Source organism: Streptomyces sp. NPDC058683 (assembly GCF_042716195.1).
Taxonomy (GTDB): Bacteria; Actinomycetota; Actinomycetes; order Streptomycetales; family Streptomycetaceae; genus Streptomyces.
Map to the genome: position 1 here is coordinate 1 of NZ_JBHXSK010000014.1, position 57,671 is coordinate 57,671.

Consider the following 57,671-nt stretch of genomic DNA (forward strand, 5'->3'; position numbering starts at 1 on the left):
CCGGCGCCGACTCCCCGCGCGCCGCGGCCGGCCGCCGCCGAAACGGCGGCGAACCCGGAGCGGCGACAGGTGCCGCCACCGGGACGGGCGGCCGGGGCTCGGACCGCCGAGCCGCGGCCGGGGCGGCGGCGACTGGTGGCACTTCCGCAACCGGCGGGCGCGGTTCTGCCCGCCGGGCGGGAACCGCCGGGGCCACGGGTGGTGCCGGCGGCGCGGGCGGCCGCGGTTCCGAACGCCGGGCGACGACCGGCACTGCCGCTGGCAAGGACGCCCGCGGTTCCCGCCGACGAGCGGCGGCCGGCGGAGCCACCGGTGGCGCCGCCGGCACCGGCGGCCGCGACTCCGGACGCCGAGGCGGCCGCCGCACCTCGGCCACCTAGTCGACCTCGACGGCGAGGGTTGCCGCCGGGTTCCACGGCGACCCGGTCGCCGGCGCAGGGGACGGTGTCGTACCGGGCACGGAATGATTGCGGCATGGGCTTCCCGGCCCGATGGCGCCGGGGCTGCGGGCAGCATGACGGCCCATGAGCAGAGACCGCTACGTCGACTTCCTGCGCGCGTGGGCCATCGTGCTGGTGGTCCTCGGCCACTGGCTGATCACAGCCCTGGTCCGGGAGCCCGGTGGACAGATCACCGCCCCGGAGCTGTTGGCGACCGTGCCCTGGACCCAGTGGCTGACGCTCGAGTTCCAGATCATGCCGCTGTTCTTCCTGGCCGGGGGCCATGCCGCGGGCGGTTCCTGGCCGCGTGCCCAGGCGGCCGGCGGGACGGCCGCCGGGTGGCTGGGGCGGCGGGCGCTGCGGCTGCTGCTGCCGACGGGCCTCTACAGCGGTCTGGTGCTGCTCGCCGTCGGTGTCTGTTCGGTGGCCGGCGTGGACGCGGGCACGCTGTCGCTGGTGGGATGGGCGATGGCCATGCAGTTCTGGTTCCTGCCGGTGTATCTGCTGCTCAGCGCCCTGACGCCGCTGATGTACGCGGCACACCGGCGCTGGGGACTCCTCGTCCCGCCGGTGCTGGGGGCGGTTGCCCTGGTGGCCGACGTCCTCGTGGTGACGGTGCACGCGCCGTATGTGGGACTGCTCGACTACGTGCTCGTGTGGGGTGTCGCCTACCAGCTGGGCTTCTGCTGGCGGGACGGTCTGCTGACCGGGCGTCGGCCCCTGCCGCTCGTGATGGCGGCGGGCGGCGGGGTGGCCTTTGCCGCGCTCGTGACCCTCGGACCGTTCCCGGTCAGCCTGATCCTGGTGACCGGGCAGGACCCCAGCAACACCGATCCGCCGTCGGCCGCGATGCTGGCGTGGGTGGTGACCCAGGTCGGGCTGTGCCTCCTCGCCGCGCCGGCGGTACGGCGACTGCTGGAGCGCGAGCGGGTGTGGCGCGTGGTGCGCCCCGTGGGGGCGGCCAGCATGACCCTGTATCTGTGGCACATGCTGCCGGTGCTGGTCGTCGCCGCCGTGTTCTACCTGACCGGCCTCGCGCCCGAGCCGGTCCTCGGGTCCGCCGCGTGGTGGGGGCTGCGGATCCCGTGGCTGCTGGTGCTCGGCCTCGTGCTGGCCGGCGTCGTGACCGCGCTCCGGCCCCTGGAACGCGGGCTGGCCGTGCTGTACGAGCGGACCACTCCGGACGTCGGCCTGCGGCATGCCTGGCCGCTGTGGCTCGGCCTGGCCATGGACATCACCGCTCTGGGCCGCTTTGCCGTACAGGGCTTCGCGCCCGACGGCCGGCTCCCCGTACTGCCCACTGTGGGCCTGGCGTTGGGCACGGCGCTGGTGATGCTGACCCGGTGGACGACGACGGCACGCCAGCCGGACCTGCCCAGGACGGCACGGGCTCCGGACCGGGTGTGAGAGCGGCGGCCGGACGAGCACCGTGATCGCCGGGTGACTCCGGGAAACCCCGGCGTGCGGCTCGCTGTTCACTCAGCAGGCAGCGGCTCTCCGCATGCGGTCCGCCCGCCCCGCCGCCACCGGACTTCGCCCGGCCCCCGCGACCGAATTCATCCCCGTCACCGCACCGCCTCCCTACGCGGCGAACGGTCCCGGCAGTTCCCCCGACCCCCGCTGGATCAGCCGGGTCGGCATGACCACCGTGCGCGGTGGTGAGACGTCGCCGTGGATCCGGGCGAACAGCAGATGTGCCGCGCTGGTCGCGAGCGCCACCGGGTCCTGGGCGATCACGGTGACGGGCGGGGTCAGCCGGTCGGCGAGTGCGAAGTCGTCGAAGGCGACGAACGCGAGGCCGGCGGGGAGGACGGTGAGGGCGCTGAAGGCGAGGATCTCGTTGCCGGCCAGCAGGGCGGTCGGCGGGTCGGGCAGTGCCAGCATCCGGGTGACGGCCCCGGCCGCCTCCGGGCCCGGCCGCAGGCCGTCCCCGACCAGTGCCGGGTCGGCGGCGATCCCGGCCGCGGCGAGCGCGGCCAGGTAGCCCCGCCGACGTTCGCCGAACGTCCAGATCCGCGGTGTGTCGCCGATGTACCCGATCCTGCGGTGGCCGTGTGCCACCAGCCGCCCCACCGCCTCCCGCACCGCGCCGAAGTTGTCGACCACCACGGCGTCCACGTTCAGCCCGGGCGCCGCCCGGTCCACGCAGACGATCTTCGTGCCCTGTGCCTGGGCCGGCCGCAGGAAGCGGTGGCTGCCGGCGGCCGGGGTGAGGATCAGGCCGTCGACCCGGCGGGCGGTGAACGCGGCGATCACCTCGCGTTCCCGGCGCAGGTCGGCGCGGCTGGAGCCGATGAGCATGACGCTGCCGCGCTGCCGGGCGACGTCCTCGGCCGCGGAGGCGACGGCGGCCATGAAGGGATCGGCGACATCGTCGACGAGTAACCCTATGGTCTGGCTCAGTTCGTGGGTGCGGCGCAACTGGCGTGCCACGTCGTCGCGTTGGTAGCCCAGTTTGCGGACCGCGGCCTCCACCCGGGCCGCGGTCCGCGGGGCGACGGCCGCATCGCCGTTGACGACCCGGGACACCGTCATCGCGCTGACGCCCGCTTCCGCGGCAACGTCCTTCATGGTCGGCCGGGTGGCTGCCACGCCACGTCCTCCACCTGCGTCACGTTTGAGCGTCGACTCGTTAACGTTACCAACTCGACGGCATATCAACAGACGTGCAAATAGGAGGAGTTGAGAAGCCGGAGGACCCGGTCCCGGATCGGCTGCACCACCCTTGACACCCCGCTGCGAGCGCCCCAAGAATCAGCCAAGCTGTTAACGATACCAACCAGAAGGCACAACATGGCCTCTGCAAGGGAACCACTGCTCACCGCACATGGCGTGGTCAAGCGTTTCGGCCACGTCCAGGCGCTCCAGGGCGCCGATTTCACGGCATACCCTGGCGAGGTCGTCGCCCTCATCGGCGACAACGGCGCCGGCAAGTCCACTCTGGTGAACGTCCTGTCGGGCGTCCTCGCCCCCGACGCCGGCGAACTCCGCCTGGACGGAGCGCCGGTGCGGTTCTCCGGGCCGATGGACGCACAGCGGCAGGGCGTGGAGACGGTGTACCAGGATCTGTCGCTCGCGCCGGATCTCGACGCGGCGGCCAATCTCTATCTCGGCCGGGAGATCGTACGCGGCGGCCTGCTCGGGCGGGTCGGCGTCCTCGACCGGCCCGCGATGCGCCGGGAGGCGGTCAAGGCCTTCGCCGAACTCGGCGTGGAACTCAAGGATGTGACAGCTGCTGTGACAACGTTGTCCGGCGGGCAGCGGCAGTCCGTCGCGGTGGCCCGGGCGGTCGCCTTCGCCAACAAGGTCATCTTCATGGACGAGCCGACCGCCGCCCTGGGGGTGGTCCAGCGCGCCCGGGTCCTGGAGACCGTCCGCAGGGTCGCCGACCAGGGCATCTGTGTGGTGCTGATCAGTCACAACATGCCCGAGGTGCTGTCGGTCGCGGACCGGGTGGAGGTGCTGCGGCTGGGCCGGCGCGTCGCGTCGTACACCGCGGCGGACACCACGATCGAGGAGCTCGTCGGGGCGATGACCGGGTCGCTGGACGGCCCGAACGGGGGCAAGGAAGCGGAGGGCGCACGATGACGGCCGAGAGCGAGAAGGCCCCTGTGGCCGTCGGCAGCCGTGCCGGGGTGCCGGACTGGCTCCGGCGCGCGGCAACGCTCAACGAACTGTGGACCTTTGTGATCCTCCTGGCCCTGGTGGTGTTCTTCACCATCGCGGCGCCGGGCAAGTTCTTCACCACGTACGACATCACCCAGATCGCCGTGAACGCGGCCATCTACCTGGTGCTCGGCGTCGGCATGACGTTCGTGATCATCACGGCGGGCATCGACCTGTCGATCGGGTCGGTGCTGGTGCTGGCCGCGGTCGCGGCGGGCGAGTACAACATCCATCACGGCGGTCCGGCGTCGGGCTGGGGCACGGTCGCGCTCTGTGTCGTGATCGCGCTGGCCGTGGGCACGGCGTGGGGCGCGCTGCAGGGCGTGGTGGTGGCCAGCGGCAAGGTGCCGCCGCTGATCGTGACGCTGGGCGGGCTCGGCGCGGCGCTGGGGATCGCCGAACTCGCCACCGGCGGCCAGGACCCGGCCGGCGCGTCCTCCACACATCTGCAGAACAGCCTCGGCTTCGGCAAGCTGCTCGGGATCCCCTGGATGGTGATCCTGGCCGCCGTGGTGACCGCGATCTTCGGCGCGGTGCTGGCCGCCACCCGGTTCGGCGAGCACACCCTCGCCATCGGGTCGAATCCGACCGCCGTACGGCGGGCGGGCATTCCGGTGGGCCGGCATCTGGTCAAGGTGTACGGCCTGATGGGGCTGCTGGCCGGGCTCGGCGCGGTGATGTGGCTGGCCTCGTACGGCACGACGTCGATCGCCGGGCACTCCACCGACAACCTCAAGGTGATCACCGCGGTGGTGCTGGGCGGTACCAGCCTGTTCGGCGGGCGGGGTTCGGTGCTGGGCACGGTGATCGGTGTGTTCATTCCGGCGGTGCTGACCACCGGGCTGATCGTGATCGGCGTCCAGCAGTACTGGCAGGACGTGGCGGTGGGCGTGGTGCTGGTCGTGGCCGTCTACATCGACCAGATGCGCAGGAAGACCCGGGAGCGCGCATGACGCCGTCGCGCATGACCGCATCGCGCGGCACGGAATCGCACAGGACAACTCGATCGCGCAGGACAACTCGTTCGCGTAGGACAAGGAGAACTCTGTGATGGGGAGCATTCGCAGCAGGCGCGGGTTGCTGGTCGCGGTGGGCACGGTGCTGGCCCTCGGCGCGGCCTCGGCATGCGGTTCGTCGGACGACGGTGGCGGCTCGGGGAGTTCGGGCGGCGCCAAGGGCAAGAAGGTCCGGCTGATCACGGGGGTGAAGAGCGACCCCTTCTACATCACCATGACCTGTGCCGCGCAGCAGGAGGCCAAGGCCAAGGGGATGGACTTCGCGGCCGACGGTTCCGCGCAGTGGGACGTGTCGGTGCAGCGCCCGCTCCTCGACTCGGTGGCGGCGGCCCGGCCCGACGGGCTGCTGATCTCGCCGGTGGACACCAGCGCGCTGACTCCGTCGCTCAAGCAGATCCAGTCGGCGGGCACCAAGGTGGCCCTGGTGGACACGACGGTGAGCGACGACTCCGTCGGGATCACCCGGATCTCGTCGGACAACGAGAAGGGCGGCCGGGTAGCCGCCGACGCGCTGGCCAAGCTGATGAACGAGAAGGGCTCGGTCATCGTCATCAGCGTCAAGCCCGGTGTGTCGACGACGGACGCCCGGATCAAGGGCTTCACCGAGGAGATGGCCAAGTACCCGAACATCAAGGTGCTGCCGACGCTCTACGACAACGACCTGCCGGCCACCGCGGCCTCCCAGATCCAGTCGACGCTCGCCGCCCACCCGGACCTGGGCGGGGCGTTCGCGGGCAACACCAACACCGGTACGGGCATCGCCACCGGGCTGAAGCAGGCCGGCAAGCAGGGCAAGGTGAAGGTGGCCGCGTTCGACGCCGAGCCCGACGAGGTCGCCGCGCTGAAGGCGGGCACCCTCCAGGTGCTGGTCGCCCAGGACCCGGCGGCGATCGGCCGGCAGGCGGTGGACCAGCTCGCCGACGCCTTCGAGGGCAAGTCGGTGAGCAAGACGATCGGCACCGACATGGTGGCGATCACGAAGGACAACATGAACGACCCGTCGGTCAGCAAGTACTTCTACAAGTCGCAGTGCTGAGACGAGTGTCTGACGTGCCTGTCTTACACACCTGTCTCACCTGCGTGTCTGACATGCGTGTCTGACACGACCTTCTGACGTACGGTCAGCGGCCGGGTGGACCGATCCTCTTGGGTCCACCCGGCCGCCGGTCGTTCTGCCGGCCCGGCTCAACTCGACGAGCAGGACTCGCCGTTCAGTGTGAAGGCGAACGGCGCGGAGTTGCTGCCGCTCCAGGTGCCGAGGAAGCCGAAGGACAGGGTGCCGTTCGCGGCGACCGACTGGTTGTAGTCGGCGGAGTCGGCGGTGACCCGGCCGCCGCTCTGGCTGACGCTAGCGTCCCACATCTGGGTGACCTTCTGGCCGTCCCGGAAGGACCACTGGACCCGCCAGCCGGCCAGGGCCCGGGTGGTGGTGACGGTGACGGTGGCCTGGAAGCCGTCGGTCCACTGGTTGACCAGGTCGTAGGAGACCTGGCAGGTGGCTACCGCGGATTCCGTGGGCGAGGGAGCGGGAGCGGCGGAGGCGGTGGCCTTGCCGCCGGTGCTCGCCGTGGCGGTGGAGGTGCCCTGGGGCTCCGGGTCGGGGTTCTTGTCGACCGGCTTGCCCGTGGTGGCCGAGGAGGACGGTGCGGCGGAGGCCGTGTGGGTCGCGGTCGGGGCGGCGGACGGGGGCGGCACGGAGGCGGGGTCGGCGACCGGCTGGCGGTCGTCGTGGGAGGCGGCGGCCGTGTCGTCGCCGGAGCCGTTGCCCATCGGCATCATCGACACGCCGAGCGCCACCAGCGAGATCATGACCGCCGCGCCGAGCAGCCCGTGGCGCAGCACCCGGCCCCGGCCGGTGCCCTCCTTGGGGTCGCCGCCGTCGTGGTCGCCGGTGCCTGGGCGGCCCACGCCGAGCCGCACCTCGGCGGCACGGCGGCGGCGCTCCAGGTAGGCGAGGCCGCCCCACCCGATGATCCCGCCGGCGAGCGCCGCGGGCAGTCCGCCGCCGTGCAGCCGCAGACAGGCGGCGGCCTCGGCGCACTGCACACAGGTGGCGAGGTGCCGGGAGAGGTCCTCGGGCGTGTCGGCCCCGGCGGACCGGGTGACCGCGTCCAGGAGGCGGGCGTAGCTGCGGCACTCGGCGGCCATCGGCGTGTCGAGGTGCGCGCGATGGCAGCGGTCCCGGAACAGACCGCGCACCTGCTCCAGTTCCTGGGCGGCGACGGCCGGGTCGATGCCGAGCCGGCGTGCCACCGAGGGCAGCGGCAGCGCCTCCACCTCGGCCAGCCACAGCAGTGAGGCGTCCGACTCCTGCATGTCGCGCAGGCCGCGCAGGGCGACGGGCCGCTGCAACGGCGGACCCGTGAATCGCGCGGCCTTCTCGGAGTTGAGCCACAGCCTGAGGTCCGGGTCGAGCTTGTGGCCCAGCCCTTCGACCTCCCAACTGGAGGACGTGGTGCGGACGGCGGTGAGCAACAGCGGGATCATCGGCAGCCGGGCGGCGCGCCGTCCGAGGCTGCGGACGGGGGTGAAGTCCGTGTCACGGGCCTCGCGCATACCGAGGGCGAAGGCCTCGGTGGCCAGTTGATTGGCCGTCAGAGAACCGGACGTGCACAGGTCGGCGTAGGAGAGCACCGCGTCCCAGCATTCGGAGAACAGCGCTGCCTCGGCGGCGTCCTGGGGGATCGGCAGGTCGGGCATGGGTCTCCTGCATCGAAAGCGAGGTCAACTCACCACATCGGCAATGGAGTTGGGGGGAACCTCGCGGCAGGACCCGAGCTTTTCACGTCTCCTGCACAACTGACAAGCGGCATATTCAATACCGGTTACCGGTGGTCGTGCCACGGATCGTCCCCGTCACCCGTACCACCGGCCCCCGGTGTCACGTCAACCGCCGTGCTCAGCCGCCCGACCGCGCCTCGGCCACCACCCGCCCCCACCCGTCGCGCGCCCGCACCGGGTGTGCCGACCGCGCGGGATCCTCGCGGTCACCGTACCGGGCGAAAGGAGCGCTGACGGCCGATGCGGGTGCATGGCCGTGGATCGCGGTCCGGCCGGAGAACGCGTTCGTGTCCACCGTGGTCCACAACTCCGACCTCCTATACGCACCGCAACCGCATTCCGACTCAGCGTCCTCGTCAGTCTCTCGAATTTCGATGCCCTGGAGGCAAGCGCGGTCGCCGCGGAGGGAGGCGGGGAAGCCCGGCCGACACCCTCCGGAACGCCAAGGAGGGCGCCGGCGGTCCGCCTGACGCCCTCCTGTGTCCGGTGGCCCGGGAAGGAAGCTACACCTTCGTCGGTTCCTCCGCGGGAAGGCTGTCCATGAAGGAGCTGACGGAGAAGACGGCGTTGCCGGGGCCGGGCGGGCCGTAGCCGGGGGGCGAGGACAGGCCGAAGTCCTCCATCGTCTGACGGTAGGCCTGGAGCAGGCGGATGTGGTACTCCAGCGGGGCGCCGTGCGGGTTGGCCTTGCCGAGCGGGGTCGTCGGCTCGGGGCACCAGGTGGTGAAGCGGGGCGTGATGCCGTGCGACATGAAGAAGCGCAGGCCCTCGGTGGTGGACTCGATCGCCTCGTCGACCGTCTTGAACCCGAACGGCTCGGCCATCTCCACACCGGCCACGAAGTTGGGGATCACGTTGCGCGCGCCGAAGACGTCGGCGGAGTCGAGGATCCGCTTGTGCCACTCGTCGCGGCCGACGTAGCGCTCCTTGCCCGGGCAGTACATCTTGAAGAGGTACTCGTCCCACACCTCGTAGTTGGGGTGGTAGATCTGCACGCCGTAGTCCTTGAAGCGCTGGACGTCGTCCTTGGGCAGCGCCTGGGCGACGACCTTGCCGATCCAGCGGTTCGGGAAGTGCTCCTCGATGGCCTTGGCGTACATGCCGTAGAAGTCGGCCTCGTCACGGCCCTGGAGCTTGGAGGTGATGGCGCCGCCGGTGAGGGTGTAGGCGGTGGAGGTCTTCGCCGTGTCGTACCGGTCGATGATCTCCAGGGCCTCCAGGACCTCGTCGACGTCCTTCACTCCCGTGTACGGCCGGCCGGCGGCCTTGTGCTGTCGCCAGTTGTGGTTGATGTCGCAGTACTGGCACTCCTCCTTGGCGCCGAAGTACTGGCAGACCCGGAAGACCGTGAGGTAGATCAGGTAGCCCCACTGGATGGTCGGGGCGACCTCCATCACGGACTTCCCGCTGGCGAGCTTGTGCCGGTAGTACTCCGGCATCGGCGGCACCCCGACGTCGGCGATCCGCTTGCCGTCGAGGTAGAGCCCGAGCAGCCCCTCCTCGTCGGCGGCCACGCGGTACGGCGAGGCGGGGTTCACGCGTACGGACACGACGGTCCGCCGCAGGTCGTACGGGCCGCCGGTGAGGATGATCTCCTCCGGGGGCCGGCGCAGTGCGGCCTCGCCCAGCTCGGGCAGGGTGCCGTGGTCGAAGGAGAAGATGAAGTACGACTTCGGTTTGACCTCGCCGTTCTCGTTGTCGCTCAGGGCGGACGGGTCGAAGGCGACACCGCCCCGGAGCAGGTCCTCCTTGAAGACGGCTTCCCTCGGTACGTGCGGGAACCTCTCCATCAGATCCTCGACCAGCGCGGTACGGCTGCCCATCCCGTGTCTCCTTCCGACTCAGGCGTTCGACTCCTCACGGTATGCCCCCGCTCGTGCGTCGGCCGTGCCGGGTCCCCTCACGTCGTGCGATTAGTCCTGGTCGGTGATGTTTCGTCACTCTTCCTCAGCTGCCGCCGGCCCGCCGTGTCGACTCCCGCAGCACCACATGCGTCCCCAGCACCAGGTGCTGCCCGTCCGGCAGGTCGTCGCGGTGCAGGGCGAGGCGGACCGCCGCGCGGCCCAGTTCCTCCTGGGGCACGTGGACCGTGGTGAGCGTCGGGTAGACGTCCCGGGCGACCGGGATGTCGTCGTACCCGGCGACCGCGATGTCGTCGGGGATACGGCGGCCGGACTCGCGCAGGGCCTGGATCACGCCCGAGGCGATCATGTCGGTGGCGGCGAAGACCGCCGTGAACTCCCGTCCCGAGGTGAGGAGTTCACGGGTCGCCTGGTAGCCGTAGGAGCGGGAGAAGACGCCGTCGGTGATCAGGTCCGGGTCGGGGGTCAGGCCGAGGAGTTCATGGGCGCGGGTGTAGCCGGCGATGCGCTGGGCGCTGGTGGAGAGGCCCGGGACGCGGCCGAGGTAGGCGATGCGCCGGTGGCCGCCTGAGAGGAGGTGGCTGGTGAGGGCGAAGGCGCCGCCCTCGTTGTCGTAGTCCACGACCGTGGCCGGGACGCCGGGGCCGAGCGGCGGCCGGCCGACCAGGACGAGCCGGGAGCCCGCCCGGTCCAGGGCGTGCGCGAAGTGGGTCATACGGTCGTGGTACGCCTTGTCCTCCAGGGCGCCGCCCACCACGATCACCGCGTCCGCCCGCTGCTCCCGCATGGTCTCGACGACGGCGAGGATGCGCCGCGGGTCGCCGTGCGTGGTGCAGAGCATGCAGAGCCGGCCCTCCGCCGAGGCCTGCTCCTCGACCCCGCGGGCGATGTGCGCGTAGAAGGGGCCGGTGACGTCGTCGACGACGAAGGCGACCGTCTTGTTGGTGGCGCCGCCGAGCGCGCGGGCATGCGCGTTGACCACGTAGTCCAGCTCGCGCATCGCCTTCAGGACCTTGGCGCGGGTGGTGGCGGCCACCGGGTAGGTGCCGCCCAGCACCCGGGAGACGGTCGACGCGGAGACCCCGGCCCGCGCGGCCACGTCCCGTACCGTCGAGGCGTCCCCGTTCGGCGCCGGCTGTGTCCGCTTCGCCACCGCTCGGCTCTCCTTCGTCATGTGTTCAGGTCACCCTACGAGACGGTCGTCACGCGGCCCGTTCGAGGACCGAGTGGTCGACCGCGTACCGCAGGCCGTCGCCGGTCAGCAGCCGTTCGGCCTCCGCCACGACGGTGAGCCCGAGCCTGGCCAGCTCGTTGCCCTGCGAGCCGGCCAGGTGCGGGGTGAGGAAGGCGTTGGGGAGGTCGAAGAGCGGGGAGCCGGCCGGCAGCGGCTCGGGGTCGGTGACGTCGAGGATCGCGGTCAGGCGGCCGGCGCGCAGCTCCTCGACCAGGGCGTCGTGGTCGACGAGCGAGCCGCGCGCGGTGTTGATCAGCACCGATCCGTCCGGCATCAGGGCCAGTTCGCGGGCGCCGACGAGACGGCGGGTCTCGGGGGTCTGCGGGGCGTGCACGGTGACGATGTCCGAGGTGCGCAGCAGCTCGTCAAGGGGCAGCAGGGGCACACCGAGCCGGCCGGCCTCCGCCTCGTCGACGTACGGGTCGGCGAGGCTCACCACCAGGTCGTGGGGGCGCAGGAGTTCGATGAGGCGGCGGCCGATGCGGGAGGCGCCGACGACGCCCACGCGGCGGTGGAAGTTGCCGATGCCGGGGACGATGCCGCCGTAGGGGTAGGTGCGCCGGGTGCGCAGCAGGTCGCGGAAGGCGAAGACGTCCTTTCCGGCGAGGAGGATCATCGCGAGGGTGTACTCGGCGACGGGCAGCGCGTTGGCGGCGGCCGCCGAGGAGACGAGGATGCCGCGCTTCCACACCTCGGGCGTGGTGAAGCCCTTGACCGAGCCGGCCGCGTGCAGCACGGCGCGCAGTGCGGGCACCGCGTCCAGGGCCGCCGCGTCCAGGGTCGGGCAGCCCCAGCCGGTGACGAGGACCTCGGCGCGGGCGAGCGTCTCCCGGGCCCGGGGATCGGTGAAGTCGTCCACCACCAGAGTGGGATCGATTTCTACGCACGCGCGCAGTCGTGCGAGCACCTCCGGCGGGAAGATGTGCGGCACGTTCTGGGCTGTCATGGCGAACACTGCCTGGGGACGCTCGGGCAAGGAAGTGACCTTCCGGCTCGGTGACGCGCGGATAGCAACCGGTCTCTACCGTAGGTCTCGGCGAATGAGAGGGTCAATGCACACGCACTCTCCGACGGACGAGCGGCGGGGACCACAGGGATGGGAAGACAGCGATGACGGATCCGGCGCAGACGGTCACCAACTGGGCGCGCAACATCACGTACACGGCCAAGGAGTTCCACCGCCCGGACTCGCTCGACGCGCTCCGGTCGCTGGTGGCGGGCGGTGCGCGGGTGCGGGTGCTGGGCAGCGGGCACTCCTTCAACCGCATCGCCGACCCGGGTCCGCAGGGCCTGCTGGTCTCGATCGCCGGGCTGCCGCCGGTGATCGAGGTGGACACGGCGGCCCGTACGGTCCGGGTCGCGGGCGGGGTGCGGTACGCCGAACTGGCCCGCGCGGTCGACGCGTACGGTCTGGCGCTGCCCAACATGGCCTCGCTGCCGCACATCTCGGTGGCCGGTTCGGTGGCCACCGGCACCCATGGCTCGGGGGTGGCCAACGGGTCGCTCGCGGCGCCCGTGCGGGAGGTGGAGCTGGTCCTCGCCGACGGTTCGACGGAGACGATCGCACGTGGCGACGCCCGCTTCGAGGGTGCCGTGACCTCGCTGGGCGCGCTCGGGGTCGTCACCGCGCTCACCCTCGACCTGGAACCGGCCTACGAGGTCGCGCAGACGGTGTACGTCGAGCTGCCGCTGGCGGGGCTTGACTTCGAGGCCGTGTCCGGAGCCGGGTACAGCGTGAGCCTGTTCACCGACTGGCGGGAGCCCGGCTTCCGTCAGGTGTGGGTGAAGCGGCGCACCGACCGGCCCGCCGTGGACTTCGGCTGGGCCGCGCCCGCGACGGAGGCGATGCACCCGGTGCCGGGCATGCCGGCGGGCAACTGCACCGAGCAGTTCGGGGTGCCGGGGCCCTGGCACGAGCGGCTGCCGCACTTCCGGGCGGAGTTCACGCCGAGCAGCGGGGACGAGTTGCAGTCGGAGTACCTGCTGCCGAGGCCGGCGGCCGTCGAGGCACTGCACGCGGTCGAAGCCGTCCGGCAGGCGGTCTCCCCCGTTCTGCTGACCTGCGAGGTGCGGACGATCGCCGCCGATCCGCAGTGGCTCAGCCCCGCCCACGGCCGGGACTCCGTCGCCCTGCACTTCACCTGGGTCGACGACCTGACGGCCGTACTCCCCGCGGTGCACCGGCTGGAAGAGGCGCTGGCGCCCTTCGAGCCGCGTCCGCACTGGGGCAAGGTGCACACCGTCCCCGGCGAGGTGCTCCGCGGCCGCTACCCGCGCCTCGAGGACTTCCGCGCACTGGCCCGGAGCCTGGACCCCGAGGGGAAGTTCGCCAATCCCTTCGTCCACGATGCGCTGGCTCTGTGACGGAAACCAATTTCACGGACTTAATAAAGCCCTTTTCCTAATACCTTGTCGAAAGCCTGCCGCAGCCCATAGCCTTGCGCCGTGTGAAGCACACATCACGGGACATCCGCACCGCGAACCGCTACGAGGTGCTGCGGCACATCATCGCCGAGTCTCCCACCTCACGGCAGGAGCTGGCGTCCGTCACCGGGCTGAGTCTGGCCACGGTCGCCACGCTCGTCGGCGAGCTGCTCGACCTGCGGATGATCACGGAGGTCGGCTTCGAGGACTCGGCGGGCGGCCGGCCCCGGGGACTCGTGGCGGTCAACGCCTCGGGGGGCGCGCTGATCGGCGTCGACATCGCGGAGACGTACGTCCATGTGGAGCTGTTCGACCTCGCGCTGAACGTACTGGCCCGCGCCGAGGAGGACATGCGCCCCGGCGAGCACCGGCCCGAGCAGGTGGTGAGCCATGTCGCCGCCACCGTCGGCTCGGTGGTGGCGCAGGCCGGGGTGGAGGGCGCGCGGGTGCTGGGCGTCGGGGTGAGCGCGCCCGGGCAGGTGGAGCGGGACACGGGCATCGCCGAGTACGCGCCCAACTGGGACTGGCACGACGTGCCGTTGCTCGACCTGCTCTCCGAACACATCGCCTACCCGCTCCACCTGGACAATCCGTTGCGCGCCTGCGCGGTGGCCGAGCAGTGGTTCGGGGCGGCACGCGGGCGCGGCGACACGGTGGTGGTGAACCTCGGTACCGGGGTCGGCGCCGGGCTCGCCCTCGGCGGCGGGCTGCACCGGGGCGTCAGCAACAGCGCCGGGGAGTGGGGGCACACCACGCTCGTCCTGGACGGGCGGCCGTGCCACTGCGGCAACCACGGCTGTGTGGAGACCTATGTCGGCGCGCCCGGCATCATGCTGAACCTGCGCGAGTCGAGCCCGGACAGCCCGCTGCTGCACCCCGATGACCAGACGGCCACGATCGAGGCGCTGGCGCGGGGTGTGGCGGCCGGTGACCCGGTCGCGGTCCAGGTGGTACGCGACACGGCCCGGTACATCGGCGCCGGGGTCGCCAACCTGGTCAACCTGCTCAACCCCGAACTGGTGGTGCTCAGCAGCTGGGTCGCCCGCAGGCTCGGTGAACCGCTGCTCGGCGAGGTCCGCGAGGCCGTCCGGCGGCATGCGCTCGGGCGGCCGTTCGCCGCCGCCGAGATCGTCCTCTCCCCCATCCCCACCGACCCGGTGTGCCTCGGCGCGGCCACGTTCGCGCTGGAGGGCGCGCTGCGCTCCGTGGGGCAGCGCAACGGGGTGCGCCCGGGCCGTACCCCGTCCGCCTCCCGGTGATCGATTAGTCCAACTCGCGGGTCCTTTAATCCATTGCCGGGCTCGTCGGCGCTCTGCGACCGTCGTTGCGTATCCGCGGCCGGTCGGCCTCTCCAAACCGGCCGGCCGTACGTCGTGTACGGAACGAGGGAGTCCCCAGCGTGGCCGGAAGCATCGAGGTCCGCGGCCTGTCCCGCACCTTCCACACCACCGTCCGGCGCCCGGGCCTCTCCGGCGCCCTGCGATCCCTGGTCAACCCCGAACGCGTCGAGAAGCACGCGGTCTCCGACATCACCTTCGACGTCGCCCCCGGCGAACTGCTCGCCCTGCTCGGCCCGAACGGCGCGGGCAAGTCGACCACCATCAAGATGCTCACCGGCATCCTCACCCCGAGCTCCGGCCACGCCCGGGTCGCCGGCGTGGTGCCGTACCAGGAGCGGGAGCGCAACGCCCGCAACATCGGCGCGGTGTTCGGGCAGCGCACCCAGCTGTGGTGGGACCTGCCGGTGCGGGAGTCGTTCGCGATCCTGCGGGACATCTACGAGGTGCCCAAAGCCGAACACGCGGCACGGCTGCGGGAGTTCGACCAGCTTCTCGACCTCTCCTCGTTCTGGGACACCCGGGTCCGGCACCTCTCGCTGGGCCAGCGGGTGCGCTGCGACCTGGCGGCGGCCCTGCTGCACGATCCGCCGGTGGTGTTCCTGGACGAGCCGACCATCGGCATGGACGTGGTGGTGAAGGAGCAGGTCCGCGAGTTCCTGCGGTACCAGGTGGCCGAGCGCGCCCGTACCGTGCTGCTGACCACGCACGACATGACCGAGGTCGAGCGGCTCGCCGAGCGGGTGGTGCTGGTCAACCACGGGCGCCTGGTGCTCGACGGCACCCTGGACGAGATCCGCCGGACCTTCGGCTCGACCTGGCAGGTGCGGGCGACCCTCGCCGATCCGCACACCCCGGTCGGCCCGCTGCCGGGCATCACGCTGGTGCGCCGGGACGGCCCCCAGGTGGTGTTCGGCCCGGACGGCCCGGCCGCGCCCACGGTCCACAAGGCGCTGAAGCTGGTCATCGAGCGGTACGAGGTGACGGACGTGGCGGTGGACGAGGCCGACCTGGAGGACGTCATGCGGGCGGCCTACGTGCAGGCCGAGGCGGTCTGAGATGACTCTGTCCTACGGCTGGCGGGCCGCCCGGGTCACCCCGCTCGGCGAGCTGTACACCCCGCCCCGGATCACCGGGGTCCTGCTGCGGCTGACCGTGCAGGTGGTGCTGGTGGCCTCGCTGTGGCGCGGCCTGTACGCCCAGTCCGGTACGACCGCGGGTCTCGACCGGGGCCAGGCGGTCACCTACGCGGTGATGGCCGTACTCGCCTCCCGGCTGCGGGAGCTGGACCAGTACGCGGGCCGCGACACGGTCATGCAGCACGTGCACTTCGGCACGATCGTCTACTGGTACCTGCGCCCGATGCCGCCCCGGCGCTACCACGCCCTGCGCGCGATCGGCGAGCAACTGTACGGCCTGACGTGGGCGTTGGCCGGGTACGTGGTCTGTCTGGCGATCGGAGTCGTGCAGCCGCCGGGTTCGGCGGCGGTGGCGGGCGTGTTCGTCCTCAGCCTCGCCCTCGGCCAGTTGGTCCTCTACCACGTCATGCTCCTCATCGACCAGCTGTGCTTCTGGACGCTGCGGAACACCGCCGCGATGCTGATCCTGGTCTTCGCGCAGAACCTGCTGTCCGGGGTGTACGCGCCGCTGTGGTACTTCCCGCACTGGTTCATCACGCTGAGCTCCTTCCTGCCCTTCCAGGCGACCCTGAGCGTGCCGCTGTCGCTGTACGTCGGCCGGATCCCCCTCTCGGACGCCCCCTTCCAGCTCGGCATCCAGGCCGCCTGGGTCGTGGCCCTCTACCTGTTCACCCGGTTCGTGTGGCGGCGGGCCGCCCGCCGCGTGATCTCGCAAGGAGGCTGAGGCCGATGAACGCCGTACGGATCATGTGGCGCATCACGCGCCTCAACTTCCGCGCCCAGCTGGAATACCGCACCGAGTTCCTGATGATGATCGCGATCGGCGCGGTCTGGCAGGTGTCGGTGATCGTGTTCGCGACGGTGCTGCTCACCCGGTTCGCGGGGATGGGCGGCTGGGACAGCAGCGACGTCCTGCTGATCCCGGCGACCCGCATGCTGGCGCACGGCCTGTTCGTGCTCCTCCTGGGCCGCGTGCACGGCCTGGGCCGGAGCATCCAGGAGGGCAGGATCGACGCCTATCTCCTGCGCCCGCTGCCCGTCTACCGCCAGGTCCAGCTGGAGTTCTTCCCCACCAACGCGATCGGCGACCTGACGGTGGCGGCCGGCCTGATGGTGGGCGCGCTCAGCCGCAGCGACCTGGACTGGACGGCGGGCCGGATCACCTATCTCGTCGCCGCCGTCCTGGGCGGGATGCTCCTGGAGGCGGCCCTCTTCACGGTGGTGGCCTGCGCCTCGCTGCGCTACCCGGCCGCCGACTACTGGGGCCGCTGGCTGGAGGAACTCCTCGGCACCTTCGGCAGCTACCCCCTGAACGTCCTCCCGCGTGCGGTGGGCGGCCTCCTCACCTACGGCCTCCCCCTCGCCTTCGTCGCCTACTTCCCGGCGGCGGTCCTCACCGGCCACGGCCACTCGACGGGCGCCCCCTACTGGCTGGCGGCCGGATCCCCGCTCCTCGGCCTGCTCGCCTACCTGGCGTCGCGCCGGCTGTGGCGGTGGGCGCTGGGCCACTACACGGGGGTGAACGGCTGACCGGCAGGCGGGACCGTCAGCCGAGCAGGACCTCCCCGACCCGCTCGGCGAAGGCAGCCGGTTGCTGCACGGTGCCCAGATGCCCGCCGGGGAACTCGGCGAAGGTCCCCCCGGTGTGTTCGGCGACGAACTCCGCCGTCCTGTAGAGGAGTTGGTCGCGGGAGTCGGTTCCGGCGGCCACCGTGAGACGGGGCAGGCCGGCCGGCGGCCGGTAGCCGGTGAAGGGGCCCAGGACGTGGTCGAGGAAGATCCCGAAGGGCGTCGGCTCGCCGGCGGCCGGGCGCCCGCGCTCCAACTGCCCGATCAGCTCGGCCCGCAGCCGCTCCCCGTCCGGCAGCAGGGTGACGCACGGCGGCTCGTGGGCGATCACGCCCCGCAGCCGCCCGGGACGGCGGGCCAGCAGGTCGAGGGCGGTGATACCGCCGGAGCTGGTCCCGAGGACGTACGCCGCCCCGTTCTCGCCCGCCACCTCCGCCAGCACCCGGTGGGCACCCTCACTCCAGTCCGCCACCCGCTGGTCGGCGACCGGTTCGCCGAGACGGCCGTGGGCGAGGCCCAGCGGGTCGTACGTCACCACGGTGAAGTGCGGTGCCAGGTGCCCGATCAGCGGGTCCAGGCCCATGGGGTGGCCGGCGCCACCGGGGAGGAGGAGCAGGACGGGTCCGGTGCCGGTGATGTCGTAGGGGAGTTCAGGCATGGGGGTCGGTCTCCTCGTGGGGCCAGTTCTCCAGGGCGATGTGCAGGGCGCCGATCGCCCGGTCCCAGGACGCGCGGACGTCCCTGGGGGCGTTGAAGCCGCCGCCCGCCTCCAGGACGCAGTAGCCGTGGAAGGTGGCGCGCAACAGGCGTACGGCGTCGGTGAGATCGGGTTCGGCGAGGCCGTAGCCGCGCAGCATGCCGTAGGTGATCTCGACGGTGCGGCGCATGGCGGGATCGTCCGGGTCGACCAGGGCGGGGTCGATCCGGATCTGGGTGGCCGCGTAGCGGCCGGGGTGGGCGAGGGCGTAGGCGCAGTAGGCGCCGGCGTAGGCGGCGAGCGCGTCCTTGCCGGAGCGTCCGGCCACGGCGACGGCGATGCGGTCGATCAGCTCGCCGCCCGCGAGCCGTGCGATCCGGTGCCGCAGGTCCTGGAGGCTTCTGACGTGCGAGTAGAGACTCGCGTCCTTCACCCCGAACCGGCGGGCCAGCGCGGACAGCGTGACCTGCTCGAAGCCGGCCTCGTCCGCGAGTTCGGCCGCCGCCGCGACCAGCCGGTCGACGGTGATTCCGGCACGGGCCATCCGACTACCTCCCTGGTATTCCTAGTCTGCATCCTAGAGATCCTAGTTTTCGGGGTCCAGGCGATTTCCGCCCGGAGGCGGTCGGCGTAGGGTTGCCGGGACACGGGAGGGGGAGCCGTGACGTACGAGGCGCGGCGGGCCGGGCGCACGAAGGAGTCAGCGGCAGGGCAACCGCTGTGGAGGCAACGGGACTTCGGCTTCTTCTGGCTCGCCCAGACGCTGTCCGTGCTCGGCGACTCCTTCAGTCTCGTCGCACTGCCCCTGCTGGTCCTCCAGGCGACCGGCTCGGTGGCCCGGATGGGCCTGCTCACCGCCGTCGGCGGGGTCGCGATGGTGCTGGCGGCGGTCTTCGCCGGGGTGGTCGTGGACCGGGTCGACCGGCGGAAGCTGCTCATCGCCTGTGATCTGGTCCGTATGGTCCTGTACGGCCTGGTCCCGGTCGTCTGGCTCACCGGGCCGCACCTCTGGCTGCTGTACGTGGTCCTGCCGCTGTGCGAGGCCGTCGGCATGCTCTTCGCCGTCGGATACGTCACCGTCGTACGCGGGCTCGTCGACGTCACCCGGCTCACCGAGGCCAACGGGAGGGTCAACGCCACCGCGGCGGCGGCCGGTGTCCTCGGTCCCCTGGGCGCGGGCCTGATGGCCGCCTGGGCGGGGCCGGCCGACGCGGTGGCCGTGGACGCGGCGAGCTATGCCGTGTCGGCCGCCCTCCTGTTCCTGGTCCGGGTCCGGGAGCGCGCCGGGGACGACCGGCCGGCCGCGAAGCGGGGCGTGTGGCGCGACCTTCGCACCGGGGTCGGCCACCTGGTCCGGCACCCCGTCCTGCGGTCGGTCACCGGGCTGCTCGCCGTCTTCAGCTTCCTCAGCCTCGGCATCAACGACCTGGTCATCTACCACCTCAAGCACGACCTCGGCCACGACGACGGCACGGTGGGAACGGTGCTGGCGATCGGCGCGGTCGGCACGATCACCGGGGCGCTGCTGGTGGCCCGGCTCCGGCGGCGGCTGGGCTTCGGGCCGACCTGGATCGCGTCGATGACGGTGTGCGGACTGGCCTTCGCCGGGGTCGGCCGGGTGCACTCGGTGCCCGTGGTGGCCGTCCTGTGCGCGGTCTATCTGGCCTGCGTGGGGGTGGCGGGCACCTGTTCCATGTCCCTGCGCCAGGAGATCACCCCGGAACCCCTGCTGGGCCGGGTCACCTCCGCCCACTGGACCCTCCAGTACGCGCTGGCCCCGGCCGGCGCCGCCCTCCTCACCTGGGCGGCCGAGCGGTACGGCACCGCCGCCGTGGCCGCCGTCGCCGGTGTCTGCTGCACACTGACCGGCCTCGCCGCCCTCGGCACCCCGATCAGAAGGGCGGCCCCACTGCCCGCGGCAGCCGCGCCGGAACCCGGCAACCTTCCTCGTGTCGGCGACGACCAGGAGGCATGACTTCCGCACCACGCACCACACGTCACCGCCGCGTCCACGCCTTCCGCAAGCCCGCGATCGGGGCCCTGGCGGCCGCCGGTCTGCTCGCCGGCGCCTGGTACGCCACCGCCGGCGCGGCGACGACCCCCGACCTCCAGGTCACGTCCACGGCGGTGAGCCTCGGCGCCAAGTACCCCTATCTGTCGGCCGGTTACAACAACACCCGGGAGTGGAACCGGACCGCCACCGCGGTCGCCCCCAACGGCACGATCCGGGTCGCCTGGCCCGCCGCCGACGGCGTCCATGTCACCCCGCTCACGGCGGCCGGCAAGCGGTCCGGGGCCGACACGGTCGTCAAGGGCGCCAAGGAGGTCGGCGGCCTGGTCGCCCACGACGACGGCTTCGCCCTGCTCACCCGGGTCTCCGACACCAACAAATGGAAGGAGACGGCGGCCGCGATCGTCCGCTACACGGGCGCCGGGAAGACCTGGTCCGCCAAGCTCACCGGCACCGCGTCCCACGACACCTCCCCCACCCTCGACGGCCAGCTGACCTGGAACGGCTCCAAGTACGGCGCCTACTTCGTGGTGCACGGCGCGGGCGGCTTCGCCGACGGGCACTACGGCGACAAGCTGTCGTACGTCAGCGCCAAGGGCGCCAAGCTCAGCGGCGGCTGGAGCTGGGGCTGCAGCCACAACGAGGGCATAGCCCTGCACGCCGAGACCTCCGGCGCCTTCACCTCCCTCTGCTTCGACGACTGGCGGTCGGGCCTGTTCGTCTCCACCGGAATCGGCGCCCCGGACGTCGCTCCGGTGGTCCAGCGCGAGCAGTGCTGGGCGGGCTACTGCGGCGGTACCTTCCCGGGCCGTACCGGCGACCTGGTGAAGTCGTCGACCGGCAGGTACGCGACGGCGTTCGCCTCCCGGGGCGCCGCCTCCGCGAAGAAGAACCCGGACGACAGCAGCGGCCGCGGCTGGACGGTCACCCCGAAGACCGCCACCCACCAGGTCGCCGTCGCCTTCCTCAAGAACCGCAACTCCGGCCCCGGCAAGGCCGTGTACCTCACCAGCGCCAAGACCGTCGAGAACGTCAATGTCCACCTCGCCCCCTACGGCAAGGACAAGCTCCTGCTCTCCTGGGAGTCCCTGAAGAACGCCAAGTGCTCGGCGGGCACCTGCACCGGCACCTTCACCGGCACGCATCTGCGGCTGGTCGACTGGAACGGCAGGTTCGTCGGTGCCGGCAAGGTGGTGAGCGCGCGGATCACCGGTGACATCGCGGTCCTCAAGGACGGCGCGCTCACCTGGGCCTACGCGCCGGCCACCCCGAGCTACGGCACTCCGCTCACCGGAGCCTCCCCGACCACGACGACGCTGCGGATCGCCCGTCTCACGCCGTGACGGACGCCGCCCCACCCAGCGCCTCGACCATCCGGCGCATGACCTCGACGGGCAGCGCCGGATTGCCGGCGGCCTCCTCGGCGGTGTCATGGTGCCGCAGCAGTTGGGTCAGCAGCCTTACCGGCAGGTGAGGGTGGCGGGTGGCCGCGTGTCGGATGTTCTGGTGGGGGTCCTCCAGCAGCCGCGCGGCGGCGACGGCGGGCAGCCGGGGGTCGGTCGCGGCACGGTAACGCACTTCCTCACTGGGATCGCGGCTGAGCCGTTCCACCAGGCCGGGCGTCGACTCCGGGTCGTCCAGGGCCAGTCGGCGCATGCGCGGGCTCGGGTCGTCCGCGTGGCGGAGGAGGTCGTGGCGGGGGAAGTTGGGGTGGCCGCGGGGGCGGTCGGGGACGCTCAGGCTGCCGGTCCACCACTGCCACACCCGCAGCAGCATGTCGGCGGGTGCGTCGTCGCAGGACTCCGCGAGAAAGAGCTGTACGACCCGGTCCTCGTCGTCGGCGAGGCGGGCGACGACGTCCGGTGGCAGGTGCCGGGCGCGGGCGACGCTTCGGCGGACGAGCGGGTGGCTGGAGGCGGCCAGGCGGCGCATGGCCTCGTGGTCGTCGTGGAGCGCCACGACCCACGGGAGTGCGTGGTGGCGGCTCTCCGGAGGGAAGTCGACGAGGACGGCCTCGCGTTGCTCCTCGGTGAGGTCGCCCCGGATGGCCACCGCCCAGCGCACGCGGGCGTCGGGGTCCTCGGTGAGCAGGGCGACCAGGTCGGGGTCCAGTCGCGGGTTCCGGGCGAGGGCACCGCGCTCGTCCGGTTCCCCGTGCCGTGCCAGGTGTTCCGCGAGACCGCGCTCCAGCCGGCAGCTCTCCAGCACCTCGGTCTTCAGGCGCCGGGACTCGTACACCGAGCGGGGCATCGGGTGGTCCCGGTGGTGCAGCGCCTGGGCCCGTTCACGTACCGTGCCGTCGGGGTCGGCCAGGAGCGCCGCCCGTGCCGTCGCGTCGAGATGCGGCCAGGCGACCGGGCAGGCCGCCGCCCGCACCTCATCGTCGGGGTCGGCGGTGGCCAGGGCGACCAGCACGGTGGTGGGCAGGTCCTTGAGGCGTACGGCCTCGCGGCGCACACGTGCGGACGGATCCGCGGCGAGCCCCCGGCGGGTGTCCTCGGGCAACTCGGCCCGGCGGTCGGCGGCTATCAGCGTGAGGACCCACCGGTACCGCTCCTCCCGCTCACCCTCGATCACGCGCACCCACTGCTCGGGGGTGATGTTCAGCTGGAACTCGGCCGCGTGCGACCGGATCTTCCAGTCCGGGTGGGCCAGCATCGCGTCCACGACGTCCGCCGGCATGGCGCCGTACCTGGCGAAGTGGGATCTCTCCAGCAGCAGCGGCCGAAGGTCCTCCGGGAAGGCCCGGTTGTGCGAGAGCCCGCGTGCCCAGGCGTTCAGCAGCTTCTCCGTGGGTCCGGGCCCCCGGAACAGCCCCTCCCAGGCGGCCGCCCGGTCCTCCTCGGTCTCGGCGGCGGCCGCCCGCGCGGCCGCCTCCTGCCGCTCCCTGATCCGGTCGACGGCGACGAGCCAGACCGTGTACTCCTCCGTCGTGGCTCCCACCAGGGTGTCGCCGTCCAGGGACAGCGTCAGGAACTCCGGCTGCCCGGGCCGCTCGCCGAGCACTCCGGCGAGGTCCCAGCGGTCGGTGAGCCGGACCCGCACCCAGCTCCTGTTCGAGTTGCCGTAAAAATCGACGAGGAACGCCCCGTCCCCGTCGAACAGGCCCGCTTCGGAGGCCAACCGGTGCCACTGTGCGTTGAGTTCGGCGACCGGGTCGGGACGGTCCAGCGCCACCTCCGCACTCGGCCGTGCCTCCCACGCGATCACATGACGCCAGGCGACCGGCGGCGGCACCACGTCCTCGACACGCGGGCCCTCCATGAGCTCCAGCCCGGCCCGCCCCAGCAGTTCGATCAGTTGGTCTCTCCACCCCATGATCCGCATACTGCCCGACGCGGCTCAGTCCTGTGCGGTGTGCTCCACATCCACTCCGGAGTCCTGCCACCGGACCCGCAGGCCGGGACCGCCGCTCCACAGGACCGTCAGTTCCCGGGTCCCCTCGGCGCGCACGGTCACCGTCTGCGCCAGCGGCTCGGTGTCCGTCGCACCGGTGAGCCGGCCGAGCGCGACGAACAGGGTCTCCCCCGCCCCCGTGGCCCCGGTCAGCTCGGCGTCGAGGCCCACGACGGGCAGCAGTTCGGCCCGGAGCCCCTCCCGGGCGGCCCACCCGGTCACCCGTACCGGTGTCCCGGGCGCCGCCCCCGCCACCAGGAAGGCGCGCACCTCCACGGCCCCGCGCACCAGCACGGCACTCGTCACGCGGGCCCCCGAGGCGGCCGTGTGCCGGGAGGCCACCCAGCCCGGTCCGACGCCCAGCGGCTCGATGTCCGTACGGCTCGGGTCGCCGTCCACGATGACACTGTTGTCGTACGACGCCGAAGGCTGCGTGACGGTCGAGTAGCCGAGCCGGGTGTAGTACGGGTCGTAGCGGACATCCTCGCTGCCGTGGTTGTGGAGGCGGACGACCCCGTCCGAACTCGTGGACTGCAGGAGCCAGTTGGCGGGCGCGATCGGCGTGACCGCGTCGGCGCGCTCGGCCGGGCCCGGTTCCTCCGGCGCCGTCCACACGTCGTGGTCCGCGGGGAGCAGCAGGCCGAGGAAGCCCTTGCTCGCCCAGTACGGGGAGGCGGGGCCCGAATAACCTTGCAGGACGGCGGAGTCGGGGCCGTGCCAGCCGAGGGTCAGGAGGCCTCGCTCGTCCAGGGCGCCCCGGTCCAGGAAGTACTTCAGCGCTCCGGAGGCCAGCCGCCGGGTCTCCCCGGGAGACAGGGGCGTACGGCCGGTGAGGGCGCCCAGCCAGAGCGGGGCCGTGGTCGCGAAGCGGTAGGTCAGCGAGCGGCCCTGGTGCATCGGGGCCCCGTCCCCGCCGAACAGACGGGCGTAGTCGGCGAGATGGCGTTCCAGGCGGCCGCCGTACAGGTCGAGCAGCTGCTCGTCGCCGGCCAGCCAAGCGTGCAGCACCGGGTAGAGGTGCATCGCCCAGCCGTTGTAGTAGTCGAACTTGCGGCCGTCGCCGTCGGTGTACCAGCCGTCGCCGACGTACCACTCCTCGATGCGGGCCAGGCCGTGGTCGACCGCCTTGTGCGCGGCCTCCGGCTCATGGCCGACCTCGGCGAGGAAGCCGCCGACCGTCACCGGGAACAACTCCCAGTTGCAGGGCCAGGGTTCGGCGGTCAGCGCGTCGGCGAGCCAGGCCGCGACGCGCTGCTGCACCCCGTCGTCGAGGCGGTCCCACAGCAGGGGGCGGGTCAGGCGCAGGGCGAGGGCGACGGAGGCGGCCTCCACCAGCGGCTGGCTGCGGTCCTTGATGCGGGGCCAGACGCCCGACACGCCGGCCGCGAGCCCGTCGGCGTACCGCTGGAGCGCGGTCTCGTCCCGGCGGAAGGCCGCGAGGAGCAGGGTGCGGGCGTAGCCCTCCAGGCCGTCGGAGAGGTGCCCCGACCAGCTCTGGTGGTCGCCGGGGAGGTGGTAGAGGGCACGGTCCGGGGTGGCGTACGGCTCCACGGCGGCGAGCAGGGCGTCGGCCGCGGCCTCCCAGTGGGCGCGGGTGTAGCCGGTGCGCGGGCTGGGCCCGCGGTCCTCGGGAGGCAGCTGCATCGGTGCTCTTTCTCGCTCGTACCGGACCTCGTGCCGGACCTCGTGCCGGACCTCGTGCCCGGCCGCGTACCGGGCTCCGTTCCCGACCGCGTGCCGGACTTCGTGCCGAACCTCGTGCCGTTCGAACCTGGGGCGCCCCGGTTCCGGTCGGGACGCCCCAGGGGCTCATTCCACCCGCACGGTGCCCCGGGGCACCAGATGCCGGGCGAGCAGTTCGTCACGCACCAGACCCGCGTAGAGGGTGGCTCCGTACGCGGAGGTGTGCGTGTTGTCCTTCTTCTCGTTGTACAGGTACAGCGCCTTGGAGCCCTCCACGCCGAGGGACTCCACGAGCGCCTTGGTCTTCGCCGTGAGGTCGATCAGCGGAACGTCCTCGGCGGCGGCGACCGAGCGGATCACCCCAGGATGATTGACGCCGAGCCCGTTGACCAGAAGCGCGATGTCGTTGTTGAGCGTGCCGTCGGAATTGAACCAGCGGCGCACGATCGGTGTCACCAGCACCGGCCGCCCGCCCTTCTCCCGTACGCCCGCCACCAGCGTCTCCAGATTCGCGCGGTAGGTCGCCTCGTCGGTCGTCTTGTCGTTGTGCGCCAGCTGGATCAGGACCAGGTCTCCGCGGCCGATCAACGGCTGGACGGTACCCCAGAGTCGGGGGTTCTGGAGATAGGTCACCGTACTTTCCCCGGAGTCCGCGTAGTTGGCGACGGAGACACCCCGGCGCAGGAACTGCGGGAGCTGCTGGCCCCAGCCGGAGTACGGGTCGCCGGGCTGGTCGCAGACGGTGGAGTCGCCGACCAGGAAGAGCTGCCGGGCGTGCCGGGCGGGGGTCACCCGGATGCCGGCGAGCGCGGGTGCCGAGCCGCCGATCGCCAGGTCGAGGCCGGGCGTTCCGTCGGGTCCGGTCGGCTCCCCCTCCGGCGTCCGGACGTTCACGGTGAAGCTGCGGGTGACGTGCCGGCCCGCCGCGGCGGGTGTCTCGGGGAGCAGCGAGCGCCGGGTCTCCCCGCTGACGCTCGTGCTGGACGCGGCCGCGCCGCCGAGCCGGACCGTCACGTCGTAGTCGCCCGGCGGGACGTCGAAGTGGCAGGCACCGGCGGTGCAGTCCGCGAGGGAGAGCGGCGGCCGCCGCTCCTGGGCCTGGGCGGGGGTGCCTGCCAGGCCGGTGGCTGCGCTGAGGACGACCGCCGCGGCCACGGCGGCGCGGACACCGTTGAAACGTCTCACTCGGGACTCCTCCGTCACGGCGACAGGGCCTGGCGGGGACCGTAGCGCCATCCACAAGCGCTTTCTAGACCTTGGACCGATTTCACAAGACTGCCAACCCCGGGAGAACGAAAGCCCTTTCGCGAAATCGATTCAACTGCCACTCTCACAGTCACCCGCAACCCCGCCCCCCGAAGGAGGCACCCCCATGTCCGGAGTCAACGGGAGACCCCTCGGACGCCGTACCTTCGTCCTCGCCGGCGCGGCCGCCGCCGGCACCGCCGCCCTCACCGGCCCGCTCGCCACCGCCGCCTCGGCCGCGAGCTTCGGCTGGTCCGACGACGGCTCCAACTACGTCGTCGACACCGGCGCCAGCCTGGTCTTCAAGGTCAGCAAGACCAACGGCGACCTGACCTCGCTGGTCTACAAGGGCACCGAGTACCAGGGCTACGGCGGCAAGAACTCGCATGTCGAGTCGGGCCTCGGTACCTCCACGGTGACCATCGCCCAGTCCGGCACCACGATCCTGATCTCGGTCACGTACGGCACGCTGAAGCACTACTACGCGGCCCGCAGCGGCGAGAACAACGTCTACCTGTGGACCAACAAGGCCGACTCGTCGGTCAGCGCCACCCGTTACATCGTGCGCGTCAAGGCCGGCCTGTTCCTCAACGACGAGCCGGACTCCTACACCTACGCGCCCACCGTCATCGAGTCCGCGGACGTCTTCGAGAAGTCCGACGGCCAGACCCGCTCGAAGCACTACTCCAAGCTGCGCGTGATGGACTACAGCTACGTCGGCTGGACCACCGGCAGCGTCGGCCTGTGGATCGTGCGCAGCAACCACGAGAAGGCCTCCGGCGGCCCGTTCTACCGCTCGCTGCTGCGCCACCAGAGCGCGGACGGCGGCGGGCTGTACGAGATCCTGTACTACGGCGAGAACCAGACCGAGGCAGAGCGCTACGGCCTCCAGGGCCCGTACGTCATCGCCCTCACGGACGGCGGCGCGCCCTCCTCCGCCCTCTACCCGGGCACCCTCACCACCTCGTGGGCGGACTCGCTCGGCCTCTCCGGATACGTCGCGGCGAGCGGCCGGGGCAAGGTCGCGGGCGTCGGGATCAGCGGCCGGAACACGGCCTACGCCTATACCGTCGGGCTCGCCAACTCCGCGGCGCAGTACTGGGGTTCGGCACGCTCGTCGGACGGCTACTTCTCCATCGGCGGCGTGCTCCCGGGGACGTACACGCTGACCGTCTTCAAGGGCGAACTGGCGGTGTACACCACGTCGGTGACGGTGACCGCGGGTGGCACGACCACCCTCAACACGATCGCGATCCCGTCCTCCAACGACCCGGGCAACGCGTCCGCGATCTGGCGGATCAACAACTGGGACGGCACGCCGGGCGGGTTCAAGAACGCCGACCTGATGACGTACGCCCATCCCTCGGACGTGCGGGCCGCGTCCTGGACCGGGAACGTGGTCATCGGCAGCGGCACGGAGACCTCGGCCTTCCCCTGCTATCTGTGGAAGGACGTCAACAGCGGGATCATCGTCTACTTCAGGCTGACGGCCGCCCAGGCCGCCGCCGCGCACACCCTGCGGATCGGCGTGACGACGGCCTACGCGAACGGCCGGCCGCAGGTCGTCGTCAACGACACCTGGACCTCCGCCGTCCCCTCGCCGCCCACCCAGCCGAGCACCCGGTCGCTGACCGTGGGCTCCTACCGGGGCAACAACTACACGTTCACCTACAGCGTCCCGGCGTCCGCCTGGCTGACGGACACCAGCGCCTACAACACGCTGAAGATCTACGTGGCGAGCGGCTCGGGAACGACGTCCTTCCTCAGTGCCGGCACCTCGGTCGACGCGATCGACCTGCTGGCCTGACCTGATCCGGCATCAGGTACCGCGCGTCCACTGCTGGTTCGTGCCGCCGTTGCACGTGTACGTGATGACGGCGGCCGAGTTGGCGGTGGACGCGCCGTTCACGTCCAGGCACTCACCGCTGGTCCGGGCCTTGATGCTGACGTAGGAGCCGGAGGTGACCACCGACCACTGCTGGGCCGTGGCACCCGTGCAGTCCTCCTGGGTGACGTCGGTGGAGTTCTCCTGGAGGCAGAGCGAACTGCCCCGGCCCATCAGCTCGTAGTAGCCGGAACCCAGGTCCTTGAACCACCACTTCTGGTTGGTACCGCTGTTGCAGGTGTACTGGCTGATCGCGACGCCCTCCCACAGGGACTGGTTCGGGACGTCGGCGCACTTGGCGCTGTGCCGGGCGATCAGGGTGTTGTAGGTGGCGCCGGTGCCGGAGACCGTCCCGGCGGTCGTGTCGACGGACACCTCCGGGTACCAGGACATCGACATCGTGGTGGTGGTCGGGAAGGTCAGCGGCAGCCAGACGTAGCGGGAGTCGTTGACGGTGCCGCCGAAGGAGTTGCCCCAGCGGTCGCCCAGGTAGAGGTACGAGGTGCCGGACGTGCCGGTGACCGGGAGGACGTACGCGGTCTGGGAGTTGTAGGCGGTGGAGTCGCCGACGTTGGTGAACGCCGTCCAGGGGCCGGAGAGCGAGGTGGCGGTGGCGTACTGCTGCTGGTTGGCGCTCCAGCCGGTCGCACCGGACGTCAGCATGAAGTACACGCCGTTGCGCTTGAAGAGCGCCGGTGCCTCGCGGTGGCCGCCCGCCCAGGGGTTGGCGACCAGGCTCGCGATGGCGGTGTAGTCGGCGGTGAGCTTGTAGATGTGCAGGTCGTAGTTCTCGTTGGCCGCGGAGACCATGTAGGCGGTTCCGTCGGTGTCGACGAAGGTGGTGATGTCCCGGGACATGTACTGGCCGAGCGGCTGGAAGCTGCCCTGGTAGGTGTAGGTCCCGTCGACCGTGTCGGAGACGGCGACGGCGGCGCGGGCCTCGCTGTAGTCGACGCCGTTCTCCTTGTGCATCCACATCACGAACTTGCCGGTGGCGGCGTTGTAGATGACCTTCGGGCGTTCGATGTAGGCGGTGCCGAGTTCGGAGGCGGAGGACTGGGTGAGGACGTGGTTGCGGAACTCCCAGGTCTTCAGGTCGGTGGAGCGGTAGGCGTCCACGTACTTGAAGGTGTTGTCGGAGTTGCGGTCCTCGCCGAACCAGTAGTAGTACGAGCCGACCTTGATGACCCCGCCGCCGTGGGCGTGGACGATGTTCCCCGAGGTGTCGGTGAACTGTGTGCCGTTGGTGACGGTCTGGGCGGCGGCCGCGGCCGGGCCCGCGGTGGCCAGGGCGCCGATCACCGCCAGACAGAGGGACAGCAGGATCGCGTACGCACGTCTCATCTCACACACGCTCCTTCAGGTTCGAGATCACGAACGGCGGTTGCCATCACGAACGTTGTGATCGCCGAAAAGGTAAGGGTGTGTTACAGACAGGTCAACGGGTCTGACGAGACAAGGGGGAAAGCGATTTCCAACCGATCGCGGCCCGGCCGCGTTTTTCTGTTATCCGGCGCCTTCCACCACGTCTCCGATGACGTGCGCAGCCACCTCCACACCACCGCAGCGGCCGTCGGCGCCCTCGCCGCCCTCCTGGCCTCCGCTCCCCCGGCGTCCGCCGCCGGCCCCCGGGACGTCACCGCCGACGTACTGGCCGACCGGGACGTGACCCTCACCGGAGACACGGTCGTCACCGTGCCGGCCGGGACGACGACGTACGACGGCGTCCTGCACGGCGAGGGCACGCTCACCGTGCGCGGCGGCGGCACGCTGGTCCTCACCAAGGACAGCGACTTCGCCCTGCCGAAGTCCCGGCAACGGCAGGTCGTGCGCACCCAGGGCGGCAACCACCCGTACACGACGGTCACCCGCCCCGACCCGCCCGCGATCACGGTCGAGCGCGGTACCACCCTCCAGTACGGCACGGGCGGCGGCACCGGCCTGATCGGCCACTTCCCCTACAACACCCCCGGCTACCGGCTGAACCAGCTCAACGTCCGGGTCGACGGCACCCTGCGCCTGTCCCTCACCCGTACCTTCAACATCGGCACGATCAGCGGTTCGGGCCTGGTCACCCAGCCCCGCAATATGTGGGGCACCCTCGACCTGGCCGGCACCCACCCCTTCTCCGGGGTCATCGACAACGGCACCGGAATGGCCGTCGGCCGCCCCGAATACCCGGTGGCCCTCCCCCACGCCCGCGCGATCCTCAACCAGGGCTCCTGGATCATCGACACCCCGCTGAACCAGACCGTCACCCTGCGGCAGGACTTCTACCAGCGGGAGTACGGCAGTGACGTCAACGTCCACTCGCGGCCGGGCAGCAAGGTGGTCCTCACCGGCCAGTACAGCTACAGCGACCGGGGCGGCGACACCCACCCGTCACTCAGCGACCCGGCCCTCAACTGGAAGGCCGTTTCCCACCAGTTGAACAAGCGCGGCACCAACATCGAGGGCGCCGACGTGCGGTGGGGCGACGGCACCACCCGTCGCATCTTCATGCCGGGAACGAAGGACACCGTGTACATCAATCTGCACGCGGCCAGTGGGCGTCGATCGCGGCTCACCTTCGACTACGACGGCCCGGTGACGCTGGGCGCCCCGATCGGCGGCGGCCGCTACCACGACACGCTCGCCGCGCCCGGCGCCGGGGACATCGTGATCGCGGGCACGCGCGGCAACGACGTCACCTTCGCGGCCGCCCAGGACTACGACGGCTCGACCACGGTCGAGAAGGGCGCGGTGCTGCGCCTGGGTTCGGGCGCGAAGGGCGGCGACGGCTCCCTGCTGACCGGCACCGAGCGGCGCCGGATCGTGAACGACGGCACGCTGTACGTCCGCAACACGTCGGCTCCCGTGACACTGGAGTACGTGAGCGGCGCGGGGTCACTGGTCCAGTCGGGCACGGCGACGACCACGCTGAGCGGAAGCGCGGTGACGTACACGGGAACGACGACCGTGAGCAGCGGCACGCTGGCGCTGCGGTCCGGCACGACTCTCGTGCACAGCAAGGCGATCCGGCTGACGTCGGCGACCGCGCGGCTGGACGTGGGCCGGGCCGCCCTGCGGGTCGCCACCGCCCTGTCCGGCAAGGGCACGGTGCGGGGCTCGGTGACCAACGACAGCCTGGTGGCGGGCGGGTTGACGGTGCGGGGCGACTACACCCAGCACAAGCAGGGCGAACTGGTCCTGCGGGACAAGCCGTTGAAAGTGACGGGCCGCCTCGCCCTGGCCGGCGCCCTCGACATGTCCGCCGCGGGCACCTCCCCGGCCGGCCGCATCACGGTGATCGACCACACCGGCACCGCCCGCACCACCGGCTCCTTCGACGGGCTGCGCGAGGGCGCCGAGGTCAAGCTGGCCGACACCGTCTACCGGATCACCTACCGGGGCGGCGACGGCAACGACGTGGTCCTGGAACCGCGGCCGGCGAAGGCCGCCCCGAAGACCGACAGCGCCGGCGCCCCGTCCACCGCTCCCCCGACGGTGACCACCCGCACCGCCGCCGACTCCTCACAGGCCTTCGGCTGGTGGCCGTACGCCCTGGCCCTCGGACTCCTCGGCGGCCTGATGGTCCCGGCGGGCCTGCGCACGCGGAAGAAGGGACGGCGGAAGGGCGGCGGACGGCACGCGGCATGACCCGCGACCGGCACCCGGTCGGCCGCGGGCCCTGCCGTCAGCCGTCAGCACGGATCGGCGGGCGGGCGGCGCGCACCTGGACCGGCCCCCTCTTCGGCGCGCCGCTCCGCCACCGGGACGGTCGTCGCCGGACGATCAGGTGCGCGCAGCGTGTCGGGCGTGCGAGCGTGCGTGCGTCTCGACGCGTGCGGGCGAAGACGAGTGTGCGGGCTCTTCGGGGGACGGCGGCACGTGGGGCGGTGCGACCTCGTTCGCCGGATCCTCCGCACCCGCCGTCGCGCTCCCGTTGACGACGGGGCCCTTCGCGACGCGGGACACACGGTGGCCGAACAGGACGGCTGCCACTCCCAGCACGCTCCACAGGGCAAGGACAGCGATGTGGCCCGCGCTGTCATTGCCGTCGAAGTAGGCCGTACCGCGTATGAGGCTCGCGCCGGCGCCCGGCGGCAGCCACTGGCCGATGTCGTCGACCGCCTTGGGCAGCAGCTCCGGTGCGGACGTGCTGCCGGAGAACGGATTGCCGACGAAGACCATGAGCGCCGCGCTCAGCCCCACCCCCGCCGAACCCACCAGCGAGACCACCCCGGCGGTGGTGGCACTGATGGCGAGAACGGTGAGTGCCAGGGAGGCCCAGGTCGCGAGGTGTTCGTGCGGCAGCGCACCGAGAAAGCCCTGGGCGACCACGTAGACCCCGAGGGCCGCCGCTCCGCTCACCACGACCAAGGCCGGGAGAAGTGCCACAGGTCGCAGCCTCAGCGACATCGCGACCAAGGCGATGATGACGCCGCAGATCGTCATCGGCAGCAGCGACGAGCTGAACACCACGCCCCGGGGGTCGGCTGCCGAGATCCGAACGACGTCCACGGCCCTCACCCGGATCCGCGCCGGCTTCTTGGCGCCGACCTTGCCTCCCTTGGAGCGTGCGGACGTGCCGTGGGCGGACGTGCCGTGGGCGGACGAGGCGGCCCGGTCCGCGGCCGCCTTGGATGCCCGGGCGGCCAGCTGCCGGCCCGTGTCGCCCAGCAGCTGGGCGACGGTCGGGCTCGCGGCGGTGGACTCCAGCACGGTGAGGCTGCCGGGGGTGACCACGAAGGCACCGTAGACGTCCCGCTCCCTGACAGCGGTCCGCGCCGACTCCTCGTCGGGGTAGAGACGGAAGTCGAAGGCGCCCGGCCTGCTGTGCGCCAGTCCCTCGACCGCGGCCTGGCTCGCCGCGCTCGTACCCACGATCCCCACGGGCAGGTCACGCGGCGCTATGCGTGCCGCGGGCCACGCGTAGGCCAACACTGCCAGTGAGATCACCAGCGGCAACGCCACTGCCATGATGGCCACACGACGCCATGACTGGTTTCCCGCCAACGGGGTCTGCACAGTCTCGCCTCCCAAAAACGAACGATCATTCTTCAGGAATCCAGTCTGCTAGGCTCTGCGCCAGCGAGTCAAGACGAACATTCGTTTTTCTTTGGAGAGGATGCCCCCATGCCGAAGGTGTCCCAGGAGTACATGGACGCTCGCCGGACCCAGATTCTGGATGCGGCCCGACAATGCTTCCTGCGCGACGGATTCCACTCGACGTCGATGCAGGATCTGTTCGCCGAGTCCGGGCTCTCGGCGGGCGCGGTGTACCGGCACTTCGCGAGCAAGGACGAGATGATCCTGGCCATCGCCGAAGAGAACATGCGTGAGGTCCTGACCCTGGTCCATACCGTCGCCACGACTCGGCCCAGCGGTTCCGTGGGGGCGGTCGTCGCCGATGTCCTCGACCTCGTGTCGGCCCGGTCCGCGGAACACGACACCGCCAGGCTGGCCGTGCTGGCATGGTCCGAGGCCCTGCGCAACGCCACGCTGGCCGGACAGTTCAGCACCCTGCTGACCCAGATGCGCTCCGATCTCGCGGAGGTCGTACGAGAGCACCAGGAAAGCGGCGCCCTGCCCGCCGAGGTGACCGCCGAGTCGATCGCCGGCGCGCTGGTCTGCGTCCTACCCGGCTACATCCTCCAGGTGGCCATGCTCGACCCCACGCTCGTGGCGGGGGTGGGCGACGCGGTGCGGGCCCTGTGGCCGGCCCCGGCCACGCCCTGACCGACTCCGCCGTCGGACGAGCAGGACCGACCACCCGGCGGCACCGATCAGTCCTGGGTTGAGGGTCCGGTAGAGAAGATCGGCGGCCGTGGCGGCCACCATCGGCATTCCGCCGTGATGCAGCGTCAGGACCAGAGCCGCGTCGAGAGGGCCGAGTCCCGCGGGCAGCAGCGGCAGGGCCGACACGGCCGTCATCGCGGCGACGTAGGCGAGCAGTACCTGGTCCGAGGCCGGGGCCGAGCCCACCGCGTGGCACACAGCGAGCACACACACGAGATCGCCGACCCAGTTGATCAGGGCAGCGCCGAACCCGAGGACCCAGAAGCGGGCCGGCGGCCGCAGGGCGGCCAACTCCCCCAGCAGGCCATCGGCCGACGTCTGCCCGCCCGCGCCGCGCCGCAGTCTCCGCCACACACGGAGCAGGGCGCCCACCGGCCGGCGCAGTACACGGGTACGGCGGACCAGCGCGAGCGCGACGACGGTGACGCCACAAGCCACTGACACCTGAAGGGCCGCCCCGGCCAGCCGGGCACTGTCCCCGGCCAGAGCCCCGCCGATCCCGGCAAGCACGACGAGTGCGACCGCGCCCAGCACGCCGGTGACGGCGTGGGTGAAGCCGATCAGGGGCACACTGGCGCCCCAGGTACGCATACGCCGCGTCCGGTAGGTGATCGACACCAGGCTGCCGCCGGGCAGAGTCGCACTGAGAGCGTTCCCGGCGAACACGGCGGAAGCCGCGGCGCGCAGCCCCACGCGCAACCCGCCCGTACCCAGCGCCAGGCGCTGCAGCCGGGCGAAGGCCGCCATCGACACCATCTCGCCGACGACGGCCAGCAGGAACCAGGCGGGTTGAGCGTGGGACAGCCGGCCTGCCGCACGACGTGCGTAGGGCGCGACAAACGCCAGCTCGGCACAGAGCAACGTCACGACGGCGCCCGTGGCGAGCGCGACGCGCGGTCGGGAGCGCGACCGGGATGCCCACCCGTCGTCCTCGTCCGCCGGTTCCGCCCGGGCTTCCGCTTCCGAAGCCGCGGCCCGGTCGTCTCCGCTGCCGCCCGGCTCGGTCCGGGGCGAGCCGCTCATCGCCGCACCGGCCACGGGGGCAGCACGCGCGGCAGGCCCTCCGGGCGCACGCGGCCCCCGCCGTCCGCGACCGACGGCAGCGGACCGACGACATCCGGCCGGCCGGACGGGACGGTGTCAGCAGCGCCGCCGAGCGCCCCGGCCTGCGTCGTGGCCATGCCGCCACCCCTCCCGAAATGATCGTTCTCTTTCGCCCCCATCCTGCGGCTCTGACGAGACCGGGTCAATACGAACATTCATTTTTCTTACGCCCGACACGACGTCGGGACTTGTAAAAAAGAACTGTTCGTTTTATTTTCGAGAGGCGGGCGTCAGGGGACAGTCGCCCGCGGCCCGCCCGACCGAGCGACGGTGGCGGGCGGCCCCGTCCCTGCGAGAGGCCGTAGCGGACACCGCAGGGCGGGGCCCTTTTCATGCCGGCACGGGCGCCACGCGTCGTGGCTGTCACAAATCAGGGCGCCATCCTGTCAATCACCCCACACGGCGCAAAACGGTCAAACGCGCGCCTTCCGGAGCTAAGGACAGAGTTCGATGCCCAGCACTCACCAGGCGACACTCGGTAATCAGAGGAACACGCGCGAGATATCCGACTCGGCGGTCGCGATGCTCGACGAGCAGGGGACGGTGCTCGGATGGACACGGGCCGCCGAGCGGCTCGTCGGATACCCCGCCGGGGACGTGGTGGGCCGGTCCGCCGCACTCGTGCTGCCGTCCCCCGAGGAGGCGCCGACGATTTCGGCGTTCGTCGAGCTGTGCCGCGCCCAGAGGGGCTGGTCGGGCACCACGGCAGTGCGCCACCGGGACGGCCGCATGCTCACCGTCAGCCTGCGGATGTCGATGCTGTGGGGGCAGGACGGAGCGGTCCGGTGGCTCGTGTCCGTGACCGACATCCGCAAGCTCTCCCAGGAGGCGATGAACGGATCGGTGCGGGAGTCGCTCCTCACCCGCGCACCGATCGGCGTCGTCGTTCGTGACACGCAGCTGCGTTGCGCCTGGGTGAACGACACGGTGGAGAGCCACGACGGCGTCTCCCGTGACCGGCGGCTCGGGCGCCGGGTCGCCGACGCGCTGCCCGGTGTCGAGGTCGAAGCACTTGAGGCAGTGATGCGGCAGGTACTCCGCAGTGGCACCACCAAGGTCCACGAGTTCCGCAGGTGGGTGCCGACGAGCCCGCGCCCGGGGCGCGCCCTCGTGGCTTCGTTCTTCTGCCTCCTGGACGCCGAAGGCCAGGCGCTGGGGGTGTGCGCCATCAGCGTCGATGTCACCGAGAGCCGGCGGGCGCACGAGCGCCTCGCCATTCTCACCGAGGCCAGTACGCGTCTCGGGGGCACCCTGGATGCGATGCAGACCAGCCAGGAACTGGTCGACCTCGCGGTGCCGCTGTTCGCCGACTTCGCCTTCGTCGACCTGGAGCATTCGGTCCCGTCCGGCGAAGGGCCCCCGGTCCGCGTCGGCCCGATCGGCGAGCGCCTCCCCGTCTTCCGGCGGGCCGGTCTGGCCTCGATCCGCCAGGGGGTCCCGGAATCCCCGTGGGTTCGCGGTGAGCCGGTCCCCGTGCCGCCGGCCGCGCCCTTCACCGACGTGCTGCGCACCGGAAGATCCCATCTGGAGCCGGTCCTGGACACCGCTCCGGGCACCTGGATCGACCAGGATCCGGTGCGGGCGCAGAAGATCCAGGAGAACGGCATCCACTCCCTGATGGTCGTGCCCATTCGTGCGAGGCAGGTCCTGCTGGGGGTGGCGGTGTTCATCCGCACCGAGGACCCGGTGCCGTTCCAGGAGGACGATCTGCTCCTCGCCGAGGAACTCGTCAACCGCGCCGCGCTGTCGCTGGACAGCGCTCGCCTGTACGCCCGCGAACACGCCACGGCACTCGCGCTCCAGTGCAACCTGCTCCCTCAGCGCCTGAGGGGCGGCACGGCGGTCGAGGCGGCCTCGCGCTATCTGCCCGCCGACCTGGACATCGGGGTCGGGGGCGACTGGTTCGACGTGATCCCGCTGTCCGGCGCCCGGGTCGCCCTCGTCGTCGGCGACGTGGTCGGCCACGGCATCAACGCCACCGCGGCCATGGGCCGGCTCCGCACCGCCGTACACATGCTCGCCGAGATGGAACTGCCCCCCGACGAACTGCTGACCCGCCTCGACGACACGATCCAGCGACTGGGCGAGGGAGTCCCCGACACCCCGGGCCAGATGACCGCCGTGATGGGCGCCACCTGTCTGTACGCCGTCTACGACCCGGCCACCCGGAAGTGCACCATGGCACGGGCCGGGCACCCCCCGCCCGCGATCATCGACCCGCGGGGCCGGGTCGTCTTCCCCGACCTCCCCGCCGGAACCCCCCTCGGTATCGGGGCGGGGGTCCCTTTCGAGGCCGTGGAGCTGGAACTGCCCGAGGGAAGTCTCCTCGCCCTGTACACCGACGGCCTGATCGAGACCCGCGACCATGACATCGACGCGGGAATGCACCGCCTGGGCACCGCCCTGGCACAACCGCGGCGCTCCCTGGACGACCTCTGCACCCGCGCGATGGAGACCGTCCCGGGCCAGGCCCCGTCCGACGATGTCACCCTGCTCCTCGTTCGCACCCTCTCGCTCCGCCCGAGCCAGGTCGCCTCCTGGACGCTGCCGTCCGACCAGGCCGCGGTCCGCTGCGCCCGCCACATGGCAGCCCGTCAGCTGGCCGAATGGGGCCTGGACGGTCTTGAGGACGCCACGGAGCTGATCGTCAGCGAACTGGTCACCAACGCCGTCCGCCACAGCACCGACCCGATCGGTCTGCGACTGATCCAGCATCAGGCCCTGACCTGCGAGGTGTTCGACACCAGCGAGTGCCTGCCGCGGCCGAGTCGCGCACACCCCACCGACGAGAACGGCCGCGGTCTCTTCCTGGTCGCCCAGCTGTCGCGCAGATGGGACTCCCGGCCGGTGTCGGGCGGCAAGGTCGTCTGGTCCGAACAGGACCTGGCCCCGCCTGACAGACGCGGGCCCGCGACCCCTCGCCCGCACCGCAGGAGCAGAATCGCCCGGGGACGGCAGTGGATCGAAGCGGTCTTCGGCACCCTCAGAAAGCCGGCCACAGCCCTGGCCGGCACGGGGGCCGGGCATCCGCCGGAGCGTCCGCCCGAACCGGCCGGCGCGTGTTCGACCCGGCCGGGGTGACGGACGGCGGCTTCACGGGCTCAAGACCCCGGTCTCCGTACGGAGGGCGGTCTGTTCACGCAGTGGACGCGGTCGGTCCGTTCGCCACCGGGTCGACTAGCGTCGGAGGCATGACCAGCGACAACTCCCCCGGTCTCGCCGACGCCCTCGCCGCCGGGACGGTCGTGCTCGACGGCGGCATGTCCAACCAGCTGGCCGCCGCCGGGCACGACCTGAGCGACGAACTGTGGTCGGCACGGCTGCTGGCCGACCGCCCCGACGCGGTCCGCGACGCACACCTCGCGTACTTCAGGGCGGGCGCGGACGTCGCGATCACCGCCAGCTACCAGGCCACCTTCGAGGGCTTCGCCAAGCGCGGGATCCCGCACGAAGAGGCCGCCCGGCTGCTCGCGCTGAGCGTGGAGATGGGGCAGGACGCGGTACGGCGGGCGCGGGCGGAGGGGATCGTACGGCCGCTGTGGGTGGCCGCCTCGGTCGGGCCGTACGGGGCGATGCTCGCGGACGGCTCCGAGTACCGGGGGCGGTACGGGCTGGGCGTCGACGAGCTGGAGCGGTTCCACCGGCCACGGCTCGAGGTGCTGGCCGGGGCGGGGCCGGACGTGCTGGCGCTGGAGACCGTGCCGGACACCGACGAGGCGGCGGCGCTGCTGCGGGCGGTGCGGGGCCTCGGGGTGCCGGCCTGGCTGTCGTACAGCGTGGCGGGCGGGCGGACTCGGGCGGGGCAGCCGCTGGCGGAGGCGTTCGCCCTGGCCGCCGACGTGGACGAGGTGATCGCGGTGGGGGTGAACTGCTGTGCGCCCGAGGAGGTGCCCGGCGCGGTCGAGGTGGCGGCGCGGGTCACCGGGAAGCCGGTGGTCGTCTATCCCAACAGCGGGGAGGTGTGGGACGCGGAGGCTCGGGCGTGGACGGGGCGGTCGCTGTTCGACACCGGGCAGGTCGAGGGGTGGCGGGACGCGGGGGCTCGGTTGATCGGGGGGTGCTGTCGGGTGGGGCCGGAGGCGATTGCCGGGATCGCCCGGGTGGTGTGAGGGGCGCCGGTTCGCCGTCGGGGTTCGGGCGGTGGGCGGCTGCGGGCTCGGTGGGTGCTGATCGCGCCCACGCGGCGGAGCCGCACATTGATACTGTCCCGCGCCCCTGAGAGGGCGCTAGTGTCCCGACGTTGGCTAGTTGCCGGGGGTGGGGTTGACCAGGAAGAGCGCGGAAGCCGGGCGGAGCACCGTCCGTGATGTCGCCGCGCGCGCCGGGGTGTCCGCCTCCACCGTCTCCCGTGTGCTCGGCGGCGACTACCCCGTCAGCGCCGCCACTCGTACGCGCGTCCTGCGGGCCGTCCGCGAGCTGGACTACGTCGCCGACGCCCGAGCCAAGGCCGTCGCCGGGGCCGGTACGCCCACCCTCGCCTTCGTGCTGGAGGACATCACCGGGCCCTCGTTCGCGCACATGGCGTACGGCGTGGAGCGGGAGGCGGCCCGGCTCGGGCATCTGAGTCTCGTCTGCAGCACCGACGGCGATGTCGGGCGTGAGCTGGAGTTCATCGGGATGATGCGTGCCCAGCGGGCCGCCGCCGTGATTCTCGTGGGCGGGGCGGCGGACACGCCCGAGTACCGGGAGCGGACCCGTCGTACCGCCGACTCGCTGGCCTCGGCCGGTTCCCGGCTCGTGCTGTGCGGGCGGCCGCCGCTCGGGCCCGGCGCGCCGGTCACGGTCATCGAGTACGACAACGAGGGCGGCGCCCATGCCCTGGTGGCCCATGTGCTCGCGCAGGGTCATCGGCGGGTGCTGTTCCTCGGCGGAAAGCCGGACCACACGACGGCGATGGGGCGCGAGCGCGGCTATCTCGCCGCCCACCGGGCCCGGGACCTCGAACCCGACCCCGCTCTGCTGCTGCACGGCGACTTCACCCGGGACTCCGGGCACCGGCTGATGCGGCAGGCGCTCGCGCGGCGGCTGGAGTTCAGCGCCGTGGTCGCCGCGACCGACATGGTGGCGGCGGGTGCGCTGACCGCCCTGCACGAGGCGGGGCTCGACGTGCCGGGGGACGTGTCGGTGGCCGGGTACGACGACATCCCGTTCGCCCGTGATCTGCACCCGGCCCTGACCACCGTGCACGTGCCCTACGAGGAGCTGGGGCGGCTCGCCGTGCGGACCGCGCTCGGGCACGGCGGGGAGTCGGCCGACGAGCATCTGCTCCTCGGCACGCATGTGGTCGTACGGGACTCAGTGGCGGCGTACGGCGGCCATTGAGCGGCGCAGCCGGCGTACGGCCAGGGCCAGTTCGGCGGTCCGTTCGGGGGGCGGCACGGCGGTGGGTGTCCAGAGGGCGAACTCGCGGTCCCGGGGGCCGGACACCGTGTGGGGTTCGCCGTCGCCGAGGACGCGGACCGGGTGGGTGTCGTCCCAGGGCTGCCAGCCGGGGTCGCCGGTGGTGGCGAAGCGGACCCAGGCGCCGTGCGTCTCGTCGGCCAGCCGCTGCGGGGCGCCCTCGCCGGCCAGCCGGGCCGCGTCGGGCCCGTCCCCGGTGTCGAAGACGAAGCCCAGCTCCAGGGCGTGGCAGGCGCCGAGCCGCGGGCGGTTGGAGGGCCAGGCGAACTCGTAGAGGTACGACGAGCCCGGGCGGGCCTCGGCCAGCCGGTGCAGCGGGCGGCGGAGCAGGTGGTCGGTGACCATCTGGCCGACGGTCTCGGCGGGGCCGACCTCGGGGTGCAGGGCGCGGTAGCCGCGCGGCACCTCGTGGCCGACGTGGCAGCGGGCCATGGCGCCGGCGAGGGCGACCGGGCCGAGCCGGTCGACGTGGTCGAGGAGGCCGCCGGGGACCAGCCAGAGCCGGTACTCGTCGCGGGTCCAGCCCATGAGGAGGTCGACGCCGTGGGCCGCATCGCCGTCGAGGAGGGCCTGGAGCGGGTCGCGCGGGACGAGGTCGCCGTCGACGACGATGCCGAAGGCGGGGCCGCCCAGGACCGGGCTGCTCAGCCGGCCGACCTCGGCCTGGGTGTGCAGCAGCAGTTCGCGGTCGACCTCGGCGAAGGCCTGGGCGGTGGCGGGGATCCGCAGGCGGTTGGCCATCCGGCGGACCATGCGCCGGACCTTGTCGCGCTCCGCGGTCTCGGGCGGGCCGCTCTGCAGCACGGCCCGGCGGATCAGGCCCTGGGCCTGGGGTGCGGCGAGCAGGGCGCCGGCGCTGATGGCGCCGGCGGACTGGCCGCACAGGGTGATGCGGTCCGGGTCGCCGCCGAAGCCGGCGATGGTGTCGTGGACCCAGCGCAGGGCGGCGAGTTGGTCGCGCAGGCCGGGGTTGTGCGGGGTGTCGGGGAACAGGCCGTAGCCCTCGACCCCCAGCCGGTAGTTGACCGAGACGAAGACGACCCCGTCACGGGCGAACGCATGACCGTCGTACACGGGTACGGCTGACGAGCCTCTGGTCAGGGCGCCGCCGTGCAGCCAGACCAGGACCGGGAACCGGGCGCCGGGGCCCGGCTCCGGGGTCCACACGTTGAGGTTGAGGCAGTCGTCGCCGGGGATCACGGGGTCGGACAGATACTGCGCGAACGCCTCCGAGTACGGCGGTTTGGGCGCCGTCGGCCCGAAGGCGCCCGCGTCCCGGACGCCGTCCCAGGGTTCGGGCGGCACGGGCGGACGGAACCGGTGCGCCCCGAAGGGCGGGGCGGCGTAGGGGATGCCGCGGAACACCGCGACCGAGTTCTCCCACCTGCCGCGCACCGCCCCGAACGGGGTGCCGGCCACGGGGTCCTCGAGGTCCGTCCGGTCTGCCGTCATCCGCCACCAGCTCCTCCCGCCGCGCGTGCCTCAACGCCGGTACGACCAGAGCACCACATTCGCTCCCGGTATTCCGGCACCCACGGCGTTCGGGTGGCTACGCGCGGCTACTTGGCGTACATCAGGGTGCCGAAGCCGAGCTGGTCGTAGCCGCCGCTGTCGGAGCCGTAGTCCCCGCCGCCGCCCTCGGGGGCGACCAGGTTGTAGTACATGGCGGAGACGTACTTGTCGTCGAGGTTGATGCGCCGGTTGTAGTGGAAGTGGAGCATCGCCCACACGGGGCGGATCTGGCCGCGGGAGGAGGCGGAGACCACCGTCTGGGACGACTGGGCGCAGCTCTGCCCGGTGCCCCAGGTGTAGGTGGTGAAGGGCACGTCGCTGCCCGAGTTGTACTTCGCGACGTACTGGGCGGCCTTCATGAAGCGACGGCTGTCGTACGAGTACAGGTCGTCGCCCTGGTTCCAGGCCATCTCGCAGATCGCGCCCATCTGGCCCATGCCCAGGACGGTGTGGCCCTGGTCGCGGCCGGACTCCTGCCACTGACCGAGGGCGTAGCCGTCGGAGTCGGTGTACAGGTAGGGCACGGCGTGCGCGATCGAGCCGTTGCCGGCGCCGGACTTGAAGTACGTGACGGCCTGGTCGTACTTGGCCTTGTCCCCGTTGAGGATCCCGATGGCCAGGATCGAGGCCATGTTGCACAGGTCCCAGTTGGCCCAGTAGTTGGTGATGCAGGCGTCGTTGTGGTTGATCAGGAAGCTGTTGTTGAGCGGGTAGAAGACGCCTGCGAGCATCGCCTGCGCCGCGGCGAGGTCGAAGCCGGCGTAGTCGCGCATCAGCTCGCACGCGTTGGCGAACTGCCAGCCGTAGAGGCCGGCGGCGAGGAACCGGTCGGCGTTCCCGGTGACCGATGTCAGCGTCCTCGACCAGGCGTTGAGGATGTTCGCGGCGCAGACCGCGTTGGCCTCGGTGCCGCCGACCTTCCAGCGCAGGGCGTTCTGGTAGGCGGCGGCGATGTCGTTGTAGAGCAGGCTGTAGTTCTGTCCGGTGCCGCCACGGATGATCGTGGCCGTGGCCCGGTTGGTCCAGGTCGACTGGGAGTGGGAGTTGGCGGTCAGCCTGTTCCAGCCGGACAGCCAGGGGTCGGTGCCGGCGGCGACCCGTACCTTGGCGCGGTTGATGTCACCGGCGTTGTGGAGCATGCCGGGGTGGGTGAAGGTCGCCGGGGCCGCGCCGGCCGTCTCGGGGACGGTGACCGAGGCGGCGACGGCGAGGGCGGCGGCTGACTTCAGGACATTGCGGCGGCTCAACCCGCCCGTCCCGGGGCGGTGTTGCTCGCGGCGGCTCATCGCGATGGTTCTCCTTCGGTGGGGGGAGTTCAGGTGAGTGCGACACTCACCTCTTCGAATTGCGCGGTGCCGAGGGCCGACGGGGTGCGGGAGCACACCACCAGGCCCACGTGGTAGGGGGCGTCACCGAAGGCGGGGATCGTGCCCGTGGCGAGCGGGCTCCAGGTGACGCCGTCATCGGCGGAGACGGCGGCGGCGAAGGCGGTCCCGGTGCGCTTCAGCCGCAGCAGCAGGGGCAGTCGGACTGCGGCGGTCCCGGTGAAGGCGGAGGCTCCGGCGACGGTCGGGCGCAGCATCAGCTGGGCGCCGGCCCCACCGGTGACGATCAGGCCGGCCGCCTGGTCGAAGGGCGACAGCGACTTGGTCATGAGGAGCCCCACCCGGTCGGCGGTGGCCCCGGAGCGGGAGACGAGCCGGGCGGTGAGTTCGCAGTCGCCGGAGACCTGGCGTCGTACGAACTGGCCTGTCATCCCCTGTGAGTTGACGTTGAGGTCGGCTCCGGCGCCGCGCACGGTAAAGGCGCCGTCGGCGTAGGCCGCGTCGCCCGGGGTGAGGACGGCGACGACGCCGAGGGTGCCGTAAGCGCCGCGGTCGAGGACCACGTCACCGAGGTCGCCGCCGGTCCAGGGCTCGGGGAGGGCCGGGACGACGGCGGCCGGGGGTGCCGTGGCCGTGGTGACGGCGGGCATCACCGCGCCGACGGACGCCGAACGCGGCCCGCGGCCCGCGCAGTTGGTCTTGGCCACGGCGTAGTGGTACGTCGTCCCGGAGGTACCGCTCCCGTCCGTGTACCGCACCCGGGTGCCGAAGCCGACCGCACCCGCGTCCCGGGCGAGGGTCCGGTACGGCCCGTGCGCGGACGGGGCGCGCAGCACGGTGTAGCGGGCCGACGGGTCCGGGTCGGTCCAGGCCAGCTCGACCCCGCCGGAGCCGGCGGCGGCGAGCAGATCGGTGGCCCGGCGGACCGGGCGCGGCACCCGCCACCCCGCGCCACCCCGGGACACCACACTGACGTTGTCGAAGGCGCCCGTGCCGGTCTCGGCGTACTCCTCGTCGATGCCCAGGCAGGAGGTGAGGACGAGCCCGGCGTACGCGGTACGCGGCAGCTCGCACACGGTCGATCCCACCTCGGTCCACCGCACCCCGTCCGCGGAGATCGCCCCGGTGCAGCGGTCCCCCTCCCGGGTCACCCGCACCCAGTACGGCGCCCGCAGCCGATAGCCGTCCCCCGCTCCCTCGACGTACGGGGCCGTCAGCGGGGTCGCCGACTCGGGCAGCGTGCCCAGGTCGGAGATCGGGAAGCCGGCGCCGGTGGTGATGGCCCGCTGCTGGCTGGGCGGCACCGGGGTGCTCCCGGTCGCGGAGATCCCGGCACCGGCCGCCGGGCGCACGCTCCACACCCCGCTCCAGGTGTGCAGGGGCAGCCCCTGGATCAGCGTCGAGGCATGGGCGTCGGACGGGTCGAGCGACGCCCTGAGGGTGACGCCGGTCTTGGCGTACTGCGAGCTGAGCGGCCAGACGATCCGGGCGGTGACACTGCCGTCGCCGTGCAGCGGGAGGTGAACGAGGCGGTAGGTGTCCGCGGTGCCGCTCGCCTCCAGCACGAACCGTTCACCGTCGAAGCGCGCCGACCCGGGGATGCGTACGGCTCCCAGGTCCCGGGTCCGCCACGGACGCGGGAGTCCGGCGGTCGCCGAGACCACGGCCGAACTCCCGCTCCTCCCGAGGGAGTTGGCGGCGACGACCGAGTAGTAGTAGGTCCGGCCGGGGCGTACCCCTCCGTCGCTGTACGACGGCGACCGTACCTCGGCAAGCCGCTCGTGGGGACCGCCCGGGTGTTCGGCGCGCCGCACCTCGTAGCGCGTCGCGCCCGCCGACGGCAGCCAGGACACCGTGACCGCGTGCGCGTCGCCGTCCGCCGTGAGGCCCGCCGGCGGCGTCGGCACGCTCGGGGCGGGGGCCGCGGCGCCCGCGTAGGCGAAGGTGCCCCAGCTCGGCAGGTCGTCGTTGCTGCCCTCGACGACCCGGATGCCGCCGGTGCCGCGGAAGACGGCGGCTTGCGTGTGGGGCGTGGCGAGGCCGCGGACCCCCGCGTAGTGGGCGTAGTACATCTCGTAGACCGGGGGCAGGGTGCCCCGGGAGACCGCCGAGACCGCCGTCTTGACGTACTTGCCGGTGCGGTCCAGGTCCGGGGTGAAGGGGACGTCGTCACCGAGGTTGTAGCGGGCCGCGTACTCCGCGTTGGCGAGGATGCGGTTGCCGTCGTAGCCCCACAGGTCCACGCCCTGGTTCCAGGCGACCTGGGCCGCGTCGCCCATCAGGCCCACCGCGAGCTGTTCGTGGCCCTGGTCGCGGCCGGACTCCTGGCCCTGGCCGGCGTCGGTGACGACGCGGTGGCGGACGCTGCCGTTGCCCGCGCCGGCGGCGGCGAACCGCAGGGCGTCCTCGTAGAGGGCGCGTTCCTCGCAGAACACGCCGATGGCCAGGATGGTCTGAAGGGCCGTCAGGTCCCAGTTGCCGTTGGCGTAGAGCATGTAGCCGGAGACGGCCGGATACCAGACGTCGAGGAAGGACGCCGCGCAGCGGGCGATGTCGGCGTCCGCCCAGCCGTCGTAGCCGGTGTGGCGCAGGAGTTCGGCCGCGTTGGCGAACTTGAAGCCCTGCAGGCCCGCGCCGAGCGGGCCGTCGGCACCGGTGACGATGGTGAGGGAGCCGGACCAGGCATTGAGGATGTCGCGGGCCTTGTCTGCGTGCGCGCGGTCGCCGGTGACGGCCCAGAGCAGGGCGTTCTGGTAGGCGGCGGCCGAGTCGGCGACGGCCTGGTTCTGGAAGTTGGCGGGGCCGCGGCCCCAGGAGGTGATCTGGCCGGTGTTCTGGACGGTGTACGTGCTCTGCGAGCGGGCGTGGGCGGCGAGGGCGAGATAGCCGTCGTAGATCGGGGACTGTCTCGTGGCGACCGCGGATCGCATGCGGGCCAGGTCGTCGGCCGTGTGCAGGATGCCGGGGTGAGTGAAGGCGAAGTCCGCGAGGCCGTCCGCCGCCCCGGCCGCGGGCATGAACAGCGTGTTCGTGCCCGCGGCGAGCAGCAGGGCGCCGGAGGACTTCAGCAGGGAACGACGGCTGAGCGGGGTCACTGGGCGGCCGCCTCCGCCTCGGCGGTGGTGAGGAACTTCAGGTTCGTCACGTGCTCGTTGGAGAACCACTGGATGGTGTCGGTGGTGTAGTACCAGCTCGGCTTCTTCATCGAGTCGGCGATGACGACCCCGTTGATCACCAGGTTCTCGAAGGTGACGTTCGTGATGGCGTGGTCGGCGTCGTAGCCGAGGAGGAGCGAGGGTTCGGCGTGGGTGCCGGTGTAGGTGAGGTTCTTGACGTAGACGTCCTCGATGCCGCGGCCGACCGAGGTGTTGTACTTCGTGTTGTACATGACCTTCATGTAGATGACCTGGCCCCAGCGGAAGTCCTCGATCCGGACGTCCTCGATGCGCACGTTCCTGATGAGGTTGGAGTCGCCGGGGTTGAGCGCGATGCAGCCCTGGTAGTTCATCTGGGGTTCGCGGTGGTCGAGGATGTCGATGTTCCTGATGACCAGGTTCTCGATCGTCTCCGGGGCGTCGGTGTTGCCGTGCGTGCCGATGTTGATCGGATGGGCGACGTCGGCCCACAGCGAGCAGTTCTGCACGGTGATGTTGCGGGTGTCGCCGTAGTAGTCCCAGCGGTGGGCGTAGATGGCGATGCAGTCGTCGGAGTTGCGCAGGAAGCAGCCGTCGAGGACGACGTCGCTGGAGGAGAAGATGTCGATGCCGTCGCCGTTGCCGCGCGAGCTGAAGCCGCGCACCTTCTTGATGTGGACACTCTTGGCCTCGCCGAGGGTGGTGATGTAGCCGCCCGGGTTCATGATGATGACGTCCTCGACCCGGATGTGCTTGCTGCCCTCGCAGAGCACGCCCCCGCCCGGACCGGCCCAGATCATGCCGTGGCCTTTGAGGGCGGCCCTCTCGACGTCCTTGAAGTAGACGGTCGCCTTGAGGACGGCGCCGCCGGCGAGGTAGACGGTCTTGCCGCTGGGGACGGTGAGGACGCCGCCGGTGACGGTCTGCACGCCGGGGCCGAAGTAGATGACGTCGGGGTCGTCGGCGGCCGGCGGGCGGTGCTCGATCCGGTTGGTGACGACGTGCAGGCAGTCGAAGATCTCGTCGTTGATCTGGACGACCAGGTCCTTCGGCTCGTCGAGGGTGAACCGCAGGGCGTCGCCGAGGAGTTCGGGCGTGATGCCGTACGAGTCCGGTCTCACCCGGGCCTTGGTGGTGCCGCCCTTGAGGTAGGTCACCTCGACTTCGACGGAGCCCCGGAAGTCGAAGTAGACCAGGGAGGAGTTGTAGACCTTGCCGGAGCCGGTGGCCGGGTTGATCTCCTCGAACTGGGGGCGGTAGATGTCCAGGGTCTGCCAGTCGCCGTCGGGGGCGGTGCGCACCCGCACCTGGAAACTGGTGTTGGTCGGTACGGCGGCCGGGCGGGGGTAGGTGACGAGCCTCCGTGCGGAGTTGCGGGTCTCCGCGTGGGCGGCGCCGGCGGTCAGCCCGCCGGACAGTCCCGCGGCGAGCGCGGTGACTCCGGCCGCTTGCAGGGCGGTACGGCGGGAGAAGGGTGCGTTCATCTCTGACTCCTTGCAACAGGTCGGCGGTGCGGGCTACTTGAGGCCGGACGTCGACAGGCCGGCGACGAAGCCGCGCTGGGCGACGAGGAAGACCAGCAGGATGGGGACGACGTACATCACGGAGGCGGCGGCCTGGAGGTTGGTGATGGGGGTGCCGGCCGAGGAGACATAGGTGGTCATCACGGCGACCGCGAGGGTGGAGCGGTCGGTGGACAGCAGGAGCTGCGGCGCGATGTAGTCGCCCCAGGTCCAGGTGAAGGCGATGACGAAGCTCGCGGAGAGCACCGGCCAGGACTGCGGCAGGAAGATCCGCCAGAACATCCCGGCGTATCCGCAGCCGTCGACGATGGCCGCCTCCTCCAGTTCGCGGGGCAGGCCGGCGAAGAACTGCCGGAAGAGGAAGACCAGGTAGGGGGCGGACGACAGGCCCCACAGCACCCAGGGCCAGTAGGTGTCGACCATGCCGAGCTTGGCGAAGATCAGGTAGGTCGGCAGCAGGGTGATCATCTGGGGCAGCATCATCGAGCCGATGAGGATGCCGAACAGGATCTTCTTGCCGGGTGCGGTCAGCCGGGCGAAGCCGAAGCCGACCCAGGCGGAGCTGAGGGTGACGAGGGTCGCGTAGATCGTCGCGATGATCAGGGAGTTGCGGGCGTAGCCGAGGAAGTCGATGAGCCGGTAGGCGTCGGCGAAGTTGTGCCACTGGAAGTGGGTGGGCAGCCAGTGCACGGGGGCGGCGGCCAGTTCGGCCGGGGCCTTGAGGCCGGTGAGGACCAGCCAGCCGAACGGCCCGAGGAACAGGCCGGTGACGCCGACGAGGACCGTGTAGAGGACGAGCCGGTTGACGCGTATCCGCAGCCGGGCCGGGGACTTGGGGTTCACGCTGGTGGCGGTCACTTCTTCGCCTCCGGGTCGACGTTGTAGAACACCACGCCGGAGGTGAACCTGAAGATGAGTCCGGTCGCGATGAGGATCAGGACGAAGAGCACCCACAGCAGTGCGGAGGCGTATCCGTAGCGGCCGAGCGCGAAGTACTCCGAGAACACGTGGATCATGTACGTGTAGTTGGACTGCGGGATCGTGGTGAGGCCGCCCGTGGTGGAGATGGGGGCCAGCAGCATCGGCATGATGGTCTGCACCGAGGCGATCACCCCGGTCACGGTCTGGAAGAGCAGCACCGGCGACAGCAGCGGCACGGTGATGCTGCGGAAGGTCCGCCAGGCGCTCGCCCCGTCGATGCGGGCCGCCTCGTGGAGCTCGCGGGGCACGTCCTGGAGCCCCGCCAACGAGATGATCATGATGTTGCCGGCCGCCCAGAGGACCGTCATGACGAGGACGTAGCGGGCGTACGGGTCGGCCAGCCAGCCGATCGCTTCGAAGCCGAAGAAGGTCAGAACCCCGTTGGCGGCGCCGGAGTTCTGGTCGAAGAGGTTCTTGAAGGCGATGCCCGCGCCCACCGGGGGCACCACGGCCGGCAGATAGAGCAGGGTGCGGAAGAGCCCGCGTCCCCTGATCGGCCGGTTGACCAGTACGGCGAGTGCGAGCCCGGCGACGATCGACAGCGGCACCGAGAGAAGCGCGAACAGGCCCGCCCGGCCCAGGGCGTCCCAGGTCGCCGAATCGCCCATCAGCTCGCGGTAGTTGCCGAGGCCGACGTAGTGCCAGTTCGGTGAGATCCCGTCGTACGTGGTGAAGCTCAGCCACAGCGCGTAGGCCATCGGTGTGATGGTCAGCAGCGCGAACCCGATGATCCACGGGGAGGTGAACAGGTAGAAGGCGCGGTGCCTGCGGACCGTCATCGAGGGCCCGGTGCGCTCGGCGGAACCGGTCCGGCCGGCACCCGCGGTCGCACTCGGCCGTCCGGCGACGGAGGAGACCTGATCGACCGTCATCCCACTTGCTCCTTCCCACGCTTGAGCTGCTGGTTGATGGACGAGTTCAGGCGCCCGGCAACGGTGTCGACGGAGATCCCGCCCGTCATCGCGGGCGTGGCGACCTGGTTGAAGAGCGCCTCGAAGGCGTCCCCCGAGATGTAGGGCGACAGGGAGACCACCGAGAAGTGCCGGAGCTCGTTCTCCTGTGCCTTCAAGGTCCGTTTCTGGTACTCCTCCTTGGCCGGCATCAGCGGTCGCAGGGACTTCAGGGTGGGGATGCCCCAGCCACTGGAGGCGCGCGCCTTGGCCGGTGCCTCGCCGAAGAACCACTCGAAGACCCGCCACGCGGCGTCCTTGTTCTTCGCCTTCCGTGGCATCCACAGGCCGGTTCCGCCCTGGCAGGCGCTGATGCGCGGGCCGCCCGCGAAGACGGGGGCGGGAGCGAGCCGGGAGACCTGTGCCAGCTTCTTGTCGGTGCCGATCATGCCGCCCATCCAGTAGCCGGAGTTCGACATGGCCAGCCGTCCGGCCTGGTAGGTCGGCCCGTCCCAGCCGTTGGGGTCGGGCAGGACCGGGCTGGGCCCGACCTTGAGCCTGCAGTAGTCGAGGTACCAGGCCAGCGCCTTGCGGGCCTCGGGGGTGGTGAAGTCGACCTGGGAGAAGTCGTCGCTGAAGAGGCTGCCGCCGGCGGAGGCGGTCATGGTCGCCATGAGGGTGAGCTTGACCAGGCCGTTGTAGCTGCCGCCGAAGACGGTCGTCTGGCCCTTGGAGCGCTGGGCGAGCCGCCGGGCGTCGTCCAGCCACTCGTCGAAGGTGACGGGCTCGGTCTCCGACGGGTAGGTGACGTTCTTCTTGTCGAAGGCGGCGGTGTTGAACCAGAACATGGAGTCCTGGGAGAAGTCCTTCGCCATGCCGTAACGGGGGCCCCTGCCCTGGAACTTGCCGTCGTAGCGCCACAGGTCGTTGACGGGGTCCAGGTCGTCGAGCCTGAGGACGCTGCTCCCGGCGAAGTAGTCGTCCAGCTCCTGCATCACGTCCCGTGCCGCGAAGTACGCCGCGTCCACGGCCCCGACACCGCGCACCAGGTCCGGCGGGTTGCCGCTGGTGAGCATCGCGATCAGCTTGGTGATGTCGTAGTCCACCCGCTTGATCGTGACGCCGGTTTCCTTCTTGGCCTGCTGGACCAGGTCGGGGCTGAGGTCGTCGGCCTTGACCATCATGGTGACGGTCTCGCCCGAGCTGCTCACCCCGGTGGACACCTGGAGCGCACAGCCGCCGAGCGACGCCGCTCCGGCCGAGGCGCCGGCGGCCGACAGGGCGAGAAAACGGCGCCGGCTGACCGGGGCACGGGCGTGCGTCTGCATGAACTACCCACTCTCTGGAACGAGGTGACCGAGTGTCGGCTCTGGTTGGCAACCGGTTGCTATGAGCGGTGAGGGGAGCTTCGACCCGTACGGAGGCATCGTCAAGGGGGGTGACGAACTTTCGAAAACCGTTCGGCGGCAACCGGTTGCCCTTGTGTACCGGTTGCTGCTCACGAGCCGTTCGGCCGACCGCACATCGAAAGATTCCGGCTCATACCCCTTGCTGGGAGCGGGCGGACCGTCCTACCGTCTCGTGGAAACCGGTTTCTAAGGCACTGCCGAGCCGCCGCCCTCTTCGCCGAGAGCGCCCACCTCCGAAGGAACACGGTCTGATGAACTCCACCAGGTTGGTCCGCGCCGCGATCGCGGGCCTCGCACTGACGGGTCTGCTCTCCGCCTGCGGCGGATCGGGCTCCGGCTCCGGCGGCTCCGACTCGGCCTCCGGCCCGGTCACCCTGCCCTTCTGGGGCTGGGCGAACGGCCAGGAGGCCGTGGTGAAGGCGTTCAACGCCTCCCACAAGGACGTCCGGCTGAAGTACACGAAGGTGACCGACCAGCTGACCATGCAGAAGCAGCTCACCAACGCGGTGAAGGCGGGCAACGCGCCCTGCCTGGTGCAGAACACCGCCGAGTACGTGACGAGCTGGGTCGCCCAGGGCGCCCTCGCCGACATCACGAAGTACGTCGACCCGGCCAGGGACAAGTTCAACCCGGGCTCCTGGTCGGCCGCCCAGGTGCAGGGCAAGCTCTACGGCGTCCCCACCAGCTCCTCGCCGAACTTCACCGTCTACCGCACCGACATCTTCCAGAAGTACGGCATCGAGGCCCCCACCACCTGGGACGAGTTCATCGCGGCCGGCAAGGTGCTGAAGAAGCACGGCATCAAGATCACCAACTACGCCGGTGAGGACCCCAGCACCCTCGAAGTGCTCGCCATGCAGGCCGGCGCCCACTGGTACGCGATCGACGGCGACTCCTGGAAGGTCGACTTCCAGGACGCGGGCACCCTGAAGGCCGCCGACGTGATCCAGCAGATCATCGACAACGACCTCGACTCCAAGCTGTCGTTCGCCGACTACGCGGCCGTCCAGCGGAACTACGACAACGGCGGGACCGCGACCCGGCAGATCTCCACCTGGCAGATGGCCGGCATGGTGCAGAACTTCACCAAGTCCTTCGGCAAGTGGGCCCTGGCCCCCTGGCCCGCCTTCACCGGCGAGCCCGCGAAGACCCCGGCCGGCACCAACCTCACCGGCAGCGTCACCCTCGTCACCAAGCAGTGCGCCCACCAACAGCAGGCCGCCGAGGCCGCGTTGTGGATGTCGACCGATTCCGGCGCGGTGAAGACGATGGCGAGCCCGACCACCGGCAACGGGGTGATGCCCGCGCTGGCCGACAGCAGCGCCTACGTCGACGAGGCGATCTCGCAGAAACTGCTCGGCCCGAACTACACCCCGGCGAAGAAGGTCGTCACCGACAGCCTGGCCGACGTCACCACCGACTGGACCTTCGGCCCCGACTGGACGGCCATGTTCACCGAGCTGCAGAACGGCTGGGCGAAGGTGGTCAGCAAGCAGCAGAAGGTCACCGACCTCCTCGCCCACATGCAGGAGTGGACAGTGGGCGACCTGAAGTCCCGCGGCATCAGCGTCAAGGGCTGAGGCGGCACGGATGGTCCGTTCGCAGCGCTGGAAGGGCGCCGCCTTCACCCTGCCCTTCCAACTCGGCTTCGTCTTCCTCTACCTGGTCCCGATCGGGTACGCCGTCCACCAGTCGCTGTACCGCTCGCGGTCGTCCGGCCTCGGCCTCGGCGGCACCACGGACGAGTTCTCCGGCCTGGCCAACTACCGGCAGGGCCTGACGGATTCGGCTTTCCTCGACTCCGTGTTCCGCGTGCTCGTGTTCGCCTGCGTGCAGATCCCGGTGATGCTGCTGGTCAGCCTGCTTCTCGCACTCTTCCTGGACGCGCTCGCGTCCCGGACGGCGGGCCGCTTCCGGGTGCTGCTGCTGGTGCCGTACATGATCCCCGGCGTGGTCGCGGCGATCGTCTGGATCAACCTCTACAGTCCGGACGTCGGCCCGCTCACCCCGCTGGGCAAGGCGTTCGGACTGTCCTGGAACTTCTTCGCGCCGTCGATGGTGTGGCCGTCCATCGGCAACCTGCTGACCTGGCACGGCATCGGCTACAACATGGTGATCATCTACGCGGCGCTGCAAGGTGTGCCCCGCGAGCTCTTCGAGGCGGCCCGGCTGGACGGCGCCTCGGAGCGCCGTATCGCCCTCAGCATCAAAGTCCCCTACGTACGCGGGGCGTTGGTCCTCACCGGCATGCTGTCGATCATCCAGATGCTCCAGATCTTCAACGAGCCGGCCCTGTTCCGCAATGTCACGCCCCAGACGGTGAGCGACAGCTTCACGCCGATCATGGTGATCTACAACCAGGCGTTCAACGCGGGCAACTACCACTACGCGGCCGCCCTCTCGGTGCTGCTGGCCCTGATCCTCGGCGTCGCCTCCTTCCTCTTCTACCGGCTGACCTCGAAGGAGGCCGACTGATGGCGCTCACCGAGGAGCGGACGCGGAGCCACCCCGTCCGTCGCATCAACAGGCCTGACCCGGCGGCCCGTTCACGAGGCGGCCAGCGCTTCCTCCTCGTCGGTCTCGCCCTGGCCAGCGCCTACAGCCTGTTCCCGCTGTGGTGGCTGACGGTCGCCGCGACCAAGGACCGCACCGCCCTCTACCAGAGCAACGGCCTCTGGTTCTCCGGCTGGCACCTGTGGGACAACCTGCGCCAGCTGTTCACCTACGAGGACGGCATCTTCCTGCGCTGGACCGCCAACTCCTTCCTCTACGCGGGGGTCGGCTCGCTCGGCGGCACGCTCATCGCCCTCGCCACGGGCTACGGCCTGGCCCGCTTCCAGTTCCCGGGCCGGGGCGTGGTGTTCGCCTGCGTGGTCGGCTCCTTCCTGGTCCCCATCGCCCTGCTCACCCTCCCCCTCTACCTCCTCTTCTCGAAGATCGGCCTGGTGGACACGCCCTGGGCGATGCTGATCCCCTGCCTGATCAACCCGTTCAGCGTCTACCTCGCCAAGGTCTACACGGAGGCCACGGTCCCCTTCGAACTCCTGGAGGCCGCCCGCATCGACGGAGCGGGCGAGCTGCGCATCTTCTTCTCGATCGTCCTGCGCATGATGACGACAGGAGGGGCCACGGTCTTCCTCCTGGCCTTCGTCAACACCTGGAACGCCTTCTTCCTCCCCCTCACCATGCTGCGCGGCGAGGAGAACTGGACCCTGAACCTGGGCCTGTACAACTGGTCCGGCAAGCGGCTCGAATCCGGGGTCGACCTGACCGGCCTGGTCCTCACCGGCGCCCTGCTCTCCATCGTCCCGATGGCCGTCATGATGATCGCGATGCGCCGCTACTGGCGCACCGGCGTCACCCTGGGAGCCCTCAAGTGACCGTGCTCCACAACCCGGTGATCCGCGGCTTCGCCCCCGACCCCTCCCTGGTCCGGGCCGGCGACTGGTTCTACCTGGCGACCAGCTCCTTCGAGTGGTTCCCGACGATCCCGATCCACCGCTCCCGCGACATGGCCCACTGGGAGTACGCGGGCCATGTCGAGGGCGCGGCCCCCGGCGGCTCCCTGGCCGGCGTCCCCGACTCGGGCGGCATCTGGGCCCCTTCGCTGAGCTGGGACGGCGAGCGCTTCTGGGTGGTCTACTCGATCGTCCGCTCGGTCGGCACCCCGTACTTCGACGCGGACACCTACGTCAGTACGGCCACGGAGGTGTCCGGCCCCTGGAGCCCCCCGCGCCGCGTCCCGAGCCACGGCTTCGACCCCGCGCTCCACCACGAGGAGGACCGCCTCTGGCTCCTCAACCTCCAGAACGACCACCGCCCGGGCGGCCGACGCTTCGCGGGGATCGTCGCCACGGAACTGGACCGGGTGACGCTCGCCCCCGTCGCCCCCACCCGACTCCTCCTCCAGCACGACCGGTTGATCGAGGGCCCGAAGCTGCTGAAGCGGGACGGCTGGTACCTGCTGGTGCTGGCGGAGGGCGGTACAGGGTTCGAGCACGGGGTGCGGGTGGCCCGCAGCAGGAATCCCACGGGCCCGTACGAGCTGGACGAACGGCCACTGCTGACGGCCCGGGACGACCCCGAGTGGCCGTTGCAGAAGGCGGGACACGCGGAGTTGGTGGAGACCCCGGAGGGCGACTGGTACTTGAGCCACCTGACGGCACGCCCGCTGAAGACACCGGAAGGCCCACGGTGCCCGCTCGGCCGGGAGACGGCGATCCAGGCGGTGACGTGGGACACGGAGGGCTGGCCGAGACTCCGGCACGGGGATTCCCGTCCGGCGATCACGGTCGAGATACCTGAACCGCAGCGCCCTGCTTTCAGGGGCGCGGGGCGGCATTCGATATGCGGCGACCGCCGCGTGAGCGCGACAAGCCCCCACCCACCCACACCCGGCGAACAACCCTGGTACACCCTCCGCTCCCCCGCATCCCCCATCTGGATCGACAGATCCACCCGCCCCGGCTGGCTGCGCCTCCGCGGCCACCACGGCCCCGACTCCCTCTGGTCCCACCACCTCCTGGCCCGCCGCATCACCGAGCACCACACCGAGGCCCAGGTCACCCTCCACGCGACCCCGTCCACCTTCACCCAGTCCGCCGGCCTGCTCCTCTGGTACAACACCTCGGCCTACTACGCCCTGGACCTCACCTGGTCGGAACCAGAGGGCGAAACCCAGCACGGTCAGCAGTGGCAGCACACCGGCCGAACGGTCCTCGCCCTGACCGCACGGGACGAGAACGAAACCCACCGCGTATCCGAAAAGGAAGTCGACACGGCCACCCCGCTCACCCTCGGCGTCACCGTCGACGGCGCCGACGCCCGGTTCTGGCACCTCACCGGCGGCGCCCGCTCCCCCATCGGCCCGCCCCTCGACTTCACCCGCCTCTCCGACGACCACGGCTCCCGTCTCCGCTTCACCGGCGCCCTGGCCGCGATCCACGCCGTGGACCTCGTCGACGCGTCCTTCACCGCCGACTTCACCGATTTCCGAGTCACCTGCAGACCCGCCTGATCCGACCGCCCCTGTTCGAAGTTTCGAAAGCGCCGCCGGGAATGATCCCGCGAATTCCCAGGTCTTCACGCCGAGTTGACGCGCACCTATCGTAGGAAGCGCTTACTCCACGGCTTGCACGCAGACCGCGGAGGTGGCGTTGGTCGCAACTTTCGTCACCTTCGTTGGCCCAAGGGCGGGCCGGAGAGGCGGTTCCCCATGGTCCGTGCCGGGGGTACGAGCGTGGCGGCGGCCGGTCCTACGCTGGCGGTGGTGGCCCGCGAAGCCGGCGTCTCCGTACCGACCGCGTCGAAGGTGGTCAACGGCCGTGACGACGTGGCCCCCGAGACCCGCCGCCGGGTCACCGAGGCCCTCGAACGGCTCGGCTACGTCCGCAGGCCGCGGTTCGACGCGGCGAAGGCCCCCGCCCTGATCGACCTGGTCGTGCACGCGCTGGACAGCTCATGGTCGGGCGCGGTGCTGCACGGGGTGGAGGAGGCGGCGTACGAGGCCGGTCTTGAGGTCGTGGTGTCGGCGGGGCTGACCCGGACGCGGGCCGGCCGGCCGGAGCGCGGCTGGCTGGACAAGCTCACCGCGCGCGGCTCCTCCGGGGTGCTGTTCAACCTGGCCGAGCTGACGCAGTCGCAGTACGCCTGGCTGGACCACCACCGCATCCCGTACGTGCTGCTCGACCCCGTCCATGAACCCCCGGCGGGAGTCGTGTCGGTCGGGGCCGCGAACTGGCAGGGCGGTGTGTCCGCGACCGAGCATCTGCTCTCGCTCGGCCATGAGCGGATCGCGGTGATCGCCGGCAACCGGCGCAGGATGTGCAGCGGCGCCCGAGTGGCCGGCTACCGTTCGGCGCTCGCCTCGGCCGGGCTGCGCCATCGCGGCGAGTACGTCCGGCACGCGAGCTTCGACGAGGGCACGGCCCGGCATCGTATGCACGAGCTGCTCGACCTGCCGGAGCCGCCGACCGCCGTGTTCGTCTGCTCGGACCGGATGGCGCTCGGGGTGTACTCGGCGCTCGCCGAGCGCGGGCTGCGGGTGCCGGACGACATCAGTGTGGTCGGCTTCGACGATCTGCCCGAGGCGCGCTGGGGCACCCCGGCGCTGACCACGGTCCGCCAGCCGCTCGCGGAGATGGCGGCGACCGCGCTGCGGCTGCTGGTGCGGCTGATGCACGGGGACCGTCCGGAGGGCACCCGGACCGAGCTGTCGACACGGCTGG

Annotated in this window: 45 protein-coding genes (1 of these 45 running past the window's edge); 23 read left to right on the top strand and 22 right to left on the bottom strand. The window is 71.3% G+C overall.

All coding sequences use genetic code 11. The features are described 5' to 3' along the window. Both ACFWXC_RS16875 and ACFWXC_RS16880 read left to right on the top strand, forming a co-directional pair. The coding region (locus ACFWXC_RS16875) for a hypothetical protein (protein ID WP_384479339.1) at positions 1–380 on the top strand (380 nt) is incomplete at its 5' end. A 144-nt stretch (positions 381–524) separates the two neighbouring features. Continuing rightward, positions 525–1,847 carry an acyltransferase gene (locus ACFWXC_RS16880; protein WP_384479341.1) on the top strand — a complete coding sequence of 441 codons (1,323 nt, stop codon included), beginning with the start codon at positions 525–527 and terminating at the stop codon, positions 1,845–1,847. A 174-nt stretch (positions 1,848–2,021) separates the two neighbouring features. Here the strand turns inward: ACFWXC_RS16880 and ACFWXC_RS16885 are convergent, their stop codons facing one another. After that, complete coding sequence (locus ACFWXC_RS16885) at positions 2,022–3,032, bottom strand: LacI family DNA-binding transcriptional regulator (protein WP_384479343.1); 1,011 nt, start codon at positions 3,030–3,032, stop codon at positions 2,022–2,024. A gap of 201 nt (positions 3,033–3,233) precedes the next feature. On the opposite strand from ACFWXC_RS16885, the gene ACFWXC_RS16890 reads away from it, so the two are divergent. The 3 genes from ACFWXC_RS16890 to ACFWXC_RS16900 all read left to right on the top strand — a co-directional run bounded on the left by ACFWXC_RS16890 (position 3,234) and on the right by ACFWXC_RS16900 (position 6,158). After that, positions 3,234–4,028 carry an ATP-binding cassette domain-containing protein gene (locus ACFWXC_RS16890; RefSeq protein WP_384479345.1) on the top strand — a complete coding sequence of 265 codons (795 nt, stop codon included), beginning with the start codon at positions 3,234–3,236 and terminating at the stop codon, positions 4,026–4,028. Next, positions 4,025–5,059, top strand: coding sequence for an ABC transporter permease (locus ACFWXC_RS16895; protein WP_384479347.1), 1,035 nt, complete (start codon positions 4,025–4,027; stop codon positions 5,057–5,059). Before ACFWXC_RS16890 ends, ACFWXC_RS16895 begins: the two co-directional genes overlap by 4 nt. 97 nt (positions 5,060–5,156) lie before the next feature. Continuing rightward, positions 5,157–6,158 carry an ABC transporter substrate-binding protein gene (locus ACFWXC_RS16900; protein WP_384479349.1) on the top strand — a complete coding sequence of 334 codons (1,002 nt, stop codon included), beginning with the start codon at positions 5,157–5,159 and terminating at the stop codon, positions 6,156–6,158. 149 nt (positions 6,159–6,307) lie between these two features. Here ACFWXC_RS16900 and ACFWXC_RS16905 read toward each other — a convergent pair whose 3' ends face one another. The 5 genes from ACFWXC_RS16905 to ACFWXC_RS16925 form a co-directional block, all read right to left on the bottom strand. Further along, entirely contained in the window at positions 6,308–7,822 is a 1,515-nt protein-coding gene (locus ACFWXC_RS16905; RefSeq protein ID WP_384479351.1) for a cellulose binding domain-containing protein, read from the bottom strand. Between the two features lie 199 nt (positions 7,823–8,021). Then, positions 8,022–8,210 (bottom strand): hypothetical protein, encoded by a 189-nt coding sequence (locus ACFWXC_RS16910; protein WP_384479353.1) that lies wholly within the window; start codon positions 8,208–8,210, stop codon positions 8,022–8,024. A 196-nt stretch (positions 8,211–8,406) separates the two neighbouring features. Next, complete coding sequence (locus ACFWXC_RS16915; RefSeq protein ID WP_384479355.1) at positions 8,407–9,726, bottom strand: radical SAM protein; 1,320 nt, start codon at positions 9,724–9,726, stop codon at positions 8,407–8,409. 124 nt (positions 9,727–9,850) lie between these two features. After that, the gene (locus tag ACFWXC_RS16920) at positions 9,851–10,918 is read right to left on the bottom strand and encodes a LacI family DNA-binding transcriptional regulator (RefSeq protein WP_384479357.1); all 1,068 of its coding nucleotides are present in this window, start codon (positions 10,916–10,918) and stop codon (positions 9,851–9,853) included. Between the two features lie 49 nt (positions 10,919–10,967). Then, positions 10,968–11,975 (bottom strand): hydroxyacid dehydrogenase, encoded by a 1,008-nt coding sequence (locus ACFWXC_RS16925; RefSeq protein WP_384479358.1) that lies wholly within the window; start codon positions 11,973–11,975, stop codon positions 10,968–10,970. A 134-nt stretch (positions 11,976–12,109) separates the two neighbouring features. Here ACFWXC_RS16925 and ACFWXC_RS16930 point away from each other — a divergent pair, with 134 nt between their 5' ends. From ACFWXC_RS16930 to ACFWXC_RS16950, 5 genes are all read left to right on the top strand, one after another. Beyond that, positions 12,110–13,363 (top strand): FAD-binding protein, encoded by a 1,254-nt coding sequence (locus ACFWXC_RS16930; protein WP_384479360.1) that lies wholly within the window; start codon positions 12,110–12,112, stop codon positions 13,361–13,363. A gap of 83 nt (positions 13,364–13,446) precedes the next feature. Further along, positions 13,447–14,682, top strand: a complete 1,236-nt coding sequence (locus ACFWXC_RS16935; protein WP_384479362.1) for an ROK family transcriptional regulator — start codon at positions 13,447–13,449, stop codon at positions 14,680–14,682. Positions 14,683–14,822: 140 nt separating this feature from the next. Further along, the gene (locus ACFWXC_RS16940; RefSeq protein ID WP_384479364.1) at positions 14,823–15,818 is read left to right on the top strand and encodes an ATP-binding cassette domain-containing protein; all 996 of its coding nucleotides are present in this window, start codon (positions 14,823–14,825) and stop codon (positions 15,816–15,818) included. A gap of 1 nt (position 15,819) precedes the next feature. Next, a complete protein-coding gene (locus ACFWXC_RS16945) occupies positions 15,820–16,623 on the top strand; it encodes an ABC transporter permease (protein WP_384479366.1) in 804 nt (267 codons plus the stop codon). A 5-nt stretch (positions 16,624–16,628) separates the two neighbouring features. After that, positions 16,629–17,429, top strand: a complete 801-nt coding sequence (locus ACFWXC_RS16950; RefSeq protein WP_384479368.1) for an ABC transporter permease — start codon at positions 16,629–16,631, stop codon at positions 17,427–17,429. A 16-nt stretch (positions 17,430–17,445) separates the two neighbouring features. On the opposite strand, the gene ACFWXC_RS16955 is transcribed toward ACFWXC_RS16950, so the two are convergent. Beyond that, positions 17,446–18,126, bottom strand: coding sequence for an alpha/beta fold hydrolase (locus ACFWXC_RS16955; protein ID WP_384479369.1), 681 nt, complete (start codon positions 18,124–18,126; stop codon positions 17,446–17,448). Then, on the bottom strand, positions 18,119–18,709 hold the full coding sequence (locus ACFWXC_RS16960; RefSeq protein WP_384479372.1) for a TetR/AcrR family transcriptional regulator: 591 nt from the start codon (positions 18,707–18,709) through the stop codon (positions 18,119–18,121). The genes ACFWXC_RS16955 and ACFWXC_RS16960 overlap by 8 nt, the downstream gene beginning before the upstream one ends. Positions 18,710–18,826: 117 nt before the next feature. Here ACFWXC_RS16960 and ACFWXC_RS16965 point away from each other — a divergent pair, with 117 nt between their 5' ends. Continuing rightward, positions 18,827–20,140: an MFS transporter gene (locus ACFWXC_RS16965; RefSeq protein WP_384479374.1), complete on the top strand. Its 1,314-nt coding sequence runs from the start codon at positions 18,827–18,829 to the stop codon at positions 20,138–20,140. Next, a complete protein-coding gene (locus ACFWXC_RS16970) occupies positions 20,137–21,519 on the top strand; it encodes a hypothetical protein (protein WP_384479376.1) in 1,383 nt (460 codons plus the stop codon). Before ACFWXC_RS16965 ends, ACFWXC_RS16970 begins: the two co-directional genes overlap by 4 nt. Here the strand turns inward: ACFWXC_RS16970 and ACFWXC_RS16975 are convergent. The 3 genes from ACFWXC_RS16975 to ACFWXC_RS16985 form a co-directional block, all read right to left on the bottom strand. Then, positions 21,509–23,494: a PE-PGRS family protein gene (locus ACFWXC_RS16975; protein WP_384479378.1), complete on the bottom strand. Its 1,986-nt coding sequence runs from the start codon at positions 23,492–23,494 to the stop codon at positions 21,509–21,511. The genes ACFWXC_RS16970 and ACFWXC_RS16975 overlap by 11 nt on opposite strands. Positions 23,495–23,518: 24 nt before the next feature. Beyond that, positions 23,519–25,216 (bottom strand): DUF2264 domain-containing protein, encoded by a 1,698-nt coding sequence (locus tag ACFWXC_RS16980; RefSeq protein ID WP_384479380.1) that lies wholly within the window; start codon positions 25,214–25,216, stop codon positions 23,519–23,521. Positions 25,217–25,381: 165 nt separating this feature from the next. After that, positions 25,382–26,440 carry a rhamnogalacturonan acetylesterase gene (locus tag ACFWXC_RS16985; RefSeq protein ID WP_384479382.1) on the bottom strand — a complete coding sequence of 353 codons (1,059 nt, stop codon included), beginning with the start codon at positions 26,438–26,440 and terminating at the stop codon, positions 25,382–25,384. 187 nt (positions 26,441–26,627) lie between these two features. Here ACFWXC_RS16985 and ACFWXC_RS16990 point away from each other — a divergent pair, with 187 nt between their 5' ends. Further along, positions 26,628–28,307: a rhamnogalacturonan lyase B N-terminal domain-containing protein gene (locus tag ACFWXC_RS16990; protein ID WP_384479384.1), complete on the top strand. Its 1,680-nt coding sequence runs from the start codon at positions 26,628–26,630 to the stop codon at positions 28,305–28,307. Positions 28,308–28,319: 12 nt separating this feature from the next. On the opposite strand, the gene ACFWXC_RS16995 is transcribed toward ACFWXC_RS16990, so the two are convergent. After that, positions 28,320–29,729 carry an RICIN domain-containing protein gene (locus ACFWXC_RS16995; protein ID WP_384479386.1) on the bottom strand — a complete coding sequence of 470 codons (1,410 nt, stop codon included), beginning with the start codon at positions 29,727–29,729 and terminating at the stop codon, positions 28,320–28,322. A 195-nt stretch (positions 29,730–29,924) separates the two neighbouring features. Between ACFWXC_RS16995 and ACFWXC_RS17000 the strand changes: the two genes are divergently transcribed. Further along, positions 29,925–32,024: an autotransporter gene (locus ACFWXC_RS17000; protein ID WP_384479388.1), complete on the top strand. Its 2,100-nt coding sequence runs from the start codon at positions 29,925–29,927 to the stop codon at positions 32,022–32,024. 135 nt (positions 32,025–32,159) lie between these two features. Here ACFWXC_RS17000 and ACFWXC_RS17005 read toward each other — a convergent pair whose 3' ends face one another. Then, positions 32,160–33,347 (bottom strand): ABC transporter permease, encoded by a 1,188-nt coding sequence (locus tag ACFWXC_RS17005; RefSeq protein WP_384479390.1) that lies wholly within the window; start codon positions 33,345–33,347, stop codon positions 32,160–32,162. A 156-nt stretch (positions 33,348–33,503) separates the two neighbouring features. Between ACFWXC_RS17005 and ACFWXC_RS17010 the strand changes: the two genes are divergently transcribed. After that, entirely contained in the window at positions 33,504–34,106 is a 603-nt protein-coding gene (locus tag ACFWXC_RS17010; protein WP_384479392.1) for a TetR/AcrR family transcriptional regulator, read from the top strand. Here ACFWXC_RS17010 and ACFWXC_RS17015 read toward each other — a convergent pair. After that, complete coding sequence (locus ACFWXC_RS17015) at positions 34,005–35,189, bottom strand: YbhN family protein (RefSeq protein WP_384479394.1); 1,185 nt, start codon at positions 35,187–35,189, stop codon at positions 34,005–34,007. The two genes, ACFWXC_RS17010 and ACFWXC_RS17015, sit on opposite strands and share 102 nt — an antisense overlap. Beyond that, positions 35,186–35,347, bottom strand: a complete 162-nt coding sequence (locus tag ACFWXC_RS17020) for a hypothetical protein (RefSeq protein ID WP_384479395.1) — start codon at positions 35,345–35,347, stop codon at positions 35,186–35,188. Before ACFWXC_RS17020 ends, ACFWXC_RS17015 begins: the two co-directional genes overlap by 4 nt. A 373-nt stretch (positions 35,348–35,720) precedes the next feature. On the opposite strand from ACFWXC_RS17020, the gene ACFWXC_RS17025 reads away from it, so the two are divergent. The 3 genes from ACFWXC_RS17025 to ACFWXC_RS17035 all read left to right on the top strand — a co-directional run bounded on the left by ACFWXC_RS17025 (position 35,721) and on the right by ACFWXC_RS17035 (position 40,592). Next, entirely contained in the window at positions 35,721–38,351 is a 2,631-nt protein-coding gene (locus tag ACFWXC_RS17025; RefSeq protein WP_384479397.1) for a SpoIIE family protein phosphatase, read from the top strand. A 110-nt stretch (positions 38,352–38,461) separates the two neighbouring features. Then, entirely contained in the window at positions 38,462–39,379 is a 918-nt protein-coding gene (mmuM, locus tag ACFWXC_RS17030; protein WP_384479399.1) for a homocysteine S-methyltransferase, read from the top strand. A 154-nt stretch (positions 39,380–39,533) separates the two neighbouring features. Further along, positions 39,534–40,592, top strand: a complete 1,059-nt coding sequence (locus ACFWXC_RS17035; RefSeq protein ID WP_384479401.1) for a LacI family DNA-binding transcriptional regulator — start codon at positions 39,534–39,536, stop codon at positions 40,590–40,592. Here the strand turns inward: ACFWXC_RS17035 and ACFWXC_RS17040 are convergent. From ACFWXC_RS17040 to ACFWXC_RS17070, 7 genes are all read right to left on the bottom strand, one after another. Then, entirely contained in the window at positions 40,566–42,122 is a 1,557-nt protein-coding gene (locus ACFWXC_RS17040; protein WP_384479403.1) for a carboxylesterase/lipase family protein, read from the bottom strand. The genes ACFWXC_RS17035 and ACFWXC_RS17040 overlap by 27 nt on opposite strands. 107 nt (positions 42,123–42,229) lie before the next feature. Further along, a complete protein-coding gene (locus ACFWXC_RS17045; protein WP_384479404.1) occupies positions 42,230–43,468 on the bottom strand; it encodes an alginate lyase family protein in 1,239 nt (412 codons plus the stop codon). A gap of 29 nt (positions 43,469–43,497) precedes the next feature. After that, positions 43,498–46,524, bottom strand: a complete 3,027-nt coding sequence (locus ACFWXC_RS17050; RefSeq protein ID WP_384479673.1) for an alginate lyase family protein — start codon at positions 46,522–46,524, stop codon at positions 43,498–43,500. A 74-nt stretch (positions 46,525–46,598) separates the two neighbouring features. After that, positions 46,599–48,125: a glycosyl hydrolase family 28 protein gene (locus tag ACFWXC_RS17055; protein ID WP_384479406.1), complete on the bottom strand. Its 1,527-nt coding sequence runs from the start codon at positions 48,123–48,125 to the stop codon at positions 46,599–46,601. Positions 48,126–48,158: 33 nt separating this feature from the next. Then, positions 48,159–49,022, bottom strand: a complete 864-nt coding sequence (locus ACFWXC_RS17060) for a carbohydrate ABC transporter permease (RefSeq protein WP_384479408.1) — start codon at positions 49,020–49,022, stop codon at positions 48,159–48,161. Then, positions 49,019–50,017 carry a carbohydrate ABC transporter permease gene (locus ACFWXC_RS17065; protein WP_384479410.1) on the bottom strand — a complete coding sequence of 333 codons (999 nt, stop codon included), beginning with the start codon at positions 50,015–50,017 and terminating at the stop codon, positions 49,019–49,021. The genes ACFWXC_RS17060 and ACFWXC_RS17065 overlap by 4 nt, the downstream gene beginning before the upstream one ends. Further along, positions 50,014–51,363, bottom strand: coding sequence for an extracellular solute-binding protein (locus ACFWXC_RS17070; RefSeq protein WP_384479412.1), 1,350 nt, complete (start codon positions 51,361–51,363; stop codon positions 50,014–50,016). Before ACFWXC_RS17070 ends, ACFWXC_RS17065 begins: the two co-directional genes overlap by 4 nt. Before the next feature lie 332 nt (positions 51,364–51,695). Between ACFWXC_RS17070 and ACFWXC_RS17075 the strand changes: the two genes are divergently transcribed. The 5 genes from ACFWXC_RS17075 to ACFWXC_RS17095 form a co-directional block, all read left to right on the top strand. Next, positions 51,696–53,024, top strand: coding sequence for an ABC transporter substrate-binding protein (locus ACFWXC_RS17075; RefSeq protein ID WP_384479414.1), 1,329 nt, complete (start codon positions 51,696–51,698; stop codon positions 53,022–53,024). A gap of 10 nt (positions 53,025–53,034) precedes the next feature. Further along, a complete protein-coding gene (locus tag ACFWXC_RS17080) occupies positions 53,035–53,919 on the top strand; it encodes a carbohydrate ABC transporter permease (protein ID WP_384479416.1) in 885 nt (294 codons plus the stop codon). After that, positions 53,919–54,824 (top strand): carbohydrate ABC transporter permease, encoded by a 906-nt coding sequence (locus ACFWXC_RS17085; protein WP_384479418.1) that lies wholly within the window; start codon positions 53,919–53,921, stop codon positions 54,822–54,824. The genes ACFWXC_RS17080 and ACFWXC_RS17085 overlap by 1 nt, the downstream gene beginning before the upstream one ends. Then, positions 54,821–56,461, top strand: a complete 1,641-nt coding sequence (locus ACFWXC_RS17090; RefSeq protein ID WP_384479420.1) for a family 43 glycosylhydrolase — start codon at positions 54,821–54,823, stop codon at positions 56,459–56,461. Before ACFWXC_RS17085 ends, ACFWXC_RS17090 begins: the two co-directional genes overlap by 4 nt. Positions 56,462–56,659: 198 nt before the next feature. Next, positions 56,660–57,671, top strand: partial view of a LacI family DNA-binding transcriptional regulator gene (locus ACFWXC_RS17095; protein ID WP_384479422.1) — the 5' portion only. It continues 53 nt past the right edge of the window; only the first 1,012 of its 1,065 coding nucleotides appear in the window; it begins with the start codon at positions 56,660–56,662; its stop codon lies beyond the right edge, outside the window.

Bases quoted from the DNA above. Each gene is read 5' to 3' on its own strand.
- ACFWXC_RS17070 (WP_384479412.1), bottom strand. From the start codon at position 51,363: ATGCAGACGCACGCCCGTGCCCCGGTCAGCCGGCGCCGTTTTCTCGCC.
- ACFWXC_RS17015 (WP_384479394.1), bottom strand. From the start codon at position 35,189: ATGAGCGGCTCGCCCCGGACCGAGCCGGGCGGCAGCGGAGACGACCGG.
- ACFWXC_RS16975 (WP_384479378.1), bottom strand. From the start codon at position 23,494: ATGGGGTGGAGAGACCAACTGATCGAACTGCTGGGGCGGGCCGGGCTG.
- ACFWXC_RS17020 (WP_384479395.1), bottom strand. From the start codon at position 35,347: ATGGCCACGACGCAGGCCGGGGCGCTCGGCGGCGCTGCTGACACCGTC.
- ACFWXC_RS17010 (WP_384479392.1), top strand. From the start codon at position 33,504: ATGCCGAAGGTGTCCCAGGAGTACATGGACGCTCGCCGGACCCAGATT.
- ACFWXC_RS17050 (WP_384479673.1), bottom strand. From the start codon at position 46,524: ATGCCCGCGGCCGGGGCGGCGGACGGCCTCGCGGACTTCGCCTTCACT.
- ACFWXC_RS16950 (WP_384479368.1), top strand. From the start codon at position 16,629: ATGAACGCCGTACGGATCATGTGGCGCATCACGCGCCTCAACTTCCGC.
- ACFWXC_RS17005 (WP_384479390.1), bottom strand. From the start codon at position 33,347: ATGGCAGTGGCGTTGCCGCTGGTGATCTCACTGGCAGTGTTGGCCTAC.
- ACFWXC_RS16905 (WP_384479351.1), bottom strand. From the start codon at position 7,822: ATGCCCGACCTGCCGATCCCCCAGGACGCCGCCGAGGCAGCGCTGTTC.
- ACFWXC_RS16955 (WP_384479369.1), bottom strand. From the start codon at position 18,126: ATGCCTGAACTCCCCTACGACATCACCGGCACCGGACCCGTCCTGCTC.
- ACFWXC_RS16945 (WP_384479366.1), top strand. From the start codon at position 15,820: ATGACTCTGTCCTACGGCTGGCGGGCCGCCCGGGTCACCCCGCTCGGC.
- ACFWXC_RS16880 (WP_384479341.1), top strand. From the start codon at position 525: ATGAGCAGAGACCGCTACGTCGACTTCCTGCGCGCGTGGGCCATCGTG.
- ACFWXC_RS16915 (WP_384479355.1), bottom strand. From the start codon at position 9,726: ATGGGCAGCCGTACCGCGCTGGTCGAGGATCTGATGGAGAGGTTCCCG.
- ACFWXC_RS16970 (WP_384479376.1), top strand. From the start codon at position 20,137: ATGACTTCCGCACCACGCACCACACGTCACCGCCGCGTCCACGCCTTC.
- ACFWXC_RS16960 (WP_384479372.1), bottom strand. From the start codon at position 18,709: ATGGCCCGTGCCGGAATCACCGTCGACCGGCTGGTCGCGGCGGCGGCC.
- ACFWXC_RS16995 (WP_384479386.1), bottom strand. From the start codon at position 29,729: ATGAGACGTGCGTACGCGATCCTGCTGTCCCTCTGTCTGGCGGTGATC.
- ACFWXC_RS17075 (WP_384479414.1), top strand. From the start codon at position 51,696: ATGAACTCCACCAGGTTGGTCCGCGCCGCGATCGCGGGCCTCGCACTG.
- ACFWXC_RS17045 (WP_384479404.1), bottom strand. From the start codon at position 43,468: ATGAGCCGCCGCGAGCAACACCGCCCCGGGACGGGCGGGTTGAGCCGC.
- ACFWXC_RS16900 (WP_384479349.1), top strand. From the start codon at position 5,157: ATGGGGAGCATTCGCAGCAGGCGCGGGTTGCTGGTCGCGGTGGGCACG.
- ACFWXC_RS17025 (WP_384479397.1), top strand. From the start codon at position 35,721: ATGCCCAGCACTCACCAGGCGACACTCGGTAATCAGAGGAACACGCGC.
- ACFWXC_RS16890 (WP_384479345.1), top strand. From the start codon at position 3,234: ATGGCCTCTGCAAGGGAACCACTGCTCACCGCACATGGCGTGGTCAAG.
- ACFWXC_RS16990 (WP_384479384.1), top strand. From the start codon at position 26,628: ATGTCCGGAGTCAACGGGAGACCCCTCGGACGCCGTACCTTCGTCCTC.
- ACFWXC_RS17080 (WP_384479416.1), top strand. From the start codon at position 53,035: ATGGTCCGTTCGCAGCGCTGGAAGGGCGCCGCCTTCACCCTGCCCTTC.
- ACFWXC_RS16980 (WP_384479380.1), bottom strand. From the start codon at position 25,216: ATGCAGCTGCCTCCCGAGGACCGCGGGCCCAGCCCGCGCACCGGCTAC.
- ACFWXC_RS16895 (WP_384479347.1), top strand. From the start codon at position 4,025: ATGACGGCCGAGAGCGAGAAGGCCCCTGTGGCCGTCGGCAGCCGTGCC.
- mmuM (WP_384479399.1), top strand. From the start codon at position 38,462: ATGACCAGCGACAACTCCCCCGGTCTCGCCGACGCCCTCGCCGCCGGG.
- ACFWXC_RS16930 (WP_384479360.1), top strand. From the start codon at position 12,110: ATGACGGATCCGGCGCAGACGGTCACCAACTGGGCGCGCAACATCACG.
- ACFWXC_RS17085 (WP_384479418.1), top strand. From the start codon at position 53,919: ATGGCGCTCACCGAGGAGCGGACGCGGAGCCACCCCGTCCGTCGCATC.
- ACFWXC_RS17065 (WP_384479410.1), bottom strand. From the start codon at position 50,017: ATGACGGTCGATCAGGTCTCCTCCGTCGCCGGACGGCCGAGTGCGACC.
- ACFWXC_RS17055 (WP_384479406.1), bottom strand. From the start codon at position 48,125: ATGAACGCACCCTTCTCCCGCCGTACCGCCCTGCAAGCGGCCGGAGTC.
- ACFWXC_RS17040 (WP_384479403.1), bottom strand. From the start codon at position 42,122: ATGACGGCAGACCGGACGGACCTCGAGGACCCCGTGGCCGGCACCCCG.